Annotated in this window: 44 protein-coding genes and 1 pseudogene (2 of these 45 cut by a window edge); 22 read left to right on the top strand and 23 right to left on the bottom strand. The window is 71.5% G+C overall.

The window, feature by feature from the left end:
* Positions 1–1521, bottom strand: partial view of a glycoside hydrolase family 2 protein gene (locus ACQ0O7_RS29230; RefSeq protein ID WP_430786480.1) — the 5' portion only. The gene continues 906 nt to the left of window position 1, outside the view; 1521 of the gene's 2427 nt are visible here — the first part of the coding sequence; its start codon is at positions 1519–1521; its stop codon lies beyond the left edge, outside the window.
* Between the two features lie 93 nt (positions 1522–1614).
* Between ACQ0O7_RS29230 and ACQ0O7_RS29225 the strand changes: the two genes are divergently transcribed.
* The 6 genes and pseudogenes from ACQ0O7_RS29225 to ACQ0O7_RS29200 form a co-directional block, all read left to right on the top strand.
* Complete coding sequence (locus tag ACQ0O7_RS29225) at positions 1615–2805, top strand: ROK family protein (RefSeq protein ID WP_430786478.1); 1191 nt, start codon at positions 1615–1617, stop codon at positions 2803–2805.
* A gap of 109 nt (positions 2806–2914) precedes the next feature.
* Positions 2915–3625 carry an ABC transporter ATP-binding protein gene (locus ACQ0O7_RS29220; protein ID WP_430786476.1) on the top strand — a complete coding sequence of 237 codons (711 nt, stop codon included), beginning with the start codon at positions 2915–2917 and terminating at the stop codon, positions 3623–3625.
* A 1-nt stretch (position 3626) separates the two neighbouring features.
* The gene (locus ACQ0O7_RS29215; protein WP_430786474.1) at positions 3627–4340 is read left to right on the top strand and encodes an ABC transporter permease; all 714 of its coding nucleotides are present in this window, start codon (positions 3627–3629) and stop codon (positions 4338–4340) included.
* Positions 4341–4361: 21 nt separating this feature from the next.
* Positions 4362–5477: a sensor histidine kinase gene (locus ACQ0O7_RS29210; RefSeq protein ID WP_430786472.1), complete on the top strand. Its 1116-nt coding sequence runs from the start codon at positions 4362–4364 to the stop codon at positions 5475–5477.
* Between the two features lie 40 nt (positions 5478–5517).
* Positions 5518–6123: a response regulator transcription factor gene (locus ACQ0O7_RS29205; RefSeq protein WP_430786470.1), complete on the top strand. Its 606-nt coding sequence runs from the start codon at positions 5518–5520 to the stop codon at positions 6121–6123.
* A 108-nt stretch (positions 6124–6231) separates the two neighbouring features.
* Positions 6232–6330 (top strand): annotated as a pseudogene (locus tag ACQ0O7_RS29200) (IS481 family transposase); the annotation flags it as partial.
* Positions 6331–6376: 46 nt separating this feature from the next.
* Here the strand turns inward: ACQ0O7_RS29200 and ACQ0O7_RS29195 are convergent.
* From ACQ0O7_RS29195 to ACQ0O7_RS29165, 7 genes are all read right to left on the bottom strand, one after another.
* Positions 6377–7870 (bottom strand): hypothetical protein, encoded by a 1494-nt coding sequence (locus tag ACQ0O7_RS29195; RefSeq protein WP_430786715.1) that lies wholly within the window; start codon positions 7868–7870, stop codon positions 6377–6379.
* A gap of 12 nt (positions 7871–7882) precedes the next feature.
* Positions 7883–8746 carry an ABC transporter ATP-binding protein gene (locus ACQ0O7_RS29190; protein WP_430786468.1) on the bottom strand — a complete coding sequence of 288 codons (864 nt, stop codon included), beginning with the start codon at positions 8744–8746 and terminating at the stop codon, positions 7883–7885.
* Positions 8743–9561, bottom strand: a complete 819-nt coding sequence (locus ACQ0O7_RS29185) for an ABC transporter ATP-binding protein (protein WP_430786466.1) — start codon at positions 9559–9561, stop codon at positions 8743–8745. The genes ACQ0O7_RS29190 and ACQ0O7_RS29185 overlap by 4 nt, the downstream gene beginning before the upstream one ends.
* On the bottom strand, positions 9558–10436 hold the full coding sequence (locus ACQ0O7_RS29180; protein ID WP_430786464.1) for an ABC transporter permease: 879 nt from the start codon (positions 10434–10436) through the stop codon (positions 9558–9560). The genes ACQ0O7_RS29185 and ACQ0O7_RS29180 overlap by 4 nt, the downstream gene beginning before the upstream one ends.
* Complete coding sequence (locus tag ACQ0O7_RS29175) at positions 10433–11422, bottom strand: ABC transporter permease (protein WP_430786462.1); 990 nt, start codon at positions 11420–11422, stop codon at positions 10433–10435. Before ACQ0O7_RS29175 ends, ACQ0O7_RS29180 begins: the two co-directional genes overlap by 4 nt.
* A 1-nt stretch (position 11423) precedes the next feature.
* Positions 11424–13112, bottom strand: a complete 1689-nt coding sequence (locus ACQ0O7_RS29170; RefSeq protein ID WP_430786460.1) for an ABC transporter substrate-binding protein — start codon at positions 13110–13112, stop codon at positions 11424–11426.
* A gap of 108 nt (positions 13113–13220) precedes the next feature.
* Positions 13221–14183, bottom strand: coding sequence for an FAD-dependent oxidoreductase (locus tag ACQ0O7_RS29165; RefSeq protein ID WP_430786458.1), 963 nt, complete (start codon positions 14181–14183; stop codon positions 13221–13223).
* A gap of 56 nt (positions 14184–14239) precedes the next feature.
* Between ACQ0O7_RS29165 and ACQ0O7_RS29160 the strand changes: the two genes are divergently transcribed.
* Positions 14240–15163, top strand: coding sequence for an SCO2521 family protein (locus ACQ0O7_RS29160; RefSeq protein WP_430786457.1), 924 nt, complete (start codon positions 14240–14242; stop codon positions 15161–15163).
* Positions 15164–15190: 27 nt separating this feature from the next.
* Here ACQ0O7_RS29160 and ACQ0O7_RS29155 read toward each other — a convergent pair whose 3' ends face one another.
* The 6 genes from ACQ0O7_RS29155 to ACQ0O7_RS29130 form a co-directional block, all read right to left on the bottom strand.
* A complete protein-coding gene (locus ACQ0O7_RS29155; protein WP_430786455.1) occupies positions 15191–16159 on the bottom strand; it encodes an SCO2522 family protein in 969 nt (322 codons plus the stop codon).
* Complete coding sequence (locus tag ACQ0O7_RS29150; protein WP_430786453.1) at positions 16144–17061, bottom strand: SCO2523 family variant P-loop protein; 918 nt, start codon at positions 17059–17061, stop codon at positions 16144–16146. The genes ACQ0O7_RS29155 and ACQ0O7_RS29150 overlap by 16 nt, the downstream gene beginning before the upstream one ends.
* A gap of 1 nt (position 17062) precedes the next feature.
* Positions 17063–18913: an SCO2524 family protein gene (locus ACQ0O7_RS29145; RefSeq protein ID WP_430786451.1), complete on the bottom strand. Its 1851-nt coding sequence runs from the start codon at positions 18911–18913 to the stop codon at positions 17063–17065.
* A gap of 43 nt (positions 18914–18956) precedes the next feature.
* Positions 18957–19274, bottom strand: a complete 318-nt coding sequence (locus ACQ0O7_RS29140; RefSeq protein ID WP_430786449.1) for a hypothetical protein — start codon at positions 19272–19274, stop codon at positions 18957–18959.
* On the bottom strand, positions 19274–19417 hold the full coding sequence (locus ACQ0O7_RS29135; protein ID WP_430786447.1) for a hypothetical protein: 144 nt from the start codon (positions 19415–19417) through the stop codon (positions 19274–19276). The genes ACQ0O7_RS29140 and ACQ0O7_RS29135 overlap by 1 nt, the downstream gene beginning before the upstream one ends.
* A gap of 104 nt (positions 19418–19521) precedes the next feature.
* Positions 19522–21279 (bottom strand): DUF6055 domain-containing protein, encoded by a 1758-nt coding sequence (locus tag ACQ0O7_RS29130; protein ID WP_430786445.1) that lies wholly within the window; start codon positions 21277–21279, stop codon positions 19522–19524.
* Positions 21280–21387: 108 nt separating this feature from the next.
* Here ACQ0O7_RS29130 and ACQ0O7_RS29125 point away from each other — a divergent pair, with 108 nt between their 5' ends.
* The 7 genes from ACQ0O7_RS29125 to ACQ0O7_RS29095 all read left to right on the top strand — a co-directional run bounded on the left by ACQ0O7_RS29125 (position 21388) and on the right by ACQ0O7_RS29095 (position 29040).
* On the top strand, positions 21388–22299 hold the full coding sequence (locus tag ACQ0O7_RS29125; RefSeq protein WP_430786443.1) for an STM4015 family protein: 912 nt from the start codon (positions 21388–21390) through the stop codon (positions 22297–22299).
* Positions 22300–22301: 2 nt separating this feature from the next.
* Complete coding sequence (locus ACQ0O7_RS29120) at positions 22302–23339, top strand: STM4014 family protein (RefSeq protein WP_430786441.1); 1038 nt, start codon at positions 22302–22304, stop codon at positions 23337–23339.
* Entirely contained in the window at positions 23327–24112 is a 786-nt protein-coding gene (locus tag ACQ0O7_RS29115; RefSeq protein WP_430786439.1) for an STM4013/SEN3800 family hydrolase, read from the top strand. The genes ACQ0O7_RS29120 and ACQ0O7_RS29115 overlap by 13 nt, the downstream gene beginning before the upstream one ends.
* A complete protein-coding gene (locus ACQ0O7_RS29110; RefSeq protein WP_430786437.1) occupies positions 24109–25413 on the top strand; it encodes an STM4012 family radical SAM protein in 1305 nt (434 codons plus the stop codon). The genes ACQ0O7_RS29115 and ACQ0O7_RS29110 overlap by 4 nt, the downstream gene beginning before the upstream one ends.
* The gene (locus ACQ0O7_RS29105) at positions 25410–26294 is read left to right on the top strand and encodes an STM4011 family radical SAM protein (RefSeq protein ID WP_430786435.1); all 885 of its coding nucleotides are present in this window, start codon (positions 25410–25412) and stop codon (positions 26292–26294) included. The genes ACQ0O7_RS29110 and ACQ0O7_RS29105 overlap by 4 nt, the downstream gene beginning before the upstream one ends.
* A gap of 84 nt (positions 26295–26378) precedes the next feature.
* Positions 26379–27431: a DUF3800 domain-containing protein gene (locus ACQ0O7_RS29100; protein WP_430786433.1), complete on the top strand. Its 1053-nt coding sequence runs from the start codon at positions 26379–26381 to the stop codon at positions 27429–27431.
* Positions 27412–29040: an Hsp70 family protein gene (locus ACQ0O7_RS29095; RefSeq protein ID WP_430786431.1), complete on the top strand. Its 1629-nt coding sequence runs from the start codon at positions 27412–27414 to the stop codon at positions 29038–29040. Before ACQ0O7_RS29100 ends, ACQ0O7_RS29095 begins: the two co-directional genes overlap by 20 nt.
* Here the strand turns inward: ACQ0O7_RS29095 and ACQ0O7_RS29090 are convergent.
* A complete protein-coding gene (locus ACQ0O7_RS29090) occupies positions 29033–34573 on the bottom strand; it encodes a CHAT domain-containing protein (RefSeq protein WP_430786429.1) in 5541 nt (1846 codons plus the stop codon). The genes ACQ0O7_RS29095 and ACQ0O7_RS29090 overlap by 8 nt on opposite strands.
* A gap of 129 nt (positions 34574–34702) precedes the next feature.
* Here ACQ0O7_RS29090 and ACQ0O7_RS29085 point away from each other — a divergent pair, with 129 nt between their 5' ends.
* From ACQ0O7_RS29085 to ACQ0O7_RS29065, 5 genes are read left to right on the top strand one after another with little or no spacing between them, the layout of a single operon-like run.
* Positions 34703–36316 carry an Hsp70 family protein gene (locus ACQ0O7_RS29085; RefSeq protein WP_430786427.1) on the top strand — a complete coding sequence of 538 codons (1614 nt, stop codon included), beginning with the start codon at positions 34703–34705 and terminating at the stop codon, positions 36314–36316.
* A gap of 4 nt (positions 36317–36320) precedes the next feature.
* Complete coding sequence (locus ACQ0O7_RS29080) at positions 36321–38948, top strand: hypothetical protein (protein WP_430786425.1); 2628 nt, start codon at positions 36321–36323, stop codon at positions 38946–38948.
* A 19-nt stretch (positions 38949–38967) separates the two neighbouring features.
* Positions 38968–40167: a TRAFAC clade GTPase domain-containing protein gene (locus ACQ0O7_RS29075; RefSeq protein ID WP_430786423.1), complete on the top strand. Its 1200-nt coding sequence runs from the start codon at positions 38968–38970 to the stop codon at positions 40165–40167.
* A gap of 1 nt (position 40168) precedes the next feature.
* A complete protein-coding gene (locus ACQ0O7_RS29070) occupies positions 40169–42643 on the top strand; it encodes a GTPase-associated protein 1-related protein (RefSeq protein ID WP_430786421.1) in 2475 nt (824 codons plus the stop codon).
* Entirely contained in the window at positions 42640–44190 is a 1551-nt protein-coding gene (locus ACQ0O7_RS29065) for a TRAFAC clade GTPase domain-containing protein (RefSeq protein ID WP_430786419.1), read from the top strand. Before ACQ0O7_RS29070 ends, ACQ0O7_RS29065 begins: the two co-directional genes overlap by 4 nt.
* 574 nt (positions 44191–44764) lie before the next feature.
* Here ACQ0O7_RS29065 and ACQ0O7_RS29060 read toward each other — a convergent pair.
* The 6 genes from ACQ0O7_RS29060 to ACQ0O7_RS29035 form a co-directional block, all read right to left on the bottom strand.
* Positions 44765–46156, bottom strand: a complete 1392-nt coding sequence (locus ACQ0O7_RS29060; protein ID WP_430786417.1) for a DUF6745 domain-containing protein — start codon at positions 46154–46156, stop codon at positions 44765–44767.
* 409 nt (positions 46157–46565) lie between these two features.
* The gene (locus ACQ0O7_RS29055; RefSeq protein WP_430786415.1) at positions 46566–46883 is read right to left on the bottom strand and encodes a hypothetical protein; all 318 of its coding nucleotides are present in this window, start codon (positions 46881–46883) and stop codon (positions 46566–46568) included.
* Positions 46884–46959: 76 nt separating this feature from the next.
* Complete coding sequence (locus ACQ0O7_RS29050) at positions 46960–49026, bottom strand: serine/threonine protein kinase (protein ID WP_430786413.1); 2067 nt, start codon at positions 49024–49026, stop codon at positions 46960–46962.
* A 270-nt stretch (positions 49027–49296) separates the two neighbouring features.
* The gene (locus tag ACQ0O7_RS29045; RefSeq protein WP_430786410.1) at positions 49297–49902 is read right to left on the bottom strand and encodes a nitroreductase family protein; all 606 of its coding nucleotides are present in this window, start codon (positions 49900–49902) and stop codon (positions 49297–49299) included.
* 16 nt (positions 49903–49918) lie between these two features.
* Positions 49919–51268, bottom strand: coding sequence for a family 43 glycosylhydrolase (locus ACQ0O7_RS29040; protein ID WP_430786408.1), 1350 nt, complete (start codon positions 51266–51268; stop codon positions 49919–49921).
* Entirely contained in the window at positions 51265–52332 is a 1068-nt protein-coding gene (locus tag ACQ0O7_RS29035; protein ID WP_430786707.1) for a GlxA family transcriptional regulator, read from the bottom strand. The genes ACQ0O7_RS29040 and ACQ0O7_RS29035 overlap by 4 nt, the downstream gene beginning before the upstream one ends.
* A gap of 96 nt (positions 52333–52428) precedes the next feature.
* Here ACQ0O7_RS29035 and ACQ0O7_RS29030 point away from each other — a divergent pair, with 96 nt between their 5' ends.
* Together ACQ0O7_RS29030 and ACQ0O7_RS29025 are read left to right on the top strand one after the other, a co-directional pair.
* A complete protein-coding gene (locus tag ACQ0O7_RS29030) occupies positions 52429–52854 on the top strand; it encodes a hypothetical protein (RefSeq protein ID WP_430786406.1) in 426 nt (141 codons plus the stop codon).
* A 2-nt stretch (positions 52855–52856) separates the two neighbouring features.
* The gene (locus ACQ0O7_RS29025; protein WP_430786404.1) at positions 52857–53153 is read left to right on the top strand and encodes a DUF3817 domain-containing protein; all 297 of its coding nucleotides are present in this window, start codon (positions 52857–52859) and stop codon (positions 53151–53153) included.
* A gap of 171 nt (positions 53154–53324) precedes the next feature.
* Here the strand turns inward: ACQ0O7_RS29025 and ACQ0O7_RS29020 are convergent, their stop codons facing one another.
* On the bottom strand, positions 53325–54098 hold the full coding sequence (locus tag ACQ0O7_RS29020) for a PP2C family protein-serine/threonine phosphatase (protein WP_430786402.1): 774 nt from the start codon (positions 54096–54098) through the stop codon (positions 53325–53327).
* 301 nt (positions 54099–54399) lie between these two features.
* Positions 54400–56619 (bottom strand): MMPL family transporter, encoded by a 2220-nt coding sequence (locus tag ACQ0O7_RS29015; protein WP_430786400.1) that lies wholly within the window; start codon positions 56617–56619, stop codon positions 54400–54402.
* Between the two features lie 240 nt (positions 56620–56859).
* Between ACQ0O7_RS29015 and ACQ0O7_RS29010 the strand changes: the two genes are divergently transcribed.
* A protein-coding gene (locus ACQ0O7_RS29010; RefSeq protein ID WP_430786398.1) for a histidine kinase crosses the window boundary here: on the top strand, positions 56860–57671 show its 5' portion. 826 nt of this gene lie beyond the right edge of the window; the window shows 812 of its 1638 coding nt (coding positions 1–812); its start codon is at positions 56860–56862; its stop codon lies beyond the right edge, outside the window.

Raw genomic sequence — 57671 nt, 5'->3', positions numbered from 1 at the left:
CTCGGAGCAGAACCGGGGCACGAACCCGTCGTGGTGCGTGTAGTCCTGCCGGTTCCAGGCCTCCCACTCGTGCCGGGTGCCGTGCCGGTCGTCGTTGGGGTGCACCCCGGCGAACAGCGGGCTGGACGGGCTGCCCGGATGGTACGGCCGGGTCGGGTCGAGTTCGGACAGCAGCGCCGGGAAGTCCTCGTAGTAGTAGCGGGCACCCCAGGTGGCACCGTCCAGTTCGGCCTTCCAGCCCCAGTCCTCGTACCCCCAGATGTTCTCGTTCCCGCCGTTCCACAGGATCAGCGAGGGGTGCGGGGCGAGCCGGGTGACGTTCTCCCGGGCCTCGGCGAGGATCTCCGACCGGATCGGGTCGTCCTCGCTGTAGGCCGCGCAAGCCAGCGGGAAGTCCTGCCAGACCAGGATGCCGCGCTCGTCGCAGACGTCGTAGAAGTCGTCGGTCTCCCAGATGCCGCCGCCCCAGACCCGCAGCAGGTTGGCGTTCGCGGCGACGGCCCGGTCCACCGCCGCCTCCAGGCGGGCCCGGGTGATCCGGGTGAGCAGGTGGTCCTCGGGGATCCAGTTCAGGCCGAGCACGAAGATCTCCCGGCCGTTCACCGACAGGGTGAAGCGGCTGCCGTGCTCGTCGGCGCCCTCGTCCAGGCTGACGTCGCGGAACCCGACCCGGGTGCGGTGCTCGTCGAGGGTCTCGGCGCCGTCCCGCAGGATCACCGCCACGTCGGACAGCGGCTGGTCACCGTGGCCGGCCGGCCACCACAGCTCGGCGTCCGGGACGGCCAGCTCGATCGCGCCCTGGTCGACGCCGCCGGGCAGCTCGATGATCGCGCTGTGGGTGCCGACGGTCACCTCGACGGTGACCGGGGCCTCCGAGGCGCGCTCGATCTCGACGTGCACGGTGAGCCGGTCGCTGGTGGCCAGCGGCCGGACGCCGGCCAGGCGCGCGGTGTGCCAGCGCTCCAGGCGCACGCCCTTCCAGATGCCGGCCGTCTGCAGGTCGGGACCCCAATCCCAACCGAAGGAGCAGGCCATTTTGCGTACGGCGTTGAACGGGTGCGGGTACGGCCTGGGCCGCGCGCCCAGCTCCCGTTCGATCCGCTCGGCGTAGTCGAGTGCCGAGTCGAACCGCACACTCAGCGGGATCGGCCCGTCGTGCAGCAGGTGGCGCACGTCGAAGCGGTAGCCGCGATGCATGTTGCGGGTGCGGCCCAGCTCACCGCCGCCGAAGGTGACCGTGGCGACCGTGTCCAGGCCGTCGAGGACCAGGTCGACCCGTTCGCCGTCGACGGCCGGCCCGGCGGTCACCGTGGTGTCGTAGATCCAGGCGCTGCGGTGGAACCAGGCCAGCTCGGCCTCGTTCGTACCCAGAAAGGGGTCCGGGATCAGGCCGGCCGCGAGCAGATCGGTGTGCACCGTGCCGGGGACCGTCGCGGGCACCGGGGTGGCGGCGATCGCGGGCGGGACCGGACCACCGGCGGCCCGGACGGTCCAGCCGGTGTGCAGGTCGGTCTTCAGCATCGAGGGCACTCCTCAGGGTTGTCACCGCGCCGGGGTTCCCACATTCTTAAGCAACTGAACGAAGCCCGTCAACGCTGGTGGAGGCGTCCCGGAATGGCCGATACGGTGCATCTGGCCGGAGCCGCGCGCGGCCGGCCCGGCCGGGGGCGCCGCCCGGCCGCCCGGGAGAGCGTGCTGGACGCCATCCGGGCCGCCGGGCAGCTCAGCCGGGTGGAGCTCGCCGAGGTCACCGGGCTCACCGAGGCCGCCGTGTCGATGACCGTGCGCCGGCTGCTCGACGAGGGTGTGGTGGTGACGGACGGGCGCACCCCGACCGGCGGCAAGCCGCGCACCCTGCTGCGCCTGGACCCGGGGGCCCGCCTGGCCGTCGGCGTCCACCTGGACCGGGATCTGACCACGTTCGTGCTGACCGGCCAGACCGGCGGGGTGATCGCCCGGCTGGCCCGGCCCGCCCCCGGCGCCGGCGGCCTGCTCGCCGGCCTGGCCGGCGGGGTCACCGCGCTGCTGCGTGCCGCGGACGTGGACCGGGCCCGGTGCCTGGGCGTCGGGGTGGTCTGGCCGGGCGCCCGCGACGACGTCCCGCACCTGCGCGGCTGGGACGCCGCCGGGCTGGGCGCGCGGCTCGGCGAGGAGACCGGCTGGCCGGTGCTGGTGGAGAGCGACACCACGGCGGCGGCGGTCGGCGAGTACTGGGTGGCCCGGGTCGGCCCGGAGCGGGCGTTCGCGGCGCTGCACATGGGTGGTGACATCGGCGCCGGTGTCGTGGTCGACGGCCGGGCGCTGCGTGGCGGCGGGTTCGGTCACCTGTGTGTCCGGGTGGACGGGCCGGAGTGCTGGTGCGGCAGCCGCGGCTGCCTGGAGGTGGTGGCCGGGCCGCGGACCGTGGTGACCGCGGCCCTCGCCGACCCGGTGGCGGCCGCCGAGGCCGGGCTCGATCCGGCGGCGGCACGCGCGGTGGCCGCCGGCTTCGCCGCGGTGGCCCGGGCGGCGCGGGCCGGCGCGCCCCGGTGCTCGGCGCTGCTGGCGGAGTCCGCGCGGTACGTGGCGGCCGCCGCCGAGTCGGTGGTCAACCTCCTCGACATCGACCTGGTGGTGCTGACCGGGCCGGGGTTCGCGGCGGCGTCGTTCGTCTACGGCCCGGCGATCGTGGACCGGCTGCGGCCCGCCGACACCCGCACCTGGCATCGCGCGGTGACGGTCACCGTGTCGTCGGCGGCGGCCATCGCCCCGGCCACCGGCGCCGCCGCCCTGGTCCTGCAGTCACATCTGCGGCAACCGCGGTAACTCCGCCGAGCCCATCCGGTCCCCCGCCCGCCACGTGGGACATTTGTCATCGTCGGCGGTGGATCACCGGATCTGCCGGCCCGCCCACCGCGTTCGTAGCGTGACCGGCATGGATGACATCGCGATACGGCTCACCGGGATCGGGCGGCGTTTCGGTGCGGTGCGAGCCGTCGACGGACTCGATCTGAGCGTGCCCCGGGGCGGCGTCGTCGCTCTGCTCGGCCCGAACGGCGCGGGCAAGACCACCATGCTCTCGATCATTCTCGGGCTGCTCACCCCGGACACCGGCACATTGACCGTTTTCGGCCACAGCCCGTCGGCGGCGATCCGGGCCGGGCTGACCGGAGCCATGCCGCAGGACGCCGGGCTGGTGTCCGGCGCCACCGTCCGCGAGGTTCTCGAACTGGCCCGGGCACTGTCCCCGAAGCCCCTGCCGATGGACCGGATCCTGGCCGCCGCCGGGCTCGGCGACCTGCTGAAACGGCGGGTGGACCGGCTGTCCGGCGGCGAGGCGCAGCGGGTCCGGTTCGGGTTCGCCCTGGCCGGGGACCCGGAGCTGCTGGTCCTGGACGAGCCGACCACCGGCATGGACGTCACCGCCCGCGCCACCTTCTGGGACACCGTGCGGGAACTCGCCGCGGACCGCCGCACCGTCCTGTTCAGCACCCACCAGCTGCCCGAGGCCCAGCGGTACGCCGACCGGATCGTGCTGCTCGCTGCGGGCCGGGTGGTGGCCGACGACTCGCCCGAGCGGATCGTGGAGGCGTCCGGCTCCCTGGACGCCGCGTTCCAGAGCCTGACGACGAACACGGAGAATTGAGATGTACGCCTACCTACGGTTCGAATCCCGGCGCCTGATCCGTGACCCCCGCCTCCTGACATTCTCGGTCATCGGCCCGGTCGTCACCTACCTGATCCTCTCCGGCTGGGCCGGCGACGGGCACACCCCGGCCACCGTGATGATCGGGCTCGCCGGGTACGGGGCGGTGGCCGGCGTGCTGATGGTCGGCGCCGCGGTCTCCGGCGAACGCGCGTCCGGCTGGCTGCGGCAGCTACGGGTGACCCCGCTGCCACCCCGGCGGGTCATCGCGGTGAAAGCCCTGCTCGCCTCGGTGAACGCGCTGCCCCCGGTGCTCGCCGTCGGGCTGGCCGGCCGGCTCCAGCACGGTGTCGAACTCGGCGCCGGGCGGTGGGCCGCGCTTCTGACCCTGATGTGGGTGGGCACCGTCCCGTTCGCCCTGCTCGGGCTGGCCCTCGGGTACGGGCTGACCCCGCAGATCGCCCAGTCGGTCAACTTCCTCGTCTTCCTCAGCCTGTCGGTGCTCGGTGGACTGCTGGTGCCGGTGACGTACTTCCCGGAGACGCTGCGACGCCTGGCCGAGGTGATGCCGACGTACCGGTACGCCGAACTCGGCTGGCGATCGGCCGCCGGGCAGCCACCGGAACCGCGCGGCCTGCTGGTCCTCGCGGTGTGGACGGTCGTCTTCGGCGCCGTCGCGGCCCGGGCCTACCGGCGGTCGGCCGCTCGTGGCTGAGACCCGGGTACCGTGACGGCCGTGACGGGTGAACGGCGGCGGACTCTGTTCCTGCTCGCCGCGCACACCCTGTGGCTGTGGTTCCTGCTGCCGCCGGCACTGGCGGTGGCCCGCGGACAGGTCCGCTCGGTGCCGGTGGCCGCGATCGGCCTGGCCGTCTTCACCGTGCTCGCGTTCGCCTCGGCGGCCGTCACGGTGACCGATCCGGGCCCGCGCGTCGGCCCGGTGACGTACCGGGCCGGGCTGGGTCTGCTCGCGGCGCTCGGCACCGGGCTGGCCGCCTTCGCCGGTGACCCGCGGGACTGGCTGATCCTGCTGCTGTTCGTGGCCTCGGCCGGTGCCGCCGGACTGCCCGGCACCATCCCGGCGTTCCTCTGGGTCGGCGCCGGATCCGCGATGGTCGTGCTGATCGGGGCGCTGCACCGGCTGCCCGCCGGTGACGTCACCAGCACGGCGGTGATCACCCTGCTGGCCGGTTCGGTGACGGTGGCGTTCGCCCGGATCGCCCGGCTGGTCGGCGAACTGCGGCGCACCCAGCACGAACTCGCGCGGACCACGGTCGAACGGGAACGGCTGCGGTTCGCCCGCGACCTGCACGACCTGCTCGGCCACACCCTGTCGCTGGTGGTGGTGAAAGCCCAGGTGGTCCGCCGTCTCGCCCCGTCCGACCCGGAACGGGCCGCGGCCGAGGCAGCCGACATCGAACGGATCGGGCGGACCGCGCTCGCCGAAGTGCGCGAAGCCGTCACCGGATACCGGGAACGGGACTTCGCGACCGAACTGGAGAACACCCGCACCCTGCTGACCGACATCGGCATCGAGGTCACCGTCCGCAACGACGGCGGGGCCGACGTGGACGAGGTGTTCCGCTGGGTACTCCGCGAAGCCCTCACCAACGTGCTGCGGCACAGCCGGGCGACCCGCTGCGACATCGCCCTCGGCCCAGACGGCACCGACATGGTGCTCACCGTCCGCGACGACGGGCTCGGCGGCACCCCGGCGCCCGGCAACGGTCTGCGCGGCCTGACCGAACGCCTCGAACGCGCCGGTGGCACACTGCACGCGGGCCCGGCACCCGGCGGCGGGCTGCTGCTGACCGCACGCCTTCCGGACCCGCCAGGACGGGTGAGCCGATGATCCGGCTGCTGACCGCGCTCCCGCCGAGGCGGGAGGGCCGATGATCCGGCTGCTGCTCGCCGAGGACCAGGGCATGATGCGCGGCGCCCTCGCCCTGCTGCTGGACCTGGAACCGGACATCACCGTCGTCGCCCAGGCCGGAACCGCCGCCGAAGCCCTGGGCGCCGCCCTGCGCACCGCGCCGGACGTGGCCCTGCTGGACATCGAGCTGCCGGACGGCAACGGCCTGGACGTCGCGGCCACGCTACGGGACCGGCTGCCGGGCTGCCGGGTGCTGATCCTCACCACGTTCGGCCGGCCCGGCTATCTGCGCCGGGCGATGGAGGCCGGCGCGGCCGGATTCCTGGTCAAGGACGGCCCGGTCGAGAACCTGGTGACAGCCGTCCGGCGGGTACTGGCCGGCGACCGCGTCATCGACCCGGCACTCGCCGCCACCGCCCTGTCCACCGGACCCAACCCGCTCACCGACCGGGAACGCGACGTGCTCGCGACAGCCGTCGACGGCGCCACCGTCGCCGACATCGCCGCCCGGCTGCACCTGTCCCCGAGCACGGTCCGTAACTATCTGTCCGCTGCGATCGGCAAGACCGGCACCCGCAACCGGATCGAGGCCGCCCACCGCGCCCGGACCAACGGCTGGATCTAGTCGTTCTGACCACGGACGTTGGTAACGCGGCGGAGTTCCTGACATAGGTGAGGACCTCTGGGTGAGGTGGAGCTTGTCGAGAGTTCCGTTTCACCCGGGAGGTCCTCGATGCCTCACGCTAACGCCTCGCGGACCGAACGCGGCCGATTGAAGCCGGCCCGGTGCGTCGTCGATGATCGGCAGACCACCCGCCAACCGCGTTCCCGGCCTCTCCGGGCAGAACACCTAGTCCCGGTGCCGCCACGCCTCGGGATCAGCGTGCCGGCCGACGCGGGCGATGTCCGCCCGGAGCCGGTCGCTGTTCTCCGGCCACTGCCAGGAGGTGGTCCCGTCCGGGATTCGAGCCCACTGTCTGTCCAGATAGAGCCGGAAGTACTCGGCACGCGCGACCCGGTCCGCCAGCGCGGGGACGTCCTCGACAAGCCTTGCGTACTGTTCGTCGACGACCGGCGTATCGACGAGCACGGCGTCGATGTAGGCGAAATACGCCAACAGCACCCTCGTGGTGTACGACCCGACCGTGGTGATGCGGTAGTAGAGGCTCTGCACCTCCTGCGTGTACCGGGGTGTCGCGTCCAGCAACCGGTTGTCGAGAGCGAAGCCGAGAGCATCCGCGACCTGATCCGAGGTGAATCCCAGCTGCTGGCAGTAGCTGTGCAGGGCGTCGGCCCCCACGTATCCCTCCTGCCGCCCCCCGCTCGCCCAGCGCCTGGGCCTGGGCCTGGGCCAGCAGGATCGGGAGCAGAAAGTGTTCCCGGCCGTCGGGCCGGGTGATGCGTAGCAGGTTCGCGATCGGTGAGGATTCGGCGTCGTAGTAGGGGGAGTCCCCGAACATGAGCGCCCGCAGGAACTCGTGGACCGAGAAGACGTATCGGCCCCGCTCCCGGTGGTTCGCCAGGATCTTCGCCGTGTTGACGTGGCCGCTGCCGAGAAAGTCGACGACGAAGCGCAAGGCCAGGCGCATGTTGCCGCCGGCGATGTTGTCGATCAGCTCCAGCAGCTTCTCGTTGTTCTGGAAGTTCTCGGCCAGTACTTCAAGGAAGTCGATGAGGCTCTTGGAATCGACGGTGACACCGGCCGGGAACGATCCCAGCCGCCCGGTCTCCCGTAACTGGTGCAGAGCGAAATCCACTCGCCGCTGGAGCATGGTGTCGGTCCGTGGCGGTGCGATGGTGAACACCCGCGGCTGATATCCCGACAGGGCTCCCCGTCGGCTGGAAGCGTAGAACGTCTCCGGCCGCAGGGTGACGAAGACGGTGGCAGGCCAGTTCTGCGCGAGTTCGCTGGCGATGAGGAAGACCTGTTCCTGGTCCTCGTCGCTGCGCTGATCGATGTTGTCGAGGAAGACGACGATCTGGCGGCGACGATGGGAACTCAGGCGGTTGAGGCTGTTCGTCAGATGCTCGGCCCGGTCGTCCACCAGCCGCTGGAGGAATCGGAGTCGCTCCCGTTCGTAGGTGACCGGGTCGACGTCCTTCAACCGCCCGAGAATCCGCCGGTCCTGAAGCTTCAACTCGTCCCGGTAGACGTCCTCGACGAAATCCGCGTCCTCGATGTCGATGTCGTGGCGAAGCAGAAGCTGTTGTGCGGATTCCGTGATGACGAACCTGCGGAGATCACCGAGCGTCGTCGACGTACCGAAATCGATATAGATGGTGAAGGCGTTCGCGAAGAGCTCGGGTGCCTCGACCGAGACCAGGCGCTGGATGAAGGTGGTCTTGCCCGCGCCGACATCGCCGAGAAGCACTGGGCAACTCAGTCAGCCTTCGGATCGTTCGATGCGAGAAACCTGCCTTTGATCGTAGGGCTCGGGCGTCGCGGGGGACCAATCCGGCGGCGGGTGGGACACGGACGGGCGTACCGCGGCGAGGCGGCGGGCGGGGTCGGGGGACGCGGCGGCCAGGGTTTTCGTGTACGGGTGCCGCGGGTTCAGGATCACCTCGTCGGAGGGGCCCCGTTCGACGATGCGGCCCTCGTACATGACCATGATCTCGTCGGCGAAGTGGCGGGCGGTGGCCAGGTCGTGGGTGATGTAGAGGACGCCCAGGTCGTTCTCACGGCGCAGGCCGGCCAGCAGGGTGAGGATGCCCAGGCGGAGGGAGACGTCGAGCATCGAGACCGGTTCGTCGGCTATCAGGATGCCGGGGGACGGGGCCAGGGCGCGGGCGATCGCCACCCGCTGGCGCTGGCCGCCGGACAGTTCGTGGGGGCGGCGGGTGGCCAGGGCCGGGTCGAGCTGGACACGTTCGAGCAGGCGCGCCACCCGCAGAGACGTCTCAGCTACGGCTAGCCGAGGGTGGGCGGTCTTCAGCGGCCGGGCCAGGTGGTGCTCCACCGTGTGGTAGGGGTTGAGTGAGGCGAACGGGTCCTGGAAGACCATCTGCACGGTCCGCCGGTAACGCCTCAGGTCGCGCCGGCCGACCGGTGCCCCGTCGAGCAGGATCTCGCCGGCGGTGGGGCGTTCCAGGCGGAGCAGCATGGCGGCGACGGTGGACTTGCCGCTGCCGCTCTGGCCGACGAGTGCGACGGTCCGGCCCGCGGACAGGGTGAAGCTGACCCCGTCGACCGCCCGGATCCCGCCCCGGAACCGTTTGACCAGCCCGCGGGCCTCCAGCGTGGTCACGATCCGGCCCGCAGGAAGTCGCCGCGGGCGCCGGTCAGGCTGGGGAACGACGCGAGCAGCTGCCGGGTGTACGGATGCTGTGGATTCGTATACATCTCGACGGCACTGGACATCTCCACGATCGAGCCGTCGCGCATCACCGCGATCCGGTCGCTGATCTCCAGGAGCAGGGGCAGGTCGTGGGTGATGAACAGGACGGCGAAGCCCAGTTCGTCGCGCAGCCGGGTGATCTCCTGGAGGATCTCGCGCTGCACCACGACGTCGAGCGCGGTGGTCGGCTCATCCATGATCATGAGCTGGGGTTCCAGGGCCATCGCCATCGCGATCATCACCCGCTGCCGCATGCCACCGGACAGTTCGTGGGGGTGCGACCGTAGCCGGGCCCGGTCCACGCCGACGCGTTCGAGCAGGTCGCCGCAGCGCTGCCGGCGTTCCCGGCGGCTCATCCGGGGCCGGTGGGTGAGGAAGACGTCCTCCAGCTGTTCACCGATGGTGATGACCGGGTTGAGGGAGTTCATCGCGCCCTGGAAGACCATCGACACGCGGTCCCAGCGGGCGGCGCGCAGCTCCTCGGCGTGCAGTGAACCCCAGTCGACGTCGCCGGTGAGCACCCGCCCCGAGGTCACCGCGCCGGGCGGTTTCAGGAGACGGACGATGGCGTACGCCAGGGTGCTCTTGCCGCATCCGCTCTCCCCGGCCAGACCGAGGATCTCGCCGCGTGCCAGGGTGAGGTCGACGTTCCGGACCGCGTGCACGACCGGATCGACCAGGTAGTCCACGGTGAGGTTCCGCACCGTCAGTACCGGCCCGCTCACAGGGTCGCCTCCTCGGCCTCGCGCAGTTGTGCCCGGGTCATCCGCCAGCCGCGCCGGGCGGCCCGGGTCCGCTCCCGCAGCCGCGGGTCGACGATCTCGTCGATCGAGAAGTTGATCAGCGCGAGGGCGGCGCCGAACAGGGCGAGGAGCAGGCCCGGCGGTACGAACCACCACCACGCGCCGAGCCGTAGGGCCAGCCCGTTCTGCGCGTAGTAGAGCATGGTGCCCCAGGTGAACGAGCCGGTCGCGCCGAGTCCGAGGTAGGACAGCCCGGCCTCGCCGAGGATCGCGAAGATGACCGCGAACACCACCTGGGCGGCCAGCAGCGGGATCAGGTTGGGCAGGATCTCGACGAGCAGGATCCGCCAGTGCTTCTCCCCGGCCACCCGGCTGGCCTTGACGTAGTCCCGGTTGCGCAGACTGAGGGTGGAGCCGCGGAGCACCCGGGCGGAGCCGGCCCAGCTCGTGATGGCGAGCACGATCGAGACCAGGACCAGGCTGCGATCCGGCAGGTAGGTGGAGATCACGATCACCAGCGGCAGCCCGGGGATGACCAGCATGACGTTGGTGAACAGGGAGAACGCCTCGTCGGTCCAGCCGCCGGCGTAGGCGCCGACGATGCCGGCGAAGCCGGACAGCAGCAGGGTGAGGACGCCGACGATCGCGCCGACGATGAGGGACCCTCGGGTGGCGTACGCCAATTGGGCAAGAATGTCCTGTCCGGTCTGGGTGGTGCCGAACAGGTGCTCCGCGCTCGGGCCGGACAGCCCGATGTCGCCGACCCGCGCCGGGTCCTGCACGAGCAGCGGCCCGACCAGCCCGAACAGCACGATCGGCGCCCCGAGAGCGAGCCCGGCGACCAGTTTCGGCCTCATGAGGTGGCCCGGGTGCGCGGGTCGATCACCGAGTAGAGCAGGTCGACGAGCAGGTTCGCGCCGAGCACCGCGAGCGTGATGATCAGGAAGATGCCCTGCATCAGCGCGTAGTCGTTGCCGCCGACCGCCTGCAGCATCGCCGAGCCGATCCCCGGATAGGAGAAGACCGCCTCGGTGACGATCGATCCGGCGACCACGAAGCCCAGTGAGATCGCGAAACCGGACACCGACGGCAGGACGGCGTTGCGGGCCGCGTACCGCCGCATGATCCGTCCCGGGCGCAGCCCCTTCGCCTCGGCGGTGAGCATGTAGTCCTCGGAGAGGGTGGAGACCATCATGTTGCGCATGCCGAGCATCCAGCCGCCGATCGACGAGATGATGATGGTGAGTGCGGGCAGGGTGCCGTGGTAGAGGACCGAGCCGAGGAACGGCCCGTTCCAGCCGGGGGTCACCTGGTAGACGTCGTAACCGCCGTTGAGCGGGAAGAGCGGCCAGACGCTGCCGAGCAGGAAGAGCAGGATCAGGGCCAGCCAGAAGTACGGCACCGACTGGAACATGGTGGTGACCGGGATCAGGTTGTCCACCCACGAGCCCCGTTTCCAGCCGGCCAGGGTGCCCAGCCCGACACCGGTCAGGAAGCTGATGATCGTGGCCAGCCCGATCAGCCCGATCGTCCAGGGCAGCGTCTGCCCGATGATCGTGCTGACCGGGGCCGGGAAGAACACCACCGAGACGCCCAGGTCGCCGCGGGCCAGACCGGCCAGGTAGTCGCCGTACTGCGACCACAGCGGCCGGCTGGAGCCGGTGCCGAGCAGCGCCTCGACGGCCTGCCTGGTCTCCGCCGTCACCGGGCCTTTCTGACCGAGTCTGGACAGCATGATCTCGACCGGGTCACCGGGCATCATCCGCGGGATGGCGAAGTTGACGGTGACCGCCGCCCCGAGCGCGACCAGGTAGAACCCGAGCTTGCGGAGAAGGTGGTACACGCTATCGGACCGGTTCGATGGTGGCCAGGACGATGCCGTTGTCCCAGACCTTCCAGGAGGCGGGCAGCGCGTACTTGTTGTCGTTGGTGGGCCAGCCGGTGGCGCGGCTGGTGTTGAACTCGGTGAGCAGCGAGTTCACGTAGATCGGGATGTACGGCAGGTCGCGGGTGATCTCCTTCTGGATGATCGTGTACTGCTCCTTCTGCGCGGCCTCGTCGTCGGTGCCGGCCGCGATCTCGACCGCCCTGTCCACCACCGGGTTGCTGTAGCGGGAGTAGTTCCCGCTGGTGCCGGCCGACTCGCCGACCTTCGCCGTGGTGACCGTCGCGTATTTCGGCTGGTAGGTGTAGTACGGGTTGGAGCTGGCGCCGAGCCCGATCGAGTCCAGCGAGAGCTGGTACTTGCCCTGCACCTGGTTGTTGTTCCACTCGTTCCAGGACAGCTGGGTCGGCTTCAGCTCGATGCCGGCCTCCTTGAGCTGCTGGGCCATCGCGTCGTTGAGGGAGATGAAGTCACTCCAGCCGGTGACGGTCTGGATGGTCAACGACAATCTCTGACCCGATTTGGTACGGATACCGTCGGCGCCCTTGACCCAGCCGGCGTCGTCGAGGATCTGGTTCGCACGGGCGACGTCCGGAGTGCCGGGAACGGTCACCTGATTCGGGTCGGCGATCCATTTCCTGTCACGTTCCGGCAGCAGCAGTGTGGGTGAGGCGGTGGCCGCGAATCCGCCGCCGGCCAGTTTGTTGAGCTGGTCCCGGTTCAGGGCGTGATGGATCGCCTGGCGGACCGCGGTGTCGGTCTGCGGGCCGGTGCAGCCGAGGTCGGCGTTCGCGCAGGTGAAGATCGAGGCGGTCAGCACGGGCGTGTTGACGTACGACAGATCCTTGTGGTTCTGCAGCAGTTGCTCCAGGCCGGGCAGGAAGCTGCTCATCCAGTCGACCTGACCGGCGGTCAGTGCGGCGCTCGCGGCGTCGGCGGTCGCCAGCGAGATGTACCGGACGTTCTGGATCTTCGGCTTGCCGGCCTGCCAGTAGTTCGGGTTCTTCTCCAGCACGTAGCTCTGCGACGAGAACGTCTTCAGCTTGAACGGGCCGGTGCCGACCGGGTTCTGGTTGATCGTCTTCGCCGGGTCGCCGATCCCGCTCCAGATGTGCTCCGGGATGATCGGCGTGTAGCCGACGATGGACGCCTCGTCGGTGAACGACTTGTTCTTGAAGGTGAGCACGGCGGTCCTGTCGTCCTCGGCCACCGAACTCGTCAGGGTCAGGCCGGTGGCGTTGATCGCCTTGTTCTTCATGATCAGGTCGAAGGTGAACGCCACGTCCTTCGCCGAGAACGGCTGCCCGTCCGACCATTTCACGCCCTCGCGGGTGGTGATGGTCAGCTCGGTGCCGCCGGCGTTCCACACGGCCTCGGTGCCGAGCATCGGCTGCCGCTCCGCCTCGGTGGCCACGTTGTACCAGAAGAGGGCCTCGTAGAGCGGGCCCTGGGTGGGCTGGAGCTGGGTCGGGGAGAACGGGTTCCAGTTCTCCACGATGGTGCCGTTGGCACCGTTGAAGACGGTGATCGAGCTGTCCTTCGCGGCGCCGGGCCGGCCGGTGCCGGAGTCCGAGCAGCCGGCCGGGACGAGGGAGACGGCTGCCGCCGCGGCGGCGATGAGGCGGGCCCGTCGGTGGAGATGGGACATCGGGGATTCCCTCCGTCGGAGCAATCGACGGGCCATTATTAAGTGGCTTAAGTTTGCAAAGTCAAGAGCCACCGTCGCTGATCAACCGCTACTTATGATCGATCTCGGTCAATTGATGAGGGGGGTCACCGCGGCCACCACGTCGTCCGCGCAACCCCACGAGACACTCACCCCGGCGCCGCCGTGGCCGTAGTTGTGCACGATGTGCCGATCGCCGAGATCCTCGTGCTCGACCCGCACCGTCGGCCGCCACGGCCGGATCCCGGTCCGCTCACCGAGGATCTCGGCGCCCCGGACCGCGGGGAAGATCGCGGCACACCGCCCGACGATGGCCTCGGTGATCCGCGCGTCGGCCCGGAACTCCGCCGCACCCTTCTCGGCGCTGCCGCCGAGCAGCAGCACGTCGCCCTGCGGGAGCAGATAGGTCATCTCGCCCAGCTCCTCGGTGTACTCCGCGAAGAACTCACCCAGCCCCGGATTGCGGACAGCGACGAGCTGCCCACGGATCGGCTGCACCTCGGGATCGGGCACCAGCTCCCGCGCACCCACCCCGCTGCAGTTGACCACCAGGCCGGCCTCGGCGAACGCGTCACCCAGGCTTCGCAACCGCTCCCCGAGGATCAGCTCACCGCCGGCCGTGACCAGCCGGTCCTGCAGCCCGGCCAGGTAGGGCGGCATGTCGATGATCGGCGCGGTGTAACGCCAGCCGCTGGCGAACCCGGCGGGCAGCTCCTCCGGGCGGCAGTCCCGATAGCCGGGCAGGGTCTCGGTCCACGCCGGTGACCGGATCGGCTCCCGGCACGCCTCCACACCCTCGATCACCCGCACCCCGGGAAACCCGCTCCGGGACAGTTCATCGAAGACGGTGTACGACCGGGCGGCCCACCGCCCGACACAGGGATGATCGGCGTAGACCGGATCCCAGATCGCCCCGGCCGCGGCCGAACTGCTGCGCCCCGGCTCCACCTCGGCCCGGACCCGGACCCGCAGGCCGCTCTCGGCCAGCCGGACCGCCGTGGTCAGCCCGGAGACACCGGCGCCGACGACGAGCACTTGCGGGCGGGAGGTCACCCGTTCACGGTAACCCCGGTATTGCGCTCACCGGATCCCCGCGTTCGAATGATGACGTGCTCGTCATCGGTGAGGTCCACACCGGACTGCTGCGCGGCCACCACCAGGCGACCGCGTCACTCGTCGACCTGGTGGCCGGCGAGCCGGTGCGGAGCTTCGACCGGCCACGCGCCCATGTGCGCTCCCCCGACCGCCCGGTCGGCGTCGACTGCCCGCTCGGGGCGCCCACACCGGCCCGGCGGGTCCGGGGCATCGGCACCGTCCTGCAACGCGCCGCGATCACCGGCGGTCACGTCGTGCAGGGCACCGCCTGGGCGACCGTGGTCCCGGCCGGTGGCGGCACCCGGCAGCCGTGGCCGTACTACCTGGCCCGGCCCGGGGTGATCGAGGCGGTGGGCCGGGCCCGGCCCTCCGAGCTGGCCGCCGCACTGGCCGCCACCGAGCACGCCCCGGAGGCGCTCGACCTCGGCGCGATCGCCGGGCGGGCCTCCGACCTGGTGCAGGCCGCCGTCCCACCCGGCGACCGGTCCCGCGAACGGCTGCGCCTGCCCCGGACCCGGCTGCGGTTCGTGGTCGAGCGGGGCGAGACCACCGGCCCACCGGTCCTGACCGTGCACGGCGACCGGTCACGGATCCTGCGGGCCGCCCTGCCCGCCGGCACCGAGCCGCGCCTGCTGGCCGCCTTCGCCGAGGACCTGGCACTGCACGACTGGCTGCTCACCTCGGTGATCGGCATCGTGGACCGGGCCGCGATCGGCGCCCTGCCCCGCGACGAGTCACTGCGCCGCCTGCGCCCGGCCGTCGACCACCTGCTGCACCTGTGGCTGCCGGCCGGGCGCGGCGGCGAACTGGCCCGCCAGTTGTGGGAGACGCTGGACCGGCACGCCGCCCTGAGCCGCCAGTGGTCCCTGCTCCGCGACCGCATCCGGGACCAGTTCATCGTCGGCGCGGTAGCGGCCCTGTCCGCGATGCCCCGATGACACCATCGTGATCGGGCGTCCCACCGCTCAGACGAAGACGTAGCCGATCCGGCCGACGGTCTCGGCCGGCAGGTCGAAACGCTCGCCGCGCGCCCGGTCGCGCACCTGCCCGCCGGCCGCCGGGTCGATCGCCACGTTGCCGAGGATGGTGCGGACCGCCGTCTCGACCGGAAGGAAACGGCTGTCCACCACGGTGAACGTCCGGTACGCGTGGAACGGCGCCGCCGCCGGGTTGAGCTGGACGATCGGCGGCATCAGCTCCCACTCCACCGGCAGGCCGGCGGGCGTCCCGGGCACCGGCGCCGCGACCGGCTCGCCCAGGTGCCGCAGCAGGCCCAGACGCTGGAGCTGCCACACCGCGGCCAGGAACGGGCACGACCAGAGCCGGTCCTCGTCCGGGCCGCTCCACAACTCGACATCCAGAAAGATCGAATGATTCTGTACGGCGTTCTGCCGGGGAGGCTGCCACGGTCCTGGCACGGTCATCGCCCGCGCCGGCTCGGCCGGGGATCGCTGCCCGTTGGTGAGCCAGCCGGACACGGTGGCCGGCGGGCGCCCGTTGGCCCCCTCCACCGGTTCGTCCACCAGGTGATCCTGGACGATCCGGGCCAGATCCACCGCACCGGCCCGCGCACACCCCGACTCACGGGCCACGTAGTCGATCGTCAGCCCGCTGTCCGCGGCCGCCGCCACCAGCGCGGTCACCACGTCACGCGGCGTGGAGAACCGGGTGAAGTAGTCGTCGATCAAAAAGCAGGTGCTGATCCGCGGGCGGCCCCGGGGCAGAGCCTCCGCGGTCTGCCGGATCGCGGTCGCGGCCCACGGCGCCACCCGCCGGAACTGCTCGCGCAGCCGGCCGGAGCCCTCCATGAAGTCGTTCATGTAGAGGTGCCCGAGTTCCAGTGACAGGTGCGACAGGGCGACCGAGCGGGACACCACGGCCGGGGAACCGAGCTCGGCGGCCAGGTCGTCGGCGGCGGTCACAGGCCGATCCACGAATGCTCGTCGACGATCTTCTTGGACAGCTCCTCGAAGGCGGCGACCGTCCGCTCGTTGGCCGTCCGGCGCAGCCACACGTCGTCGTTGGTGATCAGCTGTTCCTGCCATTGCAACACCGGGTCGAGCGGCACCTCACCGATCATGTGCACCCGGCCGACACCCCGGCGGGTGGCCAGCTCCTGCAACCGGCGGTTGCACACGTCGAGCCAGGCCAGCTGCTCCGGCCGCAAGCCGGCCTGGTCGGGTGAGGACGGATCCAGCACGGCGGTACGGACGTACCGGATCGCGCCGGCCAGGGTGTCCCGGTCGTGGCCGAGGCGGGCGCCGGTCTCCAGGATGCCGAGCCGGCCGTGCACCAGCCCGCCCGCGGCGACGATGTGCTGACGGGTCCAGCGGTGGAAGACCAGCCACCGGGCCGGCACGTCCCGCAGCGCCGGATGGTTGGTGGCGGCCAGCACGATCTCCGTCGCGTACGACCGGCCGGCGCTCAGATCGACCAGGATCAGCTCGTACTCCTCGTCGAGCCGCTGGAACAGCCGAACGCACCGGTCCACCACACCGGGCGCCGAACTGAACTCACTGCCGCCCACGTCGCCGGGCACCAGCGTCAGCCGGCCGGTGCCGGGCGGCCGTCCGCGCAGCGCCTCCCGCTGCGACTCGGCCCAGACGTTGATCTGCGACGGGCCGGGCCCACCGTCGACCAGGTAGCCGTGCAGACCACCCCGGTCGACACCGGCCAGCGCCTCCGGCAGGTCGAAGATCGCGCCGGCGGTCGGCGATCCGAAGTCGAAGTCCACATAGCAGGAGTCGCTGCCCTGGAGCGCGTGCCGGTAGGCGATGTTGCCGCTGGTCACCGAGCGGCCGGTGCCGCCCTTGTCGGAGGTCGCGAAGATGATCATCTCAGGTGGCCCCGCTGTCGGCCTGGCGGGCCGCGGCCAGCCGGTCGAGCCTGCGCAGCACCTCCTCGGTCACCGCCACCGCCACCCCCGGCCGCTCCCGGCGCACCGCCCGGGCCCGGCGCAGCTCCGCGCCGATCCGGTCCAGTTCGACCCGCAGCGTGCCACCGTGCGCCGTGGTGCCGTTGAGCAGCTCCCGGTCGTACAGGTGATCGGCCTCGCTGAGCAGGTCGGCCGCGATCTGGGTGAGCAGGGCACTCCGCAGCGGCGGGCCATTGATCAGACCGGCCATCACGACCAGGCAGTCCACCACCCGTTTGGTGAAATACCAGGACACCTCGACGGGCGGGTCGGGCAGATATCGGTAGGCGCCCGCCGGTCGATCCCACAGCCCCTGGCCGGGCCCGGCCGACAGCACCCGGTCCAGCAGGTGTGCCCATATGCCGTCGGCGAGATCGAACATCCAGCTGCGCATGACGACGTCGTCGGCCATCCCGGCCAGCGTGAGCGATCGGCGCAGCAGAGTGGGCGCGACGTCGGCGACGGTCCACGCCAGCAGTGGGCCGCCGGCCTTCTCACTGCCCTCCAGAACGAAACGCAGGCCCGGATGGTGCACGGCGATCGCCGTCTCCGGCTCCGTCGAGCGGCGGGTGATCCGGCTACGGTTCCCGATCTCCTCCAGCACGTCGGCCACCCGGCGCAGTTCGGTGGTCGACACCCGCACGGCCTGCATGTTCTGGATGACCATGCCGCCGATCAGCAGGCCGAAGTAGTCGGACTCGACGCCGTCGGTGGTCCGCCACGGCAGGTCCTCCAGCGGCCACCTGCCGGTGCCGAAGGTCGCGACGGTCGCCCAGTACGACCGGGTCAGTTCGAACCGTACCTGCAGCGACTGGGCGAGACGGGCCTGTTCGGGGTCGAGCAGGCCGAGCAGACGGGTGCGCTCCGAGGAGAGCGCCTGGATCGCGTCCATCGCCACGGTGGTGAAGTAGAGGTACGGCGCGTTCAGCGCGACACCGGTGCGCTGCTCGCTGATGGCGGCCGTGGTCTCGATCCGGGGAGCCTCCTGGACCACCCCCCACGACCAGCCGCACTCGAAGAGGCGGTCGGGGTTGTCCAGCTCGCTGCCCTCGGCCGCGCCGGATCCGATGGTGATGTCGTCGCGGAGCCTGGCGTTGATCTCCCGCAGCGCCTCCCGCAGCTCGTCGACCACCTGATGGCGGGGACGGCGCTCCTGGTTGACCGTGCGCAGCAACTCCTGCCCGCAATCGCTGTCCACGGTGAACACGTTGACGGCGAAACTGCGTAGCAGGCCGGCCATGGCCGCTGACAGCCTGATGCTCGCCGCCTGCTCCAATGCGTCGACCTGGCTCTGCAGGGCCGGCCGGGTGACCACCTGGCGAAAGGTCCGGGCGAACCCGATGGTGGCCAGCATCAGAGTCACCGAGATCGAGAACGAGTCCACCACATCGAGAGCCCGCTGCTCCCGGGTGATCTCCCCGTCCTGATCGGCGTCGCGCACGAAGTACGAGTCCCCGGAGAACACCGGTGTGCCGCTGCTGTCGGTGTACCGCTCCAGGTAGCGCGCCAGGCCCTGCATCAGCCGCTGCGGGATCCGCAGGTTGTCGCCGACCTCGCGCAGCGCCTCCAGGACGTCGTCGGCGACCGAGTCGGGCCGGTTCAGGTGGAAGAGCGGGATCTCGGTGGCCGGCGACATCACGCACAGCAGTTGCTCGGCGTCGCTGATCGAGTTGCCGCCCTCGCGACCGCCGGGGAACCACTCGTCGCCGTCGAGTGACACCCGGGCCGTGGCACGCCAGATGTCGAGGATCTGTTGCCGTGGCTGGATCTGCATGGACTCGCCGTCACCTACCCGTCCGTGGGCCCGTGGGGTGTCGCTAACTCTTCCGGAATCCGGTGGTCACCATCATTCCTCCGTAGTCGGCACGCAGGTCGGGGGACTTCACCATCACAATGTTCAGGTTGCGGGCGACCGGCGCAAGAGCCCGCTTCACGTCGTCCGAGCCGACGCTCGCCCGATCCCGCAGCACCTCGAACGGCTTCTGGATCCGTTGATCGGAGTCGCGGTGCCGGGAGATCTCGTCCCAGAACCGCCACCAGGACGGACTCGGGTCGGTCAGCCGGCCCCGGAGCCACTGGCAGTTGCTGAACGCTCTTTCGAAGAGGATCACCCTGCCGGCGAAGGGCAGCGTCATCATCGCGGGATATCCGCCACGATCGTGATGATCTGGGCGTCGTCGGCCCGCAGATCGCGGTAGTCGTGGCGGAAACAGGCGTCCGAGTCGAAGGAATCCCCGTCCACATCGCTGTTGCTGACCAGTGGAACCGATTCGTTCACCGCTCGTCCCCGCCCGTGAGTGGCCGCCCCGTCGGCGTCGACGATAGGCCGACCGCACGGGTTCCGTCAGGGGACGGAACCCGTGCGGATGACGGCGGGTGGGCTCAGGCGAGGGCGAGGTCCGTACTCGGGAAGGGGTTGAATGTGGGGTTGACGTCCGGCTCGCCGGCTGCCCCGTCGCAGCGGCGGTCCGGGTTGAACAGCAGGTAGGTGCCGGACGAGCAGGCGAAGGCGATCTCCGCGTCGCCGCCGACCACGATGTTTCCGGACAGGTTGGCGCCGGACTGGATCAGGGCGTTGTCCTTCACCACCGCGTTGCCGCCGACCGTGCCGCCGTTGACCCAGCCGAGGCCCTCGATGCGGGCGTTTCCGGTCACCGTGCCGGCCATCACCGCGGCTTTCGGGCCGACGTACGCGGTCGCCGCCACGCTGGCGTTGCCGGCCACCCAGCCGCCGCCGTTGCTGTGCCAGCGGCCGCCGTTGGTCGGGTTGGGCTTGACGTGGCCGGGTTCGAAACCGGACGGGGTGGCGCCGGAGACCCGGAACTCGTACGGGAACCGGCGGGCCTTGGTGTAGCCGTCGAGGAACGCGTACTTCGGCACGGCGGTGGGGGTCGCGGTGGTGACCAGCCACACCTCGGTCTCGCCGGACTGCACCGGGAAGTCGATCTGGGCGTCGACGCCGGACTTCAGCGGCGAGTAGCGCGGGACGCCGTTGCGGACCGCGACCAGCCCGAACGTCCAGCCGGTGGCCCCGGTCTCGGCGTGCCCTTTGAGCCGTACCTTGACGGTGGACCCGGACGGCACCAGCTTGATCTTGTTGAATCCGTAGTCGGCGGGGGCGACCCTGGTGTTGATCCGGTAGTGGTTGAGGCTCTGGTTGACAGCCTCCACATTGCCGCCGTTGTACGCGTTGTTGAGGAACCCGGCGCCGTACACGTTGTTGATGAACGGCATCAACGTGGACCGGTTGCCGAAGTCGTAGGTGACCGTGCGGGTGGCGTACTCCCCCAGCCTGCGGTTGAGTTCGGCCTGGTCGATGCCGGCGATCCGGCGGTACACCTCGAGGGGGTGTTCGGTGTTGCGGGCCTCGTTCCAGATCCGGCTGAACATGTCGAGGCCGTCCCGGTCCTTGATGTACTGCATCAGCATCCAGTTGCCGTAGTGATGACGGCTGGAACTCCAGTACAGGTTCTCCGAGCGCAGCCACCGGGACAGGTCGCCGGCCGCGGTGGTGGGCAGCGCCTGCATTGCCATGAACTCGGCGCTGGTCTCCCAGAACGTGCCGGCCGAGGCGTGGGTGAAGCCGTACCCGCCGCGCCCGAGGAAGGTGTAGTTCTGGAAGACGTGCGCCAGCTCGTGGGCGAGGCCCCAGGAGCCGGGCAGGGCGGCGCCGGGCGCGATGTTGATGATCCCGACCCGGCCGTCGACCGAGCCGCCGGTGGCCCAGGCGTTGAGTTCGGTGCGGTTCCAGGTGTTGGTGACGATCACGATGATCTTGTGCTGGGCGAGCAGCCCGGTCTCCGGCGTGAACCGCATGGTGTTCACGTAGAAGCTGTACCGGTTCTCCAGCTGGCTGATGATGCTGTCCGGATCGAAGGTGTACGGCGCGGGCGCCGTCTTCGGGCTGGTACCCGACTTCTCACCCCACAGCAGGATGAAGTTGGTTGACTCCTGGGAGCGGCTGGCGGCCCACGGGACCTCACCGGTCTGGGTCCACCGGGCCGGGATGTAGACCGTCTTGGCGGCCGCCGAGGCGGGGGACATGGCCTGGGGGAACAGGGCCGTGCCGGCGAGCAGGACCAGAGCACAAGCGATGACGAACCAGGACTTGTGCCGCGAACGAATTCGGGGGATCGGCATGTATCGGACCATAGTCCACAGATGGGAACGCTCCCAAGAGTCCGGAGCGGAAAAGTGTCGGAGGGTCCTGCTAGCTTCTGCGCACTGCACGCGGCCGAAGGAGTCCCGGTGACCATCAACCACTACCTGTCCACGTTCGCCGGGCTGCCGGTGACGGCCTGGCACGACGAGGCCACCGCCGACCCGGCCGGCGTGGCGTGGCGCCTGGAGGTGGAGTTCGAGGAGGACGGCGACTTCGCGCCCGCCTTCGAGCGGCTGCTGGAGTTTTGCGGGCCGGCCGGCCCGACCGCCCTGGTCATCGGCGAGTGGGGGTCGGCGTACGACCAGAGGTTCCCCTTCGACCTGCTGATCAGCAACGCCGGGCGGCTCAGCGGGCTGCGGTCGCTGTTCATCGGGGAGATGACCGTCGAGCAGTGTGAGATCTCCTGGATCATCCAGGGTGACTACGCGCCCCTGCTCGCCGCGTTCCCCCAGCTGGAGCGGCTGTGGATCCGCGGCGCCCAGAACCTCGCGGTCGGCCCGGTCAGCCACGGGGCCCTGCGGGAGCTGGTGATCCAGTCCGGCGGCCTGCCCGCCTCGGTGCTGCGGGGCCTGCTCGACTCCGACCTGCCGCACCTCGACCGTCTGGAGCTGTGGCTGGGGGTGGCCAACTACGGCGGCGACATCACCGTCGACGACCTGGCCCCGATCCTGTCCGGCCGGGCCTTCCCCGCCCTCACCCACCTGGGCCTGTGCAACGCCGAGATCGCCGAGCAGATCGCCGCGGCGGTCGCGGCGGCGCCGGTGGTGGCCCGGCTGACCGGGCTGGACCTGTCCAAGGGTGTGCTCGGTGACGAGGGCGCGGCGGCGCTGCTGGCCGGGCAGCCGCTGACCCACCTGGAGTCGCTGGACCTGAGCCACCACTTCATGACCAAGGAGATGGCGCAGCGGGTGGTCGACGAGCTGCCGGGTGTCGCCGTCGACGTCTCCGACCCGCAGGACGAGACCCGCTGGGGCCGTTACACCGTGGTGGCTGAGTAACGATGCGCCTGGCCGTCGTCGGCAACCCGGAGAACCGCCGGGTCGCCCTGTTCCGCGCCGCCGTCGAGCGGGCCGGGCAGCCCGAGCCGGAGGTCTTCGCCTGGCGGGAGGTGCTGACCGCCGGGCGGGTCCCGGGGCCGGGCACCCTGGTCCGGATCGACTCCCCGGGTGAGGACGCCGAGGTCGACCGCCTGCTGCGGGAGCTGGGCGGCGGCCGGCCCGCGGCGGTCGCCGAGCACGGGCGGATCATCGGAGGGGCGGACTGGTTCGCCGGCCTGCGGGCGGCCCTGGCGCGGATCGAGGCGGGCGGCGGCACCCTGCTCAGCCGGCCCGCCGACATCCTCACCATGACCGACAAGCCCCGCTGTCACGCGCTGCTGGCGGCGGCCGGCATCCCGGTTCCCGACGCGCTCGGCCCGGTCGACGGCTGGGCCGCGCTGCGCGCCTCCGGCTGGAAACGGGTGTTCGTCAAACCGTCGCACGGCTCGTCGGCGTCCGGCGTGCTGGCGGTGGCGATGGCCGGGCCGCGGGTCACCGCTGTCACCTCGGTCGAGGTCAGCGGTGGGTCGCTCTACAACAACCTGGGGGTTCGCCGCTATCACGACGAGCAGACCATCGCGTCGATCGTCGACCGGCTGGCCCCGGACGGGCTGCACGTGGAGAAGTGGTACCCGAAAGCGTCACTCGGCGACCGGGTGCTCGACCTGCGGGTGGTGGTGATCGCCGGCCGGGCCCGGCACGTGGTGGTGCGCACCAGCCGGTCCCCGATGACGAACCTGCATCTCGGCAACGCCCGCGGCGACGTGTCCGCGGTGCGCTCGGCGGCAGGGGAGCGGGAGTGGGCGGCGGCGATGGCGACCTGCGAGCGGGTGGCCGGCTGCTTCCCCGGCACCCTCCAGGTCGGGGTGGACCTGATGTTCCGGGCCGGGTGGCGGGGGCACGCGGTGGCCGAGGTGAACGCGTTCGGCGACCTGCTGCCCGGGGTGCTGGCGGACGGGCAGGACACGTACGACGCGCAGGTGGCGGCATGCGCGATCTGATCGGCACCCACGACCTGCTGTTCGTCACCCTGGACACGCTGCGGTACGACGCCGCCGTCGCCGCGCGGACCCCGGCACTGGCGTCGGTGCTGCCCGGCGGGGTCTGGGAGCGGCGGCACACCCCGGCCTCGTTCACGTACGCGGCGCATCATGCCTTCTTCGCCGGTTTCCTGCCGACCCCGGTGACGCCGGGACCACACGAGCGGCTGTTCGCGGCCCGGTTCGGCGGCAGCGCGAGCAGCGGGCCGTCGACCTGGGTCTTCGACCATCCGGACCTGCCGACCGCGCTGGCCGCCGAGGGTTACCACACCCTCTGCCTGGGCGGGGTCGGGTTCTTCAACCCGGCCGCGCCGCTCGGCCGGGTGCTGCCGGGGCTGTTCGCCGAGGCGCACTGGGAGCCGGCGTTCGGGGTGACCGAGCCGGACTGTGTGGGCGCCCAGCTCGACCGGCTGGAGACGGTGATCACCGGTCTGCCGGCCGGCCGGCCGCTCTTCACCTTCCTCAACATCGCCGCCCTGCATCAGCCCAACCGTCACTACGTGCCCGGCGCCGCGGTGGACTCACCGTCCACCCACACCGCCGCCCTGGAGTATGTGGACGGCCGGCTGGGACGGCTCTTCGACCTGGTCAGCGGCCGTGGACGGCCCTGCCTGGTGATCATCTGCTCGGACCACGGGACGCTCTACGGCGAGGACGGCCACACCGGCCACCGGGTCGCCCACGAGGCCGTGTGGACCGTGCCCTACGCCCACTTCCTCCTGGACGCCACGTGACCCTCGACGACTCCCCCTACCAGGGCTATCTGTACGCGTACCCGCACAAGACCGCCTATCGCCGCCTCGATCCCCGGCCCACCCTCACCGACGTGTGGGCCGAGGAGAAACAGGACTCCCTCTTCGGGTACGTGCATCTGCCGTTCTGTGAGATGCGGTGCGGATTCTGCAACCTCTTCACCCGGGCGAACCCGCCGGAGGAGCAGGTCACGGCGTACCTGCGGCAGTTGCGGCGGCAGGCCGGCGCGGTCCGGGACAGCCTCTCCCCCGGCGCGGTCTTCTCCCGCCTCGCCGTCGGCGGCGGCACCCCCACCTATCTGACCGCCCCGGAGCTGGAGGAACTCTTCGCGATCATGCGGGACGGGTTCGGCGCCGGGCCGGTGCCGCTGTCGGTGGAGACGTCACCGGCCACCGCCACCCCGGACCGGCTGGCCGTGCTCGCCGCACACGGCACCACCCGGATCAGCATGGGCGTGCAGAGCTTCCTGGACGCCGAGGCGCACGCCGCCGGCCGGCCCCAGCGGCTGGCCGAGGTGCTCGGCGCGCTGACCGCGATCCGGGACGCGCGCCTCCCGGTGCTCAACATCGACCTGATCTACGGCATCGACGGCCAGACCCCGCAGACGTGGCAGCACTCCCTGGACGAGGCGCTGCGCTGGCAGCCCGAAGAGCTCTACCTCTATCCGCTGTACGTTCGCCCGCTCACCGGGCTCGGCCGGCGCGCCCACGCCCGCGCCGACTGGGACCGGCAGCGTCAGGAGCTGTACCAGCAGGCCGTCGACGTGCTCACCGGCGCCGGCTACGTGCGGCACTCGATGCGGCAGTTCCGGCGGGCCGGCGCCCCGGAACCGGACGGGCCCGACTACTGCTGCCAGGACGACGGCATGGTGGGGCTGGGGTGTGGGGCCCGGTCGTACACCACGTCGCTGCACTATTCGTTCGACTACGCGGTGGCGGTGTCCGAGGTGCGTGCGGTCATCGACGACTACCTGTCCCGGCCGGCGGCGGATTTCGCGTACGCGGAAATCGGGTTTGCTCTCGACCAGGTCGAACAACGACGGCGCTGGCTGCTGAAATCGCTGCTGCGGGCCGACGGGGTGGACGCGGCCGCCTACCGGCAGCGGTTCGGCAGCCCACACACCGACGACTTCCCGCAGCTCGGCGAACTGGTCGACCGGGGCTGGCTGGACACCGGGCGGACCACACTCACCCCGGCCGGGCTGGCCCGGTCCGACGCCATCGGGCCGTGGCTGGTGTCCGGGCCGGTGCGGGCGGCGATGACGGCGTACGAGGCCCGATGAGCCTCTACGTGCTGTACCGGGGGCCGCTGGCCAGCTGCAACTACGACTGCCCGTACTGCCCGTTCGCCAAGCGGGTCGACCCGCCGGAGCTGCTGCGCGCCGACCGGGCCGACCTGGAACGGTTCGCCGGCTGGGTCACCGACACCACCGACCGCCGGCTGTCCATCCTGTTCACGCCGTGGGGTGAGGGGCTGACCCGCTCCTGGTACCGCGACACCATCGTCCGTCTCTCCCACCTGCCACACGTCGACCGGGTGGCGATCCAGACCAACCTGGCGGTCCGCACCGGCTGGCTGGCCGGGGCGGACCGGCGGGTGGCGGCACTGTGGACCACCTACCACCCGGGCCAGGTGACCCGGGAGCGGTTCCTGTCCCGCTGCCGTGAGCTGGACGCGCTCGGCATCCGCTACTCGGTGGGGGTGGTCGGCCTGCCCGGGCATCACGCCGAGGCGGTCGCGCTGCGCGCGGCCCTGGACCCGGGGGTCTATCTGTGGATCAACGCGGCCGAGGGGCACGTCTACACGTCGGCGGAGGAGGCGATGTGGACGGCCCTGGACCCGCGTTTCGGTGACAGCGTCCGCCCGCACGTCTCGCTGGGGCGCGACTGCCACGCCGGGGAGACGGCGATCTCGGTCCTCGGTGACGGCACCGTCCGCCGGTGCCACTTCATCAAGACCCCGATCGGCAACCTGTACGACGGGACGTGGCGCGCCGGGTTACAGCCCCGCGCGTGCAGTCTCCGGCTGTGCGACTGCCACATCGGTTACGTGCACCTGAAACCCCTGAACCTGCGCGACGTGTACGCCGACGGCCTCCTGGAACGCATCCCCGCGCTCTGGCCGGTCACTCCTGAGACTCGTTCCGCCGGTGGAGGCGCTTGAGCCTCCGGAAGTGCGGCGCCGGCAGACCCGGTCGCATCCGGCGATCTCAAATCCGGTTGTCGCGGCGTCCGGGGACGGTCGACGATGGACCGTATGGCGGACGGCGGCTCGCGGCGATCCCCGATGCAGGGCGGGCTGCCACCGGCCGGGGTGCCCGGCGGCGACGTCGTGGAGATAGCCTGCGACGAGTCCGGATTCTCCGGCACCAACCTGCTGCGCTCGACCGAGCCGGTGATCACCCATGCGAGCACCGACCTGCGGCCGGCCGAGGCGGACACCCTGATCACCGCGTTGCGGGCGGAGTTCCGGCTGTCGCCGCACGAGCTGAAGTCCGGTCACTTCCTGCGCCGGCCCGGCGCCGGCGAGGCGGCCGCCTGGTTCCTCGCGGCGCTGCCCGGCCGGGCCCGGGTGCACCTGGTCGACAAGGAGTTCTTCCTGGTCACCCGGATCATCGATCTGCTGCTGACCGAGCCGTCCTACACCGCGGGCACCCACCTGGCCGCCGGTTCCCGGGCCGGCGCGGCGCTGGTGTGGCGGGCCGGCCGCCCGGCCGGCGGCCCGTGGACGGAGTTCCTGGCCGCGTTCGAGGACATGGTGCGGCCCAAACGGCGGCCACCGGCCCGGCCGGCCGCCGACCGGTTCCTGCGGGCCCGCGACGCCCTGCTGCGGGCCGCCCCGGGCAGCGGGCCGGTGCTCGCCCGGCTGGATCCGGCACACCTGCGGCGGGTCCTGGCCCGGCTCGACGGCGACGACCGGAGCATCCCGCCGCCGCTGGAGCCGATGCTGCCCGCCCTGGCCGAGACGATCCTGCACTGGAGCCGTCCCCCGGGCGGTGGACGGCGCCGGGTCCTGGTGATCCACGACGAGCAGAGCGCGCTCACCGCCGGCCGGCTGGACCGGCTCGGGCGGGCCCTGGCCGACCCGGAGACCGGGGTGTCGCCGCTGGCCGGCCTGGTGATGGCCGACTCCCGGGACGATCCCCGGGTCCAGATCGCCGATCTGCTCGCCGGGATCGCCCGCCGCCGCACCGCCCTGCTGCCGCCCGCCCTGCTGTCACCGGTGTCGCTGCGCTGTCCGTCAGATCAGGGCGCGGACTCAGCACCCGGTGGAGGACTGGATGGCAACCTTCGGCATTGACCTGGGCACGACCTACTCGTGCATCAGCCGGGTCGACGACTCCGGTGACGTGGTCATCATCGCCAACGAGGAGGGCGAGGACACCACCCCGTCGGTCGTCTACTTCGAGTCACCGTTCCAGGTGCGGGTCGGCACCGAGGCGAAGAACGCCGCCCGGACCGATCCCGACCACGTGGTGGCCCTGATCAAACGGGACATGGGCAAGAAGAACGTCAAGCTGGACTTCCACGGCACCCCGTACACGCCGGAGAGTGTGTCGGCGCTGATCCTGAAAAAGCTGGTCAAGTCGGCCGGGCAGGCCTCCGGCGAGAAGGTCGGCGGCGTGGTGATCACCGTTCCGGCGTACTTCGGGGTCCCGGAACGGCACGCCACCCGGGTGGCCGGGGAGATCGCCGGGCTGGACGTGATCAACGTGGTCGAGGAGCCGGTCGCCGCGGCCATGTACTACGGGCTGCTCACGCCGGGCGCCAACCGCACCATCCTGGTGTACGACCTGGGCGGCGGGACCTTCGACACCACGGTGATCAAGCTGGTCGACGGGGACGTCACGGTGGTCTGCACCGACGGTTCGCACAGTCTGGGCGGGGCGGACTGGGACGAGGCCATCGCCACCTACCTGTTCGACTACTTCGTCGCCGAGGAACCGGACGCCGGGGCGGACGACAGCGAGGAACTGCTGCAGGATCTGATGCTGGTCGCCGAGACGCTGAAGAAGGCGCTCACCCAGCGGCAGACCGCCGAGCAGACGATCCGTTTCCAGGGCCGGTCGGTGCGCGCCCAGCTGACCCGGACCGCCTTCGAGGAGATGACCGCCGACCTGCTCAAGCAGACCATGGACATCACCGACCGGACCCTGCGGACCGCCCGGGAGAAGGGTGTCGACCACGTCGACGAGGTGCTGCTGGTCGGCGGTTCGACGCACATGCCGATCGTGGCCACCCGGCTGGCCGAACGGCTCGGGGTGAAACCGCGGCGCAAGGAGCCGGACCTGGCCGTGGCGAAGGGCGCGGCGCTGTTCGCCGTGCACGAGACGGCCCGGCTGCGGCTGGGCGAGTCCACCGGCCGCCGCAAGGGCACGCTGAGCACCGCCGGCCTGGCCGCCGAGCTGGGGGTGCCGGCCGAGACCGTCGAGCTGATGAGCGCGTCCAAGGTGACCACCGTGGTGCCCCGGGGCTTCGGGGTGAAGGTGCTGACCGACGCCGGCCCGGACCCGGAGCGGCCGGACGGCGAGGAGGCGCTGCTGCTGGTGGTGGATCACCTGCTGCACGCCAACGACCCGCTGCCGACCGACCGGATCACCCGGCAGTTCGGTACCGCGGTCGACAACCAGCGCGAGATCAAGATCGAGATCTGGGAGCAGGCCGGTGACGTCGAGTCGCGGTGGCTGTCCGACAACAACCAGATCGGCGAGGGCCTGATCAAGCGACTGCCGCTGTTGAAGAAGGGCTCACCGGTCGACGTGACGTTCCAGATGACCCAGGGCGGCGCCCTGCTGGTCGAGGCGAAGGAGCTGCACACCGGGCAGACCCTGCTGCTGGAGCTGCAGATCGGCGAGATGACCCCACGTCAGGTGGCCGAGGCCCGCGACGCGGTGAACCGTCTCACCTAGACCGCTTCCGGCGGCCGGGCAGCGGCGCCACCGCGGCCGGCACCCCCTGCACCAGCGAGGCGCGCGAGGCCATCTCCCGGATCACGTGGTCGGCCGACGGGCCCAGGTAGCGGGCCTGGGCCTGGACGAACGGGGTCTCGCCGTCGGCCGTGGCCAGCCGCCGTGACCACTGCAGGTGGTGCCAGGCGCGGGTCATCGACACGTACAGCGGATGGTGGTCGGCCCGCCGCCGGGCGGTGGCCCGGGACGGGAACCGCTCGGCCACCGCGGCCCGCAGCCCGGCCGCGCGCTCCGGGTCGCCGCCGGCCTCCTCGACGTCGGCCAGCAGCAGCTGGGTCGCCGCGACCAGCCGCGGGTCACCGAGCGGCCGGGCGGCCCGCCACGCGTCGAGCAGCCAGCCCCGGGCCGCGGCGAGATCACCGCTGTCCCGGACCGCCCGGCCGATCTCGCGCAGCGCGTGGGTGGCGGCGAACCGGTCGCCGATCAGGCCGGCGATCCCGAGCATCAGCTGGAACCGTTCGATCGCGGCGCTGTGCTCACCGGCGCCGGCGGCCATCCGGCCCAGCTGCCAGGTGGCGTCGACCGCCAGCGGGGCGGCCGGGCGCCCGCACTCCCGGGCGATCGACTGCGCGGTCTCGTAGAGCTCCCGCACGGTCTCCGGGTCGTCACCGCGGGCCAGGCCGTCACCGGCGCAGAGCAGGCCCACCGCCGCGTACGGGCTGGGCGGCAACGCCGTGGCGATCTCGGCACAACGCTGGGCGGCGGCCCGTACCCCCTCGGTGTCGCCGGTCCGCTCCCGGGACCACAGCAGCCGGATCAGGCACCACAACTCCAGGCCCGGCTGATCGGTTCCGGTCACCATCGTCAGTGCCTCGTCCAGGGCGGCGAGCGCGCCCTCATGGTCGTCGCGGCCGGCCCGGACCCGGCCCAGCTCGCGCCAGGCGCTCCAGATCAGGTCGGCGTGCCGGTCCGGATCGGTGCCGGCCAGGCAGGCCCGGAAGTGTTCCTCGGCCCGGTCCGGGTCGCGCCGGTCGGCCTCGATCCGGCCCAGGTGCAGGTGGCAGTCGGCGATCACCCGGCGGTGCCCGATCGCCGCCGCGCGGGCCTGGGCCTGCCGGAACCAGCCGATCGCGGTGTCGTCGTCGTTGTCCTCCCGGGCCAGCAGCCCGTGCACCACGCAGCAGGCGACCACCGCGCTCTCGTTGCCGGACCGCAGGGCCCGGCCGAGGGCCTGGTCGGCCCGGGACACCGCGTCGTCCGCCGCGGCGGGGCCGGCCCCGGGGTCCGCCACGGCCGGTCCGTCCTGGGCATCCGCCGAGACGGGACCGGGCCGGGCATCCGCCGAGGCGGGACCGGGCCGGGCATCCGCCGTGACCGGGCCGGACTGGGCATCCGCTGCGGCGAGGCCGAGCTGGGCGGAGATCCACAGGGTGTCGTCACCGGCGGTGTCCGCCGCTTCGAGGCACGCGGTGAGCGCGAGCCGGGCCTCCGCCGGCCCGCCGATCGCCGCGGTACCCCGGTAGAGGTGGGTCGCGGCGACCAGCCGATCGATGCCGTGCCGGCGGGCCAGCGCGAGGGCGTCGTCGAACCAGCCGGCCGCCCCGGCCAGGTCGCCACGGGCCGCGCAGACCCGGCCGAGCTGCTGGTACACCACGATCAGGTCGGTCCGGCCGTCGATCTCGTCGAGCAGGTCCAGCTGGGCACGGTAGGCCGCGGCGGCCTCGTCCGAGTGGTGCAGCTCGAACAGGACGTCGCCCTGCAGCTGCAGGCACCGGGCCAGCAGCGGCCGGTCGCCGAGCCCCGCGGCCCGTTCGGCGGCCCGGCCCAGCTCCTCGCCGGCCGCGCCGGGCCGGTCGTTGAGCACGTGCACCGCGCCGAGTTGCAGGGCGGCCGTCGCGGCCAGGCGCTGGATGTCCGGCCGGGTGGCCCGCAGCTCCCAGGACGCGAGCTGGTGCTGGTCGGCGAGGGCCTCGTCACCGCAGGCGAGGGCCAGCCGGGCCAGGTCGTCGTCCGGGTCGCCGGCCTCCGCCGAGTCGCCGAGCCGGTCGATCATCTCCAGCGCGCCGATGCTCCACCGGGCGGCGCCGTCCGGGTCGCCGCGTTCCAGCGCGAGGGCGCCCAGCTGCTGGTAGCAGGCGGCCAGCACGGCCTCGGCCCGCGGGCTGGCGTCCAGGTCCAGGCCGAAGCAGATCCGCATCGCGGCCCGGTAGGCCTCCTCGGCGCCGGCCGCGTCGCCGCGCAGCTGGGCGATCACACCGAGCTGCTGCCGGCCGGTGGCCAGCCCGGCGGTGTCCCCGGCGGCGCCGGCCAGGTCGAGGCAGCGCTTCTGCAGGTCCACGGCGGTGTCGTAGTCGCCGCGCACCTCGGCGATCAGCGCCTTGGCATGCAGGAAGACGGCGGTCTGCGGGTTGTCCGGGTCGAGCCGGGCCAGGGTCCGGTCGCAGAGCACCCACTCCTCGTCGTACGCGCCCCGGCTGTGCAGCAGCGCGCACAGCTCGGCGGCGGCCACCACCGCGGTCTCCTCGTCACCGGCGGCCCAGGCGTGGTGGTGTGCCTCGCGCAGATCGGTGAAGTCCGCGTCCGGCTCGTAGTGCTCCCCGTGCCAGCGGTGGAAGGCGGCGGCCCGGCGGTGCGCCTCGGCCAGCGCGGCCGGGCCGGCCAGCCCGGTCAGTGACCCGGCGGTCCAGCGGTGCACCAGGAAGAGGTCGCCGCCGTCGGCCGGGGACAGCAGGCTCAGATCCAGCAGGGTTCGCCGGGCCTGGTCCAGGGCCTTCTCCCGGGCCGGGTAGGTCGAGCCGAGCAGGTCCCGGTTGAGCTGCTCGCGCTCGGCGGGCGGCAGCGGCAGCCGGTCCAGGGTGACACCCGGTTCCCGGCGCAACCGGTCGTAGACCGCGCGCAGCCGGGCCACCCGCGCCGGGTCGGGCGGCGGGTCGGTGGCCAGCATCCAGTTGAGCCCGGTGTCGTCGACCGGGACCCGGAACACCGAGGCGGCGACCAGCAGCCGCTGTGCCGGGTCGCCGTCCAGGCGGTGGTACAGCTCGCCGAGCAGCACCTCGGCGGCGCTGGTCGCGATCGCGGTGTCCAGTGCCGTGCCGAGGCTCTGGCGGGCGGCCGGCCCGGGACGGTCGACCCCACGGGCGTCCAGGGCCCGCATCAGCCGCTCGCTCACCGTGCGGAAGGCGCCCCGCTGTTCGGAGACCCGGGCCCGCGAGTCCGGGGCGGGTTCGCCCCGGCCGGCGCCGAGCAGCGCGTTCAGGTATTCCAGGCAGCGCGGGTGGCCGCCGATCTCCCGGTAGGCCCGGTCCCGGTCGGCGCTGTCCAGGGCGTACACCCAGGGTAGTCGCCAGAGCAGTTTGCGGGTCTCGGCCGGGGACAGTTCGCCCAGGTGCAGCCGGGTCAGCCGGTCCGGGGCGGGTAGTCCGCGCAGCGACTCGGCCATCCGCAGGGTGACCACCACCAGCGCGCCGTCCAGGTCCAGCCAGCGGTCCAGGAAGTCGAGGAGGTCGCCGTCGGCGCGGGGCACCGACTCCGCGTCGGCGAACGTCTGGCCGGGTGCGAGCCCGCCGAGCGGGTCGCCCAGCGGGTCGTCGAGCAGCAGCACGATCCGGTGCCCGTCCAGGAGCAGGTCCTCCACCGGTTCCAAACGCTCCTGCCAGGTGCTCTCCTCGTCCGCGAGGGCGTCCAGGGTGACCGCGTCGGCGCCGGGCGAGCGCCCCACCGCCCGGGCGATGAGCCCCAGGATCCCCGCCGGCGTCTGCGGTCCGTGTGTGGTGATCACCGTGTATCCCTCGGGGGCGATCTCCCGCAACGCCGCCACCGCCAGGGTGCTCTTGCCCACGCCGCCCATGCCGTGGATGACCACGCCGCCACCGGTGGGCCGGCTCATCACCGTCATCAGGGTCCGCAGTTCGCGGCGGCGCCCGACGAAGTCGCCGATGGACAGCCGGCTGATCTTGCGATCGATGCGCGGGCCGGCGGTGCGGCGGACCGGGCCGGGCGCCGCCGGGTCGTACAGCCTCAGCGCGGCGACCCGGGTGAACAGGGCCGGGACGGTCCACTCCACCACCTCGCGGCGCGGGTCGGTCACCGGCAGGCGGAGGCGCTCCTGCTCGCAGATGCGCCGGGCGTCGCTGAGGGCGGGCAGCGGGTCCGGGTCGGTGAGCAGCCCGCGGTACGTCCGGGCGAGCAGCTGGGTGGCGTACAGATCGTTGATCGGGGCGGTCATCGCCAGCACCGCGGGCACTCCGTGGGCCAGCAGGGTCTGGGCGAAACTGGGCAGCGCGTCCTGGCCGGCCCGCGCGGTGGAGCAGCCGGCCAGCACCACCAGGGGCACCATCCGCCCCGGCACCAGGACCTGACGGACGAAACCGGCCGCGTCGATCAGGTCGGCCGCGCCGTCCGGTCGCTCCAGCACCAGCCGGCCGGGTTCGGCGTGGCAGGACACGTGCAGGACGTGGAAGCGCTCCTCCGTCAGCGCCTCCCGGATGGCGTCGGCCGAACCCCAGTTCAGGATCCGGACGTACGCCTTCGCCCGCCGGGCCGCCTCGACCTGTTCCAGGATCGTGGCGAGTTCGTGCTCGTAGTCCAGCAGCGGTCCGCCGTCGTGGTCCGGGCTGGCGATCACGGCCAGGATCCGCAGCGGGCCGGCGATGTGCGGGATCACCGTGTCGCCGAGGTCCGGCACGCTGCGGAACAGGGTGACGTGCGGCAGCAGTGCCAGTGGGGAGTCCTCCCCCGGCGCCCGCAGTCCCTCCCAGCGCAGGTCGTTGAGCGGCGAGCCGGGCGCGATCTCGACACCGATCCGCAGCGGGCTGCCCCGGCGCCGGCTGGCCGCCACCGCCTCGGCCAGGGCGCCGCCGACCGGGCCGGCCACGGTGATCCGGTGGTCCTCCGCCGGCGTGCCGTCCCCGCCGAGGTCGCGGTGGCGCCGCCCGGCCCGCAGCGGGTCACCGGACCGGGTGACGATGTCGCGGGACGGGGCGGACACGATCACCCCGGCGGGTGACGAGAGGGTCATCGCCGTCTCGGTGACCCGCAGTGTCACCGTGACCGGGCCCTCCGGCAGCTGGTCGAACAGCAGCGGCGGTGGCGTCCATCCGGTGTCCCGGCCGGGAGCGTCCCGGATCGCCGCCAGTAGCCGGGGCAGGCACGCGTCGACGTCCTTCTCCGCGCGTACACCGATCAGGTTGACCGGTTCGAACCGGTTCAGCAGCGGCGGGATGGGCGCGCTGGCCAGGATGACCGGAATCAGTCGCAGCCGTCCCTCGTCGGCCAGCCGGATCAGCGCCGAATACTCCGCGAGGGTGTCCGGTGTGGTCTCGCCGATCAGGATGACGCCGGTGCGGGCGCGGGCCAGCACCCGGTCGACGGTGGCGGTGATGTCGTCGCCGGGCCGCCGGTCGGCCGCCGGCAGGTGGGTGGACAACCCGGCGGCGCGCAGCCGGGCGTCGAGATAGCCGGCCCAGCGCGCCTCGGCCGGGCCGTGCACGAGAACCACGTCGAGAAGCTGTCCACCGTTCGGAACCTGGGCCATGTCGGAATCCGTTTCGCTGTCTGCCGCCGGGCGGGGAACGGAAATCGCGAGTGACGGTACACCGCCGCCGATTCCTGTCCGTCAGCATCCGGCGAGGACAGTTTCGCCGCGAGGATGGGACCTTCGGACATGACGACGTTCGGGATCGATCTCGGCACCACCTATTCGTGCATCGCCCACGTCGACGGCCGGCGCGGGCCGGTGATCAGCAAGAACGCCGATGGTGACGACAGCACCCCGTCGGTGGTCTTCTTCGAGTCGGCCACGAATGTGATCGTCGGGAAACAGGCCAAGAACGTGGCGAAGATCAGTCCCGAACTGGTGGTCTCGTTGATCAAACGCAGTATCGGGCAGCCCGGTGTCGAACTGCGTTTCCACGATGTCGCGCACACTCCGGAATCGATCTCCGCGCTGATTCTGAAAGAGCTGGTCCGGGCCGCCGAGGAGTCCACCGGCGAGACGGTGACGGACGTCGTCATCACGGTTCCCGCCTACTTCGGGGTGCGGGAGCGGGAGGCCACCCGCAACGCCGGGCAGATCGCCGGGCTGAACGTGCTGAACCTGGTGCCCGAGCCGGTCGCCGCGGCCCTGCACTACGAGGCGCTGACCTTCGAGGGCGACCGGACCATCCTGGTGTACGACCTGGGTGGCGGGACCTTCGACACCACGGTGATCCAGATGCGGGGTCACGACATCAGCGTCGTGTGCACCGCCGGCGATCACGAGCTGGGTGGCGCCGACTGGGACGCGCAGCTGGCGAACTGGCTGCTCGAACGGTTCATGGCCGAGCATCCCGGCTCGGAGGCCGAGACCAGCGAGCAGTTCCTGCAGCTGCTGGCCACCGAGGCCGAGGACCTCAAACGGGCGCTGAGCCGCAGCGAGTCCAAGAAGCACAGCATGAGCTTCGACCGGGCCGCGCTGCGCGTCGAGCTGACCCGTGACGACTTCGAGCGGATGACCGCCGACCTGCTGGAACGCACCTTCGCGATGACACAGCGGACGATCGAGGTGGCCGCCGGGAAGGGGGTCACGTCGTTCGACGAGGTGCTGCTGGTCGGCGGATCGAGCCGGATGCCGGCCGTGGCGGCCGGGCTGCGGCAGCGGTTCGGGTTCGAGCCGCGCCTGCACGAGCCGGAGTCGGCGGTCGCCAAGGGCGCCGCGCAGTTCGCGCTGATCGAGTCGGTGAAGATCGCCCTGCCGGCCGAGGAGGACGGCGGCGCCACCCAGCTGAGCACGGTCGCCGACCAGCTCGGCATCTCCACCGAGCAGGTCGCCACCCTGGCCGCCAAGCGGGTCACCAGTGTCGTGCCGCGCGCGTTCGGCGTCGAGGTGCAGAGCCCCGGGCACGCCGAGGCGGACGCGGACGGGATCGTCGTCGATCACATCCTCAAGGCCAACGACCCGCTGCCGGCCACCCCGCCGGTCCGGCAGTACTACACCGCGCAGCCCAACCAGACGCGGATCGAGCTGTCGGTCTGCGAGCAGGCCGGCGAGGTCGAGTCGGCCCGCCCGGACGCGAACCGGACGATCGGCAGCGGGCTGATCTCCGGGCTGCCGCCGCTGCCCAAGGGTTCCCCGATCGACGTGCTGTTCGAGATGGGTGAGACCGGCGCGCTCCGGGTCCGGGCGGTGGAACTGACCACCGGCAAGGACGTCGTCGTCGAGCTGCAGGTGGACGGGCTCAGCGAGGCCGAGGTGGCGCAGGCCCGGATCTCCGTCGCGCAGTACCAGGTCGGGAACTGACCCGATGGCGTTCGACCCCAGCGCGTACAAGCAGGCGGTCCTCGAACCGGCCCGCAAGGCCGGCCACACGCCGCCCGCCGACCTGCTCGTCCGGTACGCCCTGGACCGCTCGGACCTCGGCTCGGACAGCGCCTTCGAGAAGCGGGTCACCGAGGTCAGCGGCTACTGGAACCGACTGTCGGCGGGCAACAACCAGGTCTACAAGAAGCTGGTCGCCGCACTGATCGCCGCGCACACCGAGCTGGAGCGCCGGGGCGAGCTGACCGCGGCGGCGTTCCGCAAGCAGCGTGAGCAGGCCGAGACGGCCGCCCGGGCCAGGCTGACCCAGCGGGTCACCTCGATCGCGAAGACCCTGTCCTGCGTCACCCTCGACACGGTGCGGCGGCTGGTCGAGGACGGCGGCGGGGTGGTCGAGGAGCGCGAGGTCCGGGATGCGCTGCGCAAACAGGGCATCCGGGTGGTCGACCCGCCGTGGCGGATCCCGTCCGGTCCGCCGTTGCCGACCGCCCGCAAACTGGCCGAGCTGCTGACCCTGCTCGACATCCGGCTCTCCGTCGAACTCATTCTCGGCACCGACGGGCTGCGCCAGGGGTTCACTCTCAAGGACGGCTTCCGCACCCACGACGGCAAGGTGATCGGGGCGGAGACCCTGGCCGGGGCCCGCGACGGGATGGCCACCCGGGCGCTGGACAAACGCAAGACCGCGGCGACCAACGTGATCACCCTGCTGCAGCTGGCCCTGGAGACCCCCGGCAAGCTGGAGGAACTGCTGATCTGGGAGATCGCCACCATCCTGCGCCGGGAGACGGCGGCCGGGCTGCCGGTCAACGCGGTCATCGACACCGCCACCGATCTGGGCCTGGACAACGCCGAGGCGTGGGAGCTGGTGGTCTCGCTGCCCACCGGCACCGGCGACGGCGAGGCGGCCGGACCGGCCGACGACAGCGAGCTGGTCGAGGAGCTGATCCGGGCCGGTGACCTGCACGGTGCCGCCGAGCTGGCCGGTTCCCCGGACACCACGGTCCGGGCGGCCACCCGGGAACGGCTGGACGCCGCGCTGGCCGAGGTGGCCGGTCTGCTCGCGGAAGCCGGCCGGGCGAACACCGCCGGCGACACCGAACAGGAGGCGATCCTGCTCGGGCGGGTCCTGGCGAAGAAGAACGACGACGACGTACGGGCCCGGCTGGACCGGATCGCGCCGCCCCCGCCGGACGGGGTGACCGCGACGGCCGACGGCGACCGGGTGGTGGTGAACTGGCGGCACAGCCCGGCCCGCACCGGCACCGTCCGGTACCGCGTCGTCCGGGCCGCGGACATCCCGGCCGTCTCCCCGGACGCGCACGGCGGGCTCGGCGAGACCGACACCACCTCGGCCGTCGACGGGCAGCCGCTGATCGGCGTACCCGGCTGCTACACGGTCTTCGCCGGCCGGGGCAGCGCCTGGTCGGCCGGTGTCCCCGCGCCGCCGGTGACGATCCTGCCCGAGGTCGGCGACCTGCGGCTGGACGCCACCGCGACCAGTGTCAGCGGCTCGTGGACCGTCTCCCCCGAGGCGATCGGTGTGGAGATCCAGCGCACCGGTGACGACGGCGAGCCCCGGCCGGTCACCCCGCTGCCCGGCGGCCAGGACGGTTTCACCGATGACGGGCTGCGCTCCGGAGTGCTGTACGAGTACCGGGTCCGGGCCGTCTACCGGGCTCCGGACGGCGGGCGGCTGACCACCCCCGGAGTGGTCGCGTCGATCCGGCCGCAGGACGACCCGGTGGCGGTCACCGATCTGATGGTCGAACCCGTACCGAACAGCAATCCGCCTCTGGTCGAACTGACCTGGACCGATCCGCCGGCCGGGGTGGCCGAGATCCGTCAGGCCTCCGGTGAGCCGGCCTGGGCGCCCGGCGAGCCGGTGTCGCTGGAGTCGGTGCGCTCGTACGGGCGGCGGCAGACCGGCGCGCTGACCCGGCGGCCGGGCGGACGGGCGGCGATGCGGATCCCGGCCCGGGACGGCGCGGCCCACTTCACCGTGTTCAGCGTCGGCCCGCGGCACGCGGTGGCCGGCAACCGGGTGCGGTACGCGATCGCCAACCCGGTCACCGACCTGCGCGCCCAGCGCCTCGGCACCCGGATCCGGCTCAGCTGGATCTGGCCGGACGAGGCGAGCGCCGTGCTGGTGTCCTGGCAGGGCGAGGACGGCCGGGGTGAGCGGGAGTGCCTGCGCCGGGAGTTCGTGGACGACGGCGGCTTCAGTGTCGACGCCGGCACCGGGGCGGTCGAGATCGCGGTGCGGACCCTGGCCCGGGACGACGACGGCCGGGTGCTGTCCGCCCCGGCGACCCGGAGTCTGGCCGCCCGGCGCCCACATGTGCGCTACCGGTTCGACCGGTCCGGGGTCCTCGGCCGGAACACCGTGCTGGTGCTGACCAGCGACACGTCCTGCGAGGTGCCGCCGGTCACCGTGGTCCGCGGGGACCGGCGGTCCGGCGAGGTGATCGCCCGGATCCCCGGCTGCCGGATCTCGCCGGGGACCCCGGTGGTACGCCCGGTCGGCTCCAGCCGCCGGGTCGGCCCGCTGCCCGCCCTCGCCTGCTTCCCGGAGAACGACGCCGGCGACGGCCTCGTCTTCGGTCCCATGTGAAACGCTGGAGGAGCCCTCGATGGCCACGACGTTGTACTGCCCCTACTGCTACGACCGGTTCGCCGAGCGGAAGATCGAGTTCCGGTGTGCCGGCCGGGTGTCCGTCACCGGCAAGGTGTGCAAACCCAAGGTGGACCGCAACGCCCGGGACGTGATGGGTGACGGCCAGCTGCGGTTCCCGGCCTTCGAGGCGGACGGCCGCAAACTCAACGCCACCTGCCCGCACTGTGACCTGGTCACCTTCATCCGGCTCTGCCCGAACTGCCACTCGGCGCTGCCGAACTACTTCGGCAAGGTGGACTCCCGGATGATCGCGCTGATCGGCGCGAAGGAGTCCGGCAAGACCATCTTCATCACCGTCCTGCTGCACGAGATGATGCACCGGATCAGCCGCCAGTTCGGGGTGGCCGTGCTCGGCGCCGACGACGACACCCGTCTGCGGTACGAGAAGGACTACGAGAGTTCCCTGTACGAGCAGGGCAGCCTGCCCGACGTCACCCGCTCGGCCTCGGCGGGGAGGCTGCGCCAGCCGCTGGTGTTCAGCTTCGCCATCGACCGCAGGCGGCTCGGCCGGACCCGGGTCGACCGCAGCGTGCTGTCGTTCTTCGACACCGCCGGTGAGGACCTGACCCACTCCGACAGCGTGGAACTCAACACCCGCTACCTGGCCAGCGCGGACGGCATCATCCTGCTGCTCGATCCGCTGCAGATGCGCGGCGCCCGGCCGCTGGTCGGCGACGACACCGAGCTGCCCGTCCGGGCCGACGCCGGTGACCGGCCGGAACACGTGCTCGGCCGGGTGGTCGGCCTGCTGGAACGGATGTCCGGCGCGTCCCGGCGCGGCAAGATCAAGAAGCCGATCGCGGTCGCGTTCTCCAAGATGGACACCCTGCTGGGCACCCTGCCGGAGGACAGCCCGATCCTGGCCGAGCCACCCGGCGACGCCTGTTTCGACGAGGCGGACAGTCTCGCCGTGCACCGGCACGTGGAACAGCTGCTGCACAAGTGGCAGGGCGGCGGGCTGAGCGAGACCCTCGGCGTGCACTTCGAGAAGTACCGGCTGTTCGGGCTCTCCGCGCTCGGCAACAACCCGGTCGGCGGGGCCGGCGACGACGGGCCGCGCCGGGTCTCCCACCACGGCATCCAGCCGATCCGGGTGGCCGACCCGTTCCTCTGGCTGATGAGCGAGTTCGGCGCCATTCCGAAGAAGAGAGGCTGACGTGGGACTCGGGCAGCTCTACTACACTTCCTGCCGTACCGGCATAAAAGGTTTTCCGGGCTTCCAATTCAACGCGGTCACCGACGGCGTCCCGATCGACGTGCAACGCGACGTGGAGAGCCTCACCGCGTACGAGCCGCCGCACTCGATGGGCACCGGCACCGACCCCGGCCGCTACCCGGTCAACCTGTGCCACCTCCCCGGCGAGACGACGGTGCTGGCCAGCGTGGCGTTCGTCGGCGAGGACTACTCCGGCCGGTCCGGCAACTACTTCGCTCACGCGCTGGTCACCGCGGACCCCGGCCACGATCTCGGCGGGCGGCTGCCGATCGAGCTGTGGCGCTCCCCCGCCTGGGTCACCCGGCCGGTCGACGACACCGTCCTGCCCGAACTGGGCCAGGCCCCACCGGCCGGGCCGATCAGCCCCGACCTGGTCGCCGACTTCCTGGCCGGCAGCGGCGACGACCATCACCTGGCCGCCATGCTGACCGCCGCCGAGTCCGCGATCGACCAGGGCGAACGCAAACTCGTGGTGATCGCCGCCGACTCGGACACCGTCGCGTACTGGATCGGGGCCCTGTCCTATCTCCTGCCACCGCCGATGGCGCGGCGGATGTCGTTCATGACCTACAGCCGCCAGCCCCGGTACGGCCGGACCGCGGTGGTCGGGGCACTGCCCGAGGTGGACATCGAACGCGGCGAGGCCGGATTCGCCGGCTACCACCTGTTCGACCTCGCCGCCGACCGGGCCAGCGAGATCGCCGTCCATCCGCTGGCCCGGCTGCTGGCCGACGTCGGCCCGATCGCGGCGGCCGAATTGTGGGAACGCGCCGGCCGGTACGCCACCGGCACCGAACGAAGCTTCGACGAGCTGTATCCGATCGTGGTCGCGGCCACCGTCGGATGGCCGGCCGGGCCGGACCGGCTGAATCTGGCCCCGCTGCCGCTGGTCGCGTGGCTCGACGAGCGAGGATCGGTGCTGGAGACCGCACTGTTCGCGGCGGTCGGTGACGCCACCGCGGCCTCACTGCGACTCACCGCGGACGAACTCGGCGCGGACGTCGCCGTCGACAGCCTGCGCCGGCTCGCCGCCACCGCCGGGGACCGAGACGTGCCGGAACTGACCGCACAGGCCGAGGTGGCACTCGCCGAGGTGATGACGGCCGGAATGGCCCGGCCACCGGACGGCCTGCGGCTGGGCACCGAAGCCGGTAAGCGGGTCGCGGCCGGCGAACTCAGCCGGCGGCTGCCCGCCCTTCCCGCCGGGGACCTGATCGCCTACCTGCGCTGGGCCCACCGGTCCGGGCTGCGGCTCGACAACGTCGCGCTGAAACGGGCCGGCCTGGCGACCATCGGGCCGGAGTTGCTGACCGGCGACCACGACGGCCCGCTCGACGTGATGCGCGCCTGGCTGCCCGTCCGGCAGGGGGCCGTCGAACACCTCGACACCGCCGCCCGGCGCGACCTGGCCGCCGTCGCCGACCGGATCACCGTCATCGGCGACCTCGACCTCGACGACGGCGAACAGGACGCGTGTCCGGCGCTCGACGAGGCGGTGACCGTCGCCGGCGTACGGGCCGGGCAGCGGTCGCCGGCCGGGGCGCTCGGCACCGTCGCGGCCCGGCGGCGCGCCCGCGGCCACCAGCCGGCCATCGACGACACCCTGGTCGAACTCCTGCTGCCGATCGCTGAATGGAACTGCGAACAGGCCATCGACCTGGTGGAAGGCCTGACCGACGAGGACGCCACCGAACCCGGGGTGCTACGGCGGCTCGGCGACACCGTCCTGCGCGACGACACCTCCTCCGCGGGCGCGCCGGACGGTGATCCCGATGAGGTCGGCCGGCATCGGCGCCTGTGCCGCACCCTCGGCAGATCGGCGGTCCTGCCGGAACTGCCGGTGGCGGCCCGCAACCGGATCCGCGACCTGCTCGCCGCCGACCGGGTGGTCCTCGACCTGATCGAGGCGCCTCGCACCGCCGGCTTCCGCAAGGTCCTCGACCAGCTGTGCGAACGCATCGACGGCAACGGCACACCCACCTGGCAGCGGTACGTCGAGGAGGGGCTGCTGCGCAGGCACTCCAGCCTGACGATCCACCGGCTCACCGAACTCGCCGTGGAACTGCCCGGCTTCCGCCGCCGCCTGATCACCGAACTCGCCGCCACCGCCGCACGCGACACCGACCTGACCGCCGCCAGACACCTCTGGATGATGCGGTACGACCTGAGCGGGCGGACCGAGCCGGAAGCCCGCGACACCCTCCGGGAGATCGACGGGGCGGTGCTTCCCGCGCTCAAACGATGGCGGCGCCGCGACCTCCAGCAACTGGAGAAACTGCTCGGCCGGCAGAAGTCCGGAACCGCTGCCGCCGCCGAACTGGCCGCCTGGGCGGACGGGGCCGGAGCCAGCACCGTCCGCCGGGTCCTCCGCGTGCTGACCGGATCCTCCGGCGAGAAGAGAGGCGGGAAGAAATGACCACGTCCACACCGGTCGGCGACGAGATGACCGGGGAGAAGGCGCTCCGGCTCGGTGCGTCGGTCGTCTTCGCGCCCCTGATCGCCGCCGCTTTCACCCTCTTCTACACCACCACATCACTGATTGAGTACGGTCGCAGCCTCGCCTCCGGGCTCGGCATCGGCCGGGCCGCCGAACCCGCCGCGCTGCCGTCGATCCCGAAGAAACCCGACGGTGGGCGCGAACCCGCCTACACGCAGTACCTGTTCGGCCAGCTGTGGCGTGACGTCCGGCAGATCGGGGTGCTGGCCTGGCGGTACCAGCGCAAGAGCCTGCACACGCAGTTCGAGAAACGGGCCAAGGCCAGGTTCCAGCCGGAGGACCGCACCGCCACCAGCAACTGGCCGTTCGGGGTGGCGTACCTGATCGCTCTCGGTCTCGGGTTCGCCCTGTCCACCCTGACCCTGCTCGCCGTCACCCTGGTCCAGGGCGTGGTGGTCGGCACCATCGTGCTGCTCTGCGTCGGGCTGATCTACCTGCTACGCCTGATCGACACCGGGCTCCTGCAACTCCGCGGCATCCGGATCACCTGCTCCAACCCCAACGACTACGGGCGGGTGCCGTACCCGTCGTACAAGTGCCGCAACTGCGGGGCCATGCACCGGGACGTGCGGCCCGGCCGGTACGGGGTGGTCGCCCGTACCTGCGCGTGCGGCGGCACCATGCCGACACTGCTCATGCTCGGCAGCCACCGGATGGCCGGGTACTGCCCCAAGTGCAACGAGCCACTGCCCGCCGAATCCGGCAAGGCCCGGGAGATCGTGCTGCCCGTCTTCGGTGCCAGCAACGCCGGGAAAACCCAGCTCATGGTGTTGCTCGCGCACGCCGCGCAGGAACGTTTCGGCCGCACCGGGGTACCCGTCGAGCCCGGTGACGACTACACCCGCGACTGGTTCGACGAGCAGTCCAAACGCCTGGCCGACACCGGCAAACCGCAGAAGACCGCGGTCGATCTGCGGCCGCCGTTCGTGTTCCAGATCCGCGGCCGGGGCCGCCGTCGCCGCACCCTGAAGATCTTCGACGTGGCGGGCGAGATCTTCGACACCAGCGACCGGATCGACGGCCTCCGGTACGCGATGGCCGCCGGCACCTTCGTCTTCGTCCTCGATCCCCTGGCCATCGACCGTTTCTGGGCCTCACTGGACGATGATCTCCGTGCCGGGCTGGCCAATGTCCGCTCCGACCGGGAACCCAGCAGCATCCTGTCCAACGCGATCCTCGCCTTCGAACGGATGGACCTGGACCTGAGCCGCATCCGCCTGGTGGTAGCGGTCAGCAAGGCCGACCTGATCAGCGCCGAGCTGGAGCAGGCGGGCGTCAGCGACGACCCGTCGATCCGCACCTGGCTGCGCGACGACCTGCACCTGGTGAACATGGTCCAGGCCATGACCCACAGCTTCGCCACCGTCGACTTCGTCCTGACCGCCGCCATCCGAACCGGCGACCTGATCGACACCAGCGTCGTCCGCTTCATGGAGTCCGTACTGGCCGGCGAGGGCGTCCAGTGACCCTCCCCACCCCGGCCCCGGCGCTTGCCCCTTTCCCTGCCCCGCCCCTTTCGCCGCCCTTCCTTGCCCTTGTCCCCGCCCTTTGTCGCCGCCCCTCCCTGCCTTTGTCACCGCCCCTTGTCACCGCCCTTCCCTGCCTTTGTCACCGCCCCTTGTCACCGCCCTTCCCTGCCTTTGTCACCGCCCTTCCCTGCCCTTGTCACCGCCCCTTCTCGCCGCCCTTTCCCCGCCCTTTTCGCTGCCTTGTCCCTCCTCCTGCTCCCTGCCCTCCTCGTGCCGTGCGGCAAGGCGCCCGCAGTCACACATTCCGGACATAGGAGAAATACAATGGTGAAGGTCTATCACCGGTGGCGCATCGGCGTCCTCGGCTTGTGGGTCGTCTCCGGGATCGCGGTACTCACCGTCGTGGTCCTGATCATCCTCCGGACACTGGGCCGCTGACTCCCCGCAGCCGACCGGAGCCCGATCACCGCTGGGCTCGGCCGGTCCACCCTCGGCCGGTCCCCGCCCTCGGCATCCGGTCCGGCCTCTGGCCCGGCCTCTGGCCCGGCCTCTGGCCCGGCCTCTGGTCCGGTCAGGTCTGGATCAGCGGCCGGTACTCCTCCTCGGTCAGCCCGAACGTCCACGCCACCCCGGCCCGCGCTGTCGGAGTGCGCGGTGGCACCCGCAGCCAGTAGATCCGCGACGTCCCGTCCGGCTCCGGCGTCGAGTTGATCACCTCCACCATCACCAGCGGCTCGTCACCGGGCAGATCGAGCCACCACAGCGTGCCCGTCTCGTCGGAGCCCATCTTGCGGGCACCGGCCTCCCGCAGATATCGCTCGTAACCGAAATGTTCCAGCATCACCCGCCGGATCTCCGCGTTCCCTTCCGCACGGATTCGCTCAACAGTCAGAACCGGCAGCTCGGCGGCCAGCTCACTGGGGATCGGCATGCCACGCCAGGCCCACAGCCCATAGCCGTCCGGGAACTCCATGGCCGGCCCCTCACCCCGGTGCATACGGCCGACGTTGTCCCGCTCCAGCAGCACGGGCCGCTCGGTCAGGACAGCCACCCGCTCATGCGCCCACCACCAGCCGGCATGCCGCGCCACCTCCGCCAGCCCCGCCAGCCCAGCCGCCGGCCCACTCATCACTCCCACCGCATCAGACGCCGCCATCGCAGGCCCGCTCACCGCACCCACCATCTCGGTCTCCACCACGGCAGGCCCACTCACCGCACCCACCGCGCCGGACTCCGGCGTGGCAAGCCCGCTCACCGCACCCACCGCCCCGACCTCCGGCGCGACAGACCCACCCAGCGCCCCGGACCCCGGCGCGTCCCCCGGAACAGACCCCAGCGCAGCCGGCCCGGCGGCATTCCCGGGCGGGCCAGCCGCCGGTTCCGCTGGTGGCGCCAGCCGGCCGGCCGCCTCGAACGTGCTCAGCCACGTGCCGTCGTGCTGCCCATAGATCGCATCGAGCAGAGCCGTCCGCATCGCGGGCCCGAGATCCTCGCCGAGGCGCACCCGCATCCGCCCGGCGATCAGGTCCATCACCAGTCCCCAGGATCGGCGCCCGGCGGCGGCACTGAGCTGAGCCCATCCGTCCGGCCCGAGCGCCTCCAGGCTGGCCTTGCGGGCGGCGGCCCACGGCTCGGTCCGCACCCGCCGGCGCACCGACCGCCCGGCGTCCCACTCCGGTGCCCAACCCTGCCGGCGCAACTCGTCGTACACCTCGGCGCACCACCTCGGCGAGTCGGGCCCGATCGTCAGCGCCCCGGTCATCAGCGCGACGGCGGCCGCCCCGGCACGCGGCGAGCCGAACCAGAGGACGTGCGCGGGTGGCTCCAGCCCGGCCAGCGAGTACGCCGCCCGTACCCCGATCTCCGCGACCTCGCGCTCCGCCGGTCCGGTCCGCACCGCGGCGGCCAGCCACTGGTCTTCGATGGCCGCGGCCATCGCCTCCTGGGCGTGGGTGAGTCTCATCGGTCGATCCCTCCGTCCATGTCCAGGTCTACAAGTTCGCGTTCGGGTCTACGAGTCGCATTCGGACCCTCCATTCCGGTCAGACCGGGGGCCGGGCCTTCCATTCACATCCGGCCACCGTCCGCATCCGGGCCGTCATGTGCGCCCAGACCGTCATCCGCGTCTAGGCCGCCGTCCACGCCCAAGCCGCCATCCGCGTCTAGGCCGCAGTCCACGCCCAAGCCGTCAACCGCGCCCAAGCCGCCGTCCGTGCCAGGGTTCTACCGTTCGGAACTGGGGCCTTCAACTCCCGGCCGGGCATCACAGCCGCGGTTGAACCCGGTCCGCGGCCCGGACCTTCGATGCGCGGCCGAGCCTGCTTTGAGGCAGCCCGCATCACGCCCGGTGAAGGCCTTCGATCTGTGGGCTCTCAGTCCGCCACCGGGCGGAAAGCGCCCGGAATATACTCCCGCTGGCGGACAACCCGGTAGTGACCGGCCGGCAGCGGGATGGGCCCGTGCTCCTCGTGGGTGACCCGGCCGTGCTCGGGCACGTCGATGAACATCCGCTCCGGGTCGTCGAGGTCGGCCAGCAGTCGCAGACCTGGGCCGCCGACGACGTGCGCATGGCCGGTCGCCTCGCCGCGTGCGAGCACCATCCGGCCCCGGCGGTCCCGGGGAACCGGCGCGCACGCGGGCAGGTCGCTCTCCGGCACTCCGATGATCAGCACATCGCCCTGACGGTACATCCCGGCCTCCCCGTGACGCTCTCCTCGATCGGGGACAACGCTATCGCCGGGGTACGACATTTTTCGTCGCCGCAGGTCAACCCAGGTTCAGGGCGGCTACCGAGACCACCTCGCCGTCGCGGATGGTGATGTGCGCGAGCGAGTCCCGGACGCTGTCGGAGACGACCGCGTACTCGCTGAACGGCACCTGGCAGGTAGCCGCCCGGGTCTGCGGATCGGTGCACTTCTTCGGGTCGGCCTCGAAATCGAAGTACTTCGGCTTCGCGGTGATCGGCAGACTGACCGTGATCCCGCTGGGCACCGGCACGAAGTCGTCGTCGCATTTCGGGGCGTTGCCGGCCAGCCCGAACCGGTCGCAGTACTCGGCCCCGGTGAGCATCTCGACCTGCTCGAAGACGGAGACCCGGCCGTCGTTGTAGACCATGTCGGTGCGGGCGGTGAACGCGTCGTCCCCGGCCAGGAATCCGGGCGTGGCAGGCACCCCGGGATCGGCACCGGATCGCAGCTCGGCATCGGTGAACGTGACCACCGACCGTTTCTCCGAGACCGCCACCGAGCCGAACATCACACGGCCGCTGACCAGGTTGTTCTCGGTGAGTGGCGCGCGCAGGGCCGCGTCGCCGTCGATGGTGACGGTAGCCTCGTCATCGACGACGGTCAGCTGGAGCAGGTGGGCCGTACCGCTCGGGGTGGGTCGTTCCTCGGTGGCGATCGTGGTCTCGCCGATGCGGGCGGTGTCGCTGATCAGCGTGACGTGGTCCGGGCAGACGGTGACCCGATAGGCGTCGGCGCGCTCCTCGCTCTCGGCGGTCCCGGTGGCACGGAACCAGATCGCCGCGCAGGACGTGGCGCTGCCCAGGGTCGCCCGGACGCTGACGGTCTGGTTCGGTGGATAGACGGTGCCCAGGAAGTCGGTGCACCGCATCTCGTTCCGGTCACCGAAGTCGGGGTCGGTCGCTGGGCTCTTCGCGGTGGCCCGCAGACCGCGCTGGTAGGCGCAGGAGCCGAAGTCGGTGTCCCGCGAGTTGTAGAGGCCGTCCTTGGTGAGCGAGTCGAAGACCCCCGAGCCGGTGGTCGTGGGGGTCATCGGGGCGGTGGTGGTCGAGGCGCCGCCGGCCGAGGGCGTCGTCTCGTCGCCGGCCGGCCGCAACAGCATGCCGGCGCCGACCGCGACGCCGACAGCGGTGGCGGTGACCGCGGCGACCACGCCGAGGAGCCGCCGGCGACCGGCGCGTTTGCGGGGCCCGGTCTGGTAGCGGCCGGACTGCTGGGCGGCCTCGGCCGAGCGGCGCAGGTCGGGCGGCAGTGGCGGAGCGCTCGGCCCGGCGCCGGTGACCAGGAGCCGGTCGAGCAGTTCGGGAGCGGTCGGCCGGTTCTCCGGCTCCTTCTCCAGGGCGGCGGTGACGAGTTCGGCCAGGTATGGCGGCAGATCGCGGACACGGGGCGGCTGGGTGAGGATGCGGGCGGCGGTGACTGCCGGGCTGTCCCCACCGAACGGCGTCCGGCCGGTTCCCGCATAGGTGACGACCGCGCCCCACGCGAAGACATCAACCCCAGGGCTGAGATGCCGGTCCGTCTCCGGGTCGAGGCGTTCCGGCGCCATGTACGCCAGGGTGCCCACGACCTCCTCGGCGCGGGTGTGGAAGCTCGTCGGTTCCAGTGGCCGGGCGATACCGAAGTCGATCACTTTGGGCGTACCGAGGGCGAACAGCACGTTCCGTGGTTTGAGGTCGCGGTGGATGACGCCGGCGCCGTGGATCGCGGCCAGCGCCGCCGCCACTCCGACAGCCACACCGTGCAGGCTGCCGCCGGTCAGCGGTCCCTGCTCGGCGACCACCTCGCTGAGGCTGGGCCCGTCGACGTACTCGACGACCAGGTACGGCGTCTCATGATCCGGGTCGGCGTCGAGCACCTCGGCGGTACAGAACGGCGGCACCTCGCGAGCCCGGTTGACCTCGCTGCGGAACCGGGCCCGGAACTCGGGCTCATGCGCGAACTCCGGCCGGATGACCTTGACCGCGACCAGCCGCCCGTGCGGATCCTCGGCCAGATAGACAGACCCCATCCCGCCCTGCCCCAGGCGCTTGAGCGTCCGATATCGCCCGATGGTCCGCGGATCGGTTGATCGCAGTGGATCTGCCACGAGATCGCAACCTACCCGAATCAAACCCCCGATCAAATCACTTGCGGTACGGGTAACAACCTCGCCGCCCGCCGAGCACCCTCGGCAGCCCCGCCCCGGCAAGAGCCAGCCGACCTTTTCTGATCACCGCCCCTCCCGGCCAGATAACTCACCGTATGGACTAGCCACAACGAGTCCTCCCATCCTGCACACGCCTCCCCGCGACTCTTCAGCCCCGGAGACGTCTCCCGTTACTGTCCACGCGCCGACCCGTCGCCCTCCCGCCGGCGCTCAGCGCAGCCAGGTGACCAGGTCGTCGATCGGTTTCCGCCGTTTGGCGAGCTTGGCCGCCCGGTCAGCGGGCTCGTCGGCGGGATAGCCGACCGTGACGACAGCGGTCAGGGCGACGTCATCAGCCAGGCCGGCGATAGCGGAGAGCGCGGCCAGCTCGTCCGGGAAGGCCGGGCTGTACAGGCCACTGGCCAGCCCTTCGTTGGCCGCCGCGAGCTGGATCAGCGTGAACAGGGCTCCGGAGTCGAACCACCAGAACGGCACCGGCCACGGGATCTCCTCCCCGCCACCGGATTCGATCTTGTCGGCTTCGGTGTACCGCTCGTGATAGGAAGCCTCCCGGACGCCGATCACGATCTGCACCGGTGCCCGCGAGATCCACGGCGCGTGGCCGTGTTCCAGGTACCAGGGTTCGGCGACGGCCGCGAGTTCGGCCCGCTTCACCGGATCGGTCACGACCACGATCCGGTGGCCCTGGCTGAATCCGGCGCTGGGCGCCCGCCGCACCACTGCGACGATCCGCTCGATCACCTCCTCCGGAACCGGGTCCTCCCGGTAGTTCCGGACCATCCGCCGTCCGCGCAGAACCTCGGTGAAATCAGCCATGCCGTCCTCCGACCGATCAGGATTGCGTCTGGTAGGTGAACAGGGCCGGCTGCGTCCCACCGAATCCGACGACACGTCCGGTGAATCCGCCCGCCACCTCGGTGGACAGGTAGCGACCGTCCAGCCGGGCCAGCTCGGCGTCACCGGCCGCCAGGATGATCTCGTCAGGTCCCACGGTCACACTCATGGCGCCGGCCCGCGCCGGCTCGACGGCGGAGATCCGCAGCGTGACCGCGCCTCCCGCGGCGTCCACCGAGCCGATCTCCTGTTCCAGGTCACCGATCCGGGCCACGGCTCGGATCCGGCCCGGGTCGGCGAATAGGCCGTACCAGTGCCGGTCGTCGAGCCTCAGCATCAGACGGGACGGCCCGTCCGAGGGGTCGATCGTGGTGGTTGCCGTCCAGTGCTGGTCGCGGACCCGTACACAGTGGAGGCCTCCGCCGGGTGTCACCCACCGTGGGTGAAGCTGCGGACCGGTGAGATCGTCGGTGAACGAGTGATCGACCGGCTCCACCGGCGGAACCGGGTCGCGGAAGACCGGCCAGCCGTCCTCCCAGGTGATCGCGGCCAGGAAGGTCTCGCGACCGTTCACGTGGAAACCCGGTGTGAAGCCGTGTGGCCGCACGCCCAGGTAGACCGCCCACCACGATCCGTCGGCGGCCTGGACCAGGTCGGCATGTCCGGTGTTCTGCACCGGGTGCCCGGTGCTGCGGTGCGACAGGATCGGGTTGTGCGGACACGGCTCGAACGGACCCTCCGGCGCCGGGCCCCGGGCGATCGTTACGGCGTGGCCGCGCTCGGTGCCACCCTCGGCGACCACCAGGTACCAGTGGCCGTCCACCTGGTAGAGGTGTGGCGCCTCGGTGTTGGACAGCCCGGTGCCGCGCCACACCGGGTAGACCTCGCTGAGCGCCTTGCCGCTCTCCGGGTCGACGCGCACCTGCACGATGCCGCCGCCCTCCTGGAAGCTGGCGTAGGTGAGGTAGCAGTTGCCGTCGTCGTCCCAGGCCAGGTCGGGGTCGATCCCGAAGGTGCCGGCCACGAAAACGGGCTCGCTCCACGGCCCCTCCGGCCGCTCGGCATGCGTGATCAGGTGACCGTCGCGCAGCCGGCCCACATCGGTGGTGATCATCCAGAACCGGCCGTCGTGGTGCCGCAACGTCGGCGCGTAGACGCCCTGTGACGGCTCGGCAGCGGTGACCGGCCCGAGGATGTTGCCGATCTGCTCCCATCGCCGCAGGTCACGGCTGTGCAGGAGCGGCACACCGGGCGAGTACTCGAAACTGGAACAAGCCAGGTAGTAGTCGTCGCCGACACGGCACACCGTCGGGTCGGGATAGAAACCCGCGATCACCGGGACACTCATCTGCCGGATCCTTCCCATGCACTGTCGTCATTCGTCGCTGCCGTCACTGTCATCACGTCACCGCCGCCATCGCGGCCATGGACGCCAACACTGCCATCACCACCATCACCACCATCACCGCCATCACCGCGGAACGTTGAGCGGTACGCGTTCGGACTGGTACCTACCACACGCCGGAAGCGCTCGCGGAACGCGGTCGGCGACCCGAACCCGACCTGTCCCCCGATCGCCTCGACCGGCTGGTCGGTGGCTTCGAGCAGGTGCTGGGCACGACGGATCCGGGCCCGCAGCAGCCACTGGAGCGGGGTCGTCCCGGTCTGTTCCCGGAAGCGGCGGTTCAGCGTGCGGACACTCATGCCGCCCTGTGCGGCCAGATCAGCGAGAGTGAGGTCGACGGCGGTGTTCTCCTGCATCCAGCACAGCAGCGGTTCGAGACCGGCGCCACGCGGGGTCGGCGGTAGCTCGGGCACGATGAACTGGGCCTGACCGCCCTCGCGCTCCAACGGCATCACCGACAGCCGGGCGGCGTCGGCGGCAACGGCCGAACCGTGGTCGCGCCTGATCAGATGCAGACACAGGTCCAGCCCGGCGGCAGCCCCGGCCGAGGTGAGGAACTGGCCGTTGTCGACGTAGAGCACATTCGGATCGACAGTGACCAGGGGATGCCGCTCCGCCAGCACGTTGGCGCCCAGCCAGTGGGTGGTCGCCCGCAGCCCGTCGAGCAGCCCGCTCTCGGCGAGGATGAAGGCGCCGGCACAGATGGAGGCGATCCGGGCACCGCCAGCCGCGGCGTCACGGAGAAGGTCCAGGACATTTGCCGGTACGTGTACGTCCGGATCGGAGCACCCCGGCAGGATGATCGTGTCCGCGTCGAGCAAAGTGTCCAGCCCCCATGGCGCCCGCAGCGTGAAGAGCCCGGCGTCGACGGACTCGGCCACCGCGCAGATCCGCACCTCGTACGGTGTGCTCCCGTCCGCGAGCCGAACCCGGCTGAACACCTCGATCGGCGTGGCCAGGTCGAACGGGATCACCGAGTCCAGCGCGAGAACCGCCACCACATGCATGGCCGACACCTTACGAGTAGAGGTGGCCAGATTCCGTTGCAGGTGGGCAATCCAGCCAGTTCCGCAGCTGGAAACCCGCCGATAGCGTCCTTCGGCGTGACAAAGCTCCTGCTCTCCCTTCATGTTCTGGCCGCTGTCATCGCCATCGGCCCGGTGACCGTGGCGGCCAGCATGTTTCCGTCCGCGGCCCGCCGTTCCGAGGCCCGCGAGACCACCTTGCGGCTTCTGCACCGGATCTGCCGGGTGTACAGCCTCGTCGGCGTGGCCGTCCCGGTCTTCGGCCTCGCAACCGCGAGCAGCCTCGGCGTCCTCGGCGACGCCTGGCTGATCACGTCGATCGGGTTGACCGCCGCGGCCGCCCTGATCCTGGCCCTCGTGATCCTCCCCGGACAGCAGCGGGTGCTGTCCGGAAAGCCGTTTCCCCCGCCCCGCCTCGGCATGGTCACCGGAGTCTTCAACCTCCTCTGGGCCACCGTGACAGTCCTGATGATCGTCCGCCCCGGCTCGACGACGGGAGCCTGACAGTGACCGGTCCGCAGATCACGACCGACGAACCGGCCCCGGCCGTTCACCCGGTCCTGCCCATCGCCGCCTGGGTCGAGTTGCTGTCGCTGGTGGCCCTGCTGTCCAACCTGGCCACCGTCCACCTTCCGGCGATCACGTCGCTCGGCGGGCCGGTCCACGGCTGTGCCTACCTGGTCGTAGTGATCCTCGCGCTGCGTCATCCTCAGACCTCCACGATCACTCGCCTGTCGTCCCTGCTCCCCGGCATCGGCGGACTCCTCGTCCTGCGCCGGCTCCGGCTATCACCAACCCGCTGACCCAGCGGCCGCCTCAAGCCGTCACCCCACCGCTGACCCGCCGGCCCGCCTCACACGATCGCCGCAGCGCTGATGCACCGGTTCGCTTCGCACCATCACCGCAGCGCTGATCCACCCGGGTTCGCTTCGTGCCATCACCGGACCGCAAACCTGTCGGCCCGTCTCACACCGTCACCGCACCGCGATGATCACAGCGGTGGCATTGTCATCACCCCCCTTGTCAAGAGTCAGCGTCAGCAACCGCTCGACAGCCCCGGCCGGGTCGGGTTCTCCGGTCAGCAACTGCTCCAGCGCGCGGTCGTCCACCTGGTCGGAGACCCCGTCGGTGCAGATCAGAAGGAGATCCTCCGGCCGCAGGCTGATGTTGAGCAGATCGGGCTCCGGCATCGCCGGGTGGCCCGCGTAGCGGGTCAGCCGATGCCGGTCCCGGTAAGCCTCCCGCGACCCCGGCGCATACCAGCCGTTCAAGACGCCCAGCCAGGCCGCGGTGTGGTCGGTGGTGAGCAATTCGAAGCAGCCGGCTCGCATCCGGTAGACCCGTGAATCGCCCAGCTGAACGATCCAGGCCGCGGCCTCGTCCACCACCCGGCCCGTAGTCGTCATACCTCGCCCGCTATCAGCGACCAACGCCGCCAATGTGCACCCGGTCAGATCCGGGATCCGCCGTCCGGCCTCGCGCACGGCCTTCTGCACCTCGGCCACCGCGTTCCGCAGGACAGCGGGCGTGTCGCCGCTGGCCTCCCGGACGAAGGTCTCCACCGCGGTCCGCCCGGCGGCGGTGCTGCCCGGCCCGTCTCCCATTCCGTCGGCCACCACCGCCAGCGGGATCTCGTCGTCAAGGTGCAGAACGTCGAAGTTGGCCCGGTACCGGTTACCGACGACACTGCCTGCCACGGCCGAGAGCCTGCGTCCCGCCACCACCCATTCCGCGGTTCTGGTCTCCATACCGAACTCCTCTCCGAGAACCTGTCCACCACCTCACCACGCCGCACCGAGGGCTCCGCCGTCCGCTCCGCACACCCGGGCTTTGTCTCGCAAGGCGTGCGAACGCGAGGCGAAGTCCAGGCGGCGGGTGGCAGGCACCGAAAGGGCGTCAATCGCTATCGCATGCGCTTCTCCTTCTCCAGATACCGCCGAACACCGCTTCGGGTCACACCGCAACCACCGCCTTGGGCCACACCGCAACCACCACTTCAGGTCGCACCGCAACCACCACTTCAGGTCGCACCGCAACCACCGCTTTGGATCACGTCGTAGCCCCATGCGATTCACGAGGCGGAACCTGGGGGTGCTCCAGAGCGAGTCGGGGCAGGCGCCGGGCCACGGCGGAGGGCAGCCACCAGGCTCGGGGGCCGAAGAGGTGCATCACCGCCGGAAGCAGGAGGCACCGGATGATCACCGCGTCGACCAGGACCGCCACGGCCAGGCCCAGCCCGAACTGCTGCAACATCCGATCGGGTGAGAGCAGGAACGCTCCGAACACCACCACCATGATCGCTGCCGCCGCCGTGACCACCCGGCCCGTGGTGGCCAGTCCTTCCCGGACGGCACCGGCGGCATCTCGCGTCCGCTCCCACGTCTCGTGCATGCGGGCCAGCAGAAACACCTCGTAGTCCATCGACAGCCCGAACACGATCGCGAAGATCATCACCGGGATGTACGCCTCGATCGGCCCGGCCGGCACACCGAAGGCACCGCGCTGGAACACCAGGACGACGACACCCATCGCCGCGCCCACGCTGAGCAGGTTGAGCACCGCGGCCTTCACCGGGATCACCAGGGACCGGAAGAGCACGAACAACAGCAGCGTCGACAGCCCCACCACGACGCCGACGAACAGCGGCAGCCGCTCGGCGAGCGCGTCGGAGACGTCGATGACAGCAGCCGTGGGGCCACCGATCAGCACCGTCACGTCGTTGTCCCGGGCCACCGGCACGAGCACGCTGTCGCGGAGCTCTGCCACCAGCCTCTCGGTCGCCTCGTCCTGCGGGGCCGAGGCGGGGAACGCGATGACCGTGGCGACGTCACCGCTCGGGGCGGGGATCGGCGGCGTCGTGCCGGCGATGCCGGGGGTGGCTGCCAGCGCGCTCCGGACCGCACCGGCAGCGAGCTCGGCCGGCCGGCCTCCGGCGTCCACCACGACGACGAGTGGCCCGTTCACACCGGGCCCGAATCCGGTGGCCAGCAACTCGTACGCCCGAGTGCTGGTCTTGCTGTCGGAGTCGTTCCCCGCGTCGGCGAATCCGAGCCGCATGTCGAGCACCGGCAGGCAGAGCGCCCCCAGTGCGATCAACGGCAGAAGGACCGCCGGCCAGGGATGACGGGCCACGGTGTCACTCCAGCGACGCCAGAGCCGGCCCTCCTCGCGCGGTTCCTTCCCCCGGCCGGCTGCTTTCGCGGCTCGTCGGGTCATGGTGCGTTCCAGCCGTGCGCCGAACAGGCCCAGCAGCGCGGGCAGCAGCACCAGCGCGGCGATCATGGTGACCAGCACGGTGACCGCCAGCGCGACCGCGACACCCTGCAGCGCCCCGAGCCCGAGCAGAACCAGGCCGAGCAGGGCGATGATCACCGTGGTCCCGGCGAAGAAGACGGTGCGCCCCGCCGTGTCGAGAGCGGTGCGGGCCGCGGTCCGCCGGTCAGCGCCCGCGGTCAGCTCACCACGGAACCGGGAGAACACGAGCAGGGCGTAGTCGATGCCGACCCCGAGACCCACCAGGATGACCAATGGCGTGGTGAAGTCGGCGACCGTGGCGACATGTGAGGCGAGCACGACCAGGCCGATCGCGGTGCCGACGGCGAAGACCGCGATGACGATCGGCAGGCTCGCCGCCAGCAGCGAGCCGAAGAGCAGCACCAGGACCACCAGAGCGGCCAGCAGCCCAGCTCCCTCGGCGGCACCGCCTTCGGCCTCCTCCGCGGCTCGGGCCGGATCGCCACCGACCTCGACCGTCAGGCCGTCGCCGCCGACGGCACGCGCGGTCTCGATGATCTTCGAAGTCGCCGCGGCGGGAACCTCCTCGGCCGGGACGTCGAGTGCCACCGACGCGTATGCGATGGTGCCGTCCACGGAGATCGCCGTCGGTGGAGCCTCCCCCTGTGGGTAGGGACTGACCACCTCGACGACGTGCGGCAGAGCGCGCACCTCGGCCAGCATGGCCTCGACCTCGTCACGGATGCCCGGCCGGTCGACCCCGGCGGGATCACGGACGACCACCTCCAGTGTCGCCCCGGACCTGGTCGGGGCACGCTCGGCGAGGAGGGTCTGCGCTCTCTGCGACTCGGCGCCGGGCAGGGTGAAGTCGTTGTGGAAGTCGCTGCCGGCGAGGGTCGAACCGGCCGTCACAGCGATCAGGACGAACACCCACAACAGCAGGGCCAGCCAGCGATGTCGGTCGGACCAGACGGCCAGTCGTTCGAAGACGCTGAGCCTCTGCTCCCGGCCCAGAGATTCGGCCGTTCTGGTCATGAGGTTCCCTCCTGTGCTGATCCGGCCGGGTGCGGTGAGATCTGCGCGAGCCGGTGGCGCTCCGGTCCGAACTGGACGCCTGCCTGCCACGCCCGTGCCGGGTGACGGAAGGCGACGCTACGAGCGCCGGGTGCCTCACCGAAACCTCCTGAGGAGGTCATCGGCCGTACCCCTCTGGGGGTATGTCAGATGCTCCCGCGGAGGGATTCGGAGCCGGCCGGTCCGCCGTACGCTGGGCGAATGTTCGATGAGTTGAGGCCGGTGGAGGCGCCCGTGGGATGGCGCCGGATCGCGATCGACTGCGCTGCGGCGCTGTTGGCCGCGGCCTTCACCCTGATCATGCTCCAGGAGGGCGGGCTGGGCGCAGGGCAGCCCGGCTACCGCCCGCTGGATGTGCTCGGTGTCCTGCTGACCCTCGGCTCGACACTGCCACTCTGTTTCCAGACCCGCGCGCCCGAGCTGGCGTTCGGGCTCTCCGCGGCCGGCACTCTCACGCTGATCACCCTGCACTATCCCGTCGACGTTCCGCCCGGCACGCTGGTCGTGACGTTCGTGCTGGCGGACACCGTGGACCCGGAGTCCATTCTCCGACGGAGGCTGGCCATCGCCGCGGTGTCGGCCTATGTGCCCGTGGCGATCGGCCTGATGGTCCTCAACGACTTGAAGATCCACGGCATGGCGTCGGGCTTCGCCGCCTGGGCAGCCATGTTCGCACTGGTCTGGCTGGCCGGTGACCGCAACCGGCTGCGCCGCGACCGGATCACCGAGCTGGTGGTGACCGCCCGCCTCCGCGACCTCGATCTACAGGCACAACGACGTCTTGCCGCAGCGGAGGAACGCACCCGGATCGCCCGCGAGCTGCATGACTCGGCAGGGCATGCGATCAACGTGATCCTGGTCCAGGCGGGGGCCGCCCGGCTGCTGCAGGAGCGGGATCCCGAGGGGTCCCGCCGGGCCATCGAGACCGTGGAGGAGGTCGCGCACACGACGATCGCTGACATCGACCGGCTTGTTCGTGCGCTGCGGCACGGCTCGGGGCCAGCCGATCCGGC

This window comes from Actinoplanes sp. G11-F43 (genome assembly GCF_050589265.1).
Lineage (GTDB): Bacteria > Actinomycetota > Actinomycetes > Mycobacteriales > Micromonosporaceae > Actinoplanes.
This window is presented reverse-complemented; position numbering and strand designations above follow the sequence as displayed.

Excerpts from the sequence above, each read along its gene's own strand:
- ACQ0O7_RS29170 (WP_430786460.1), bottom strand. The coding sequence starts at position 13,112 with ATGTCCCATCTCCACCGACGGGCCCGCCTCATCGCCGCCGCGGCGGCA.
- ACQ0O7_RS29090 (WP_430786429.1), bottom strand. The coding sequence starts at position 34,573 with ATGGCCCAGGTTCCGAACGGTGGACAGCTTCTCGACGTGGTTCTCGTG.
- ACQ0O7_RS29065 (WP_430786419.1), top strand. The coding sequence starts at position 42,640 with ATGACCACGTCCACACCGGTCGGCGACGAGATGACCGGGGAGAAGGCG.
- ACQ0O7_RS29120 (WP_430786441.1), top strand. The coding sequence starts at position 22,302 with ATGCGCCTGGCCGTCGTCGGCAACCCGGAGAACCGCCGGGTCGCCCTG.
- ACQ0O7_RS29145 (WP_430786451.1), bottom strand. The coding sequence starts at position 18,913 with ATGCAGATCCAGCCACGGCAACAGATCCTCGACATCTGGCGTGCCACG.
- ACQ0O7_RS29180 (WP_430786464.1), bottom strand. The coding sequence starts at position 10,436 with ATGAGGCCGAAACTGGTCGCCGGGCTCGCTCTCGGGGCGCCGATCGTG.
- ACQ0O7_RS29085 (WP_430786427.1), top strand. The coding sequence starts at position 34,703 with ATGACGACGTTCGGGATCGATCTCGGCACCACCTATTCGTGCATCGCC.
- ACQ0O7_RS29055 (WP_430786415.1), bottom strand. The coding sequence starts at position 46,883 with ATGTACCGTCAGGGCGATGTGCTGATCATCGGAGTGCCGGAGAGCGAC.
- ACQ0O7_RS29045 (WP_430786410.1), bottom strand. The coding sequence starts at position 49,902 with ATGGCTGATTTCACCGAGGTTCTGCGCGGACGGCGGATGGTCCGGAAC.
- ACQ0O7_RS29040 (WP_430786408.1), bottom strand. The coding sequence starts at position 51,268 with ATGAGTGTCCCGGTGATCGCGGGTTTCTATCCCGACCCGACGGTGTGC.
- ACQ0O7_RS29105 (WP_430786435.1), top strand. The coding sequence starts at position 25,410 with ATGAGCCTCTACGTGCTGTACCGGGGGCCGCTGGCCAGCTGCAACTAC.
- ACQ0O7_RS29140 (WP_430786449.1), bottom strand. The coding sequence starts at position 19,274 with ATGACGCTGCCCTTCGCCGGCAGGGTGATCCTCTTCGAAAGAGCGTTC.
- ACQ0O7_RS29020 (WP_430786402.1), bottom strand. The coding sequence starts at position 54,098 with ATGGAGACCAGAACCGCGGAATGGGTGGTGGCGGGACGCAGGCTCTCG.
- ACQ0O7_RS29035 (WP_430786707.1), bottom strand. The coding sequence starts at position 52,332 with ATGCATGTGGTGGCGGTTCTCGCGCTGGACTCGGTGATCCCGTTCGAC.
- ACQ0O7_RS29100 (WP_430786433.1), top strand. The coding sequence starts at position 26,379 with ATGGACCGTATGGCGGACGGCGGCTCGCGGCGATCCCCGATGCAGGGC.
- ACQ0O7_RS29215 (WP_430786474.1), top strand. The coding sequence starts at position 3,627 with ATGTACGCCTACCTACGGTTCGAATCCCGGCGCCTGATCCGTGACCCC.
- ACQ0O7_RS29220 (WP_430786476.1), top strand. The coding sequence starts at position 2,915 with ATGGATGACATCGCGATACGGCTCACCGGGATCGGGCGGCGTTTCGGT.
- ACQ0O7_RS29225 (WP_430786478.1), top strand. The coding sequence starts at position 1,615 with ATGGCCGATACGGTGCATCTGGCCGGAGCCGCGCGCGGCCGGCCCGGC.
- ACQ0O7_RS29095 (WP_430786431.1), top strand. The coding sequence starts at position 27,412 with ATGGCAACCTTCGGCATTGACCTGGGCACGACCTACTCGTGCATCAGC.
- ACQ0O7_RS29060 (WP_430786417.1), bottom strand. The coding sequence starts at position 46,156 with ATGAGACTCACCCACGCCCAGGAGGCGATGGCCGCGGCCATCGAAGAC.
- ACQ0O7_RS29150 (WP_430786453.1), bottom strand. The coding sequence starts at position 17,061 with ATGATCATCTTCGCGACCTCCGACAAGGGCGGCACCGGCCGCTCGGTG.
- ACQ0O7_RS29075 (WP_430786423.1), top strand. The coding sequence starts at position 38,968 with ATGGCCACGACGTTGTACTGCCCCTACTGCTACGACCGGTTCGCCGAG.
- ACQ0O7_RS29115 (WP_430786439.1), top strand. The coding sequence starts at position 23,327 with ATGCGCGATCTGATCGGCACCCACGACCTGCTGTTCGTCACCCTGGAC.
- ACQ0O7_RS29015 (WP_430786400.1), bottom strand. The coding sequence starts at position 56,619 with ATGACCAGAACGGCCGAATCTCTGGGCCGGGAGCAGAGGCTCAGCGTC.
- ACQ0O7_RS29080 (WP_430786425.1), top strand. The coding sequence starts at position 36,321 with ATGGCGTTCGACCCCAGCGCGTACAAGCAGGCGGTCCTCGAACCGGCC.
- ACQ0O7_RS29205 (WP_430786470.1), top strand. The coding sequence starts at position 5,518 with ATGATCCGGCTGCTGCTCGCCGAGGACCAGGGCATGATGCGCGGCGCC.
- ACQ0O7_RS29130 (WP_430786445.1), bottom strand. The coding sequence starts at position 21,279 with ATGCCGATCCCCCGAATTCGTTCGCGGCACAAGTCCTGGTTCGTCATC.